Annotated in this window: 47 protein-coding genes (2 of these 47 cut by a window edge); 36 read left to right on the forward strand and 11 right to left on the reverse strand. The window is 47.9% G+C overall.

The genetic code is table 11. The features are described from left to right. Together ABLU88_RS02400 and ABLU88_RS02405 are read right to left on the reverse strand one after the other, a co-directional pair. On the reverse strand, positions 1–386 hold the 5' portion of the coding sequence (locus ABLU88_RS02400; protein WP_047723287.1) for a proline iminopeptidase-family hydrolase. It extends 511 nt beyond the left edge of the window; the window shows 386 of its 897 coding nt (coding positions 1–386); its start codon is at positions 384–386; the stop codon falls past the left edge of the window. An 84-nt stretch (positions 387–470) separates the two neighbouring features. Then, on the reverse strand, positions 471–1,223 hold the full coding sequence (locus tag ABLU88_RS02405; protein WP_032719850.1) for a LuxR family transcriptional regulator: 753 nt from the start codon (positions 1,221–1,223) through the stop codon (positions 471–473). Positions 1,224–1,425: 202 nt separating this feature from the next. Between ABLU88_RS02405 and ABLU88_RS02410 the strand changes: the two genes are divergently transcribed. From ABLU88_RS02410 to ABLU88_RS02440, 7 genes are all read left to right on the forward strand, one after another. Then, positions 1,426–2,325: a proline iminopeptidase-family hydrolase gene (locus ABLU88_RS02410; RefSeq protein WP_014838968.1), complete on the forward strand. Its 900-nt coding sequence runs from the start codon at positions 1,426–1,428 to the stop codon at positions 2,323–2,325. Continuing rightward, entirely contained in the window at positions 2,325–3,263 is a 939-nt protein-coding gene (locus ABLU88_RS02415) for an ABC transporter permease (RefSeq protein WP_004852520.1), read from the forward strand. Before ABLU88_RS02410 ends, ABLU88_RS02415 begins: the two co-directional genes overlap by 1 nt. Next, positions 3,260–4,105: an ABC transporter permease gene (locus ABLU88_RS02420; protein ID WP_047723290.1), complete on the forward strand. Its 846-nt coding sequence runs from the start codon at positions 3,260–3,262 to the stop codon at positions 4,103–4,105. Before ABLU88_RS02415 ends, ABLU88_RS02420 begins: the two co-directional genes overlap by 4 nt. After that, on the forward strand, positions 4,102–5,076 hold the full coding sequence (locus ABLU88_RS02425; RefSeq protein ID WP_014230085.1) for an ABC transporter ATP-binding protein: 975 nt from the start codon (positions 4,102–4,104) through the stop codon (positions 5,074–5,076). Before ABLU88_RS02420 ends, ABLU88_RS02425 begins: the two co-directional genes overlap by 4 nt. Then, positions 5,076–6,110, forward strand: coding sequence for an ABC transporter ATP-binding protein (locus ABLU88_RS02430; protein WP_049082627.1), 1,035 nt, complete (start codon positions 5,076–5,078; stop codon positions 6,108–6,110). Before ABLU88_RS02425 ends, ABLU88_RS02430 begins: the two co-directional genes overlap by 1 nt. Beyond that, on the forward strand, positions 6,091–7,605 hold the full coding sequence (locus ABLU88_RS02435; protein WP_025107772.1) for an ABC transporter substrate-binding protein: 1,515 nt from the start codon (positions 6,091–6,093) through the stop codon (positions 7,603–7,605). The genes ABLU88_RS02430 and ABLU88_RS02435 overlap by 20 nt, the downstream gene beginning before the upstream one ends. A 234-nt stretch (positions 7,606–7,839) precedes the next feature. Further along, positions 7,840–9,114 carry a dicarboxylate/amino acid:cation symporter gene (locus ABLU88_RS02440; RefSeq protein WP_004852509.1) on the forward strand — a complete coding sequence of 425 codons (1,275 nt, stop codon included), beginning with the start codon at positions 7,840–7,842 and terminating at the stop codon, positions 9,112–9,114. A gap of 297 nt (positions 9,115–9,411) precedes the next feature. Here ABLU88_RS02440 and ABLU88_RS02445 read toward each other — a convergent pair whose 3' ends face one another. From ABLU88_RS02445 to ABLU88_RS02460, 4 genes are all read right to left on the reverse strand, one after another. After that, complete coding sequence (locus ABLU88_RS02445) at positions 9,412–10,029, reverse strand: transcriptional regulator (RefSeq protein ID WP_048261035.1); 618 nt, start codon at positions 10,027–10,029, stop codon at positions 9,412–9,414. Between the two features lie 108 nt (positions 10,030–10,137). Continuing rightward, positions 10,138–10,278 carry a small membrane protein gene (locus tag ABLU88_RS02450; protein ID WP_139134470.1) on the reverse strand — a complete coding sequence of 47 codons (141 nt, stop codon included), beginning with the start codon at positions 10,276–10,278 and terminating at the stop codon, positions 10,138–10,140. Between the two features lie 366 nt (positions 10,279–10,644). Next, positions 10,645–11,343 carry a response regulator transcription factor gene (locus ABLU88_RS02455; RefSeq protein WP_103814562.1) on the reverse strand — a complete coding sequence of 233 codons (699 nt, stop codon included), beginning with the start codon at positions 11,341–11,343 and terminating at the stop codon, positions 10,645–10,647. Next, positions 11,340–13,301 carry a sensor histidine kinase gene (locus tag ABLU88_RS02460; protein ID WP_227626792.1) on the reverse strand — a complete coding sequence of 654 codons (1,962 nt, stop codon included), beginning with the start codon at positions 13,299–13,301 and terminating at the stop codon, positions 11,340–11,342. The genes ABLU88_RS02455 and ABLU88_RS02460 overlap by 4 nt, the downstream gene beginning before the upstream one ends. A gap of 841 nt (positions 13,302–14,142) precedes the next feature. On the opposite strand from ABLU88_RS02460, the gene ABLU88_RS02465 reads away from it, so the two are divergent. Further along, positions 14,143–15,426 (forward strand): citrate synthase, encoded by a 1,284-nt coding sequence (locus ABLU88_RS02465; RefSeq protein ID WP_025107768.1) that lies wholly within the window; start codon positions 14,143–14,145, stop codon positions 15,424–15,426. 98 nt (positions 15,427–15,524) lie between these two features. Here ABLU88_RS02465 and yegD read toward each other — a convergent pair whose 3' ends face one another. Further along, the gene (gene yegD, locus ABLU88_RS02470; protein WP_025107767.1) at positions 15,525–16,877 is read right to left on the reverse strand and encodes a molecular chaperone; all 1,353 of its coding nucleotides are present in this window, start codon (positions 16,875–16,877) and stop codon (positions 15,525–15,527) included. Between the two features lie 136 nt (positions 16,878–17,013). On the opposite strand from yegD, the gene alkA reads away from it, so the two are divergent. The 4 genes from alkA to asmA all read left to right on the forward strand — a co-directional run bounded on the left by alkA (position 17,014) and on the right by asmA (position 21,165). Then, positions 17,014–17,862, forward strand: a complete 849-nt coding sequence (alkA, locus tag ABLU88_RS02475) for a DNA-3-methyladenine glycosylase 2 (RefSeq protein ID WP_080528244.1) — start codon at positions 17,014–17,016, stop codon at positions 17,860–17,862. A 114-nt stretch (positions 17,863–17,976) separates the two neighbouring features. Next, complete coding sequence (gene udk, locus ABLU88_RS02480) at positions 17,977–18,618, forward strand: uridine kinase (RefSeq protein WP_004122537.1); 642 nt, start codon at positions 17,977–17,979, stop codon at positions 18,616–18,618. 90 nt (positions 18,619–18,708) lie between these two features. Then, positions 18,709–19,290, forward strand: a complete 582-nt coding sequence (gene dcd, locus ABLU88_RS02485; protein WP_004852489.1) for a dCTP deaminase — start codon at positions 18,709–18,711, stop codon at positions 19,288–19,290. A gap of 27 nt (positions 19,291–19,317) precedes the next feature. Continuing rightward, entirely contained in the window at positions 19,318–21,165 is a 1,848-nt protein-coding gene (gene asmA, locus ABLU88_RS02490; RefSeq protein WP_014230076.1) for an outer membrane assembly protein AsmA, read from the forward strand. Positions 21,166–21,404: 239 nt separating this feature from the next. Here asmA and ABLU88_RS02495 read toward each other — a convergent pair whose 3' ends face one another. Further along, complete coding sequence (locus ABLU88_RS02495; RefSeq protein WP_265800236.1) at positions 21,405–22,991, reverse strand: TerC family protein; 1,587 nt, start codon at positions 22,989–22,991, stop codon at positions 21,405–21,407. Positions 22,992–23,968: 977 nt separating this feature from the next. Here ABLU88_RS02495 and galF point away from each other — a divergent pair. The 12 genes from galF (at position 23,969) to ABLU88_RS02555 (ending at position 39,245) form a co-directional block, all read left to right on the forward strand. Continuing rightward, positions 23,969–24,865, forward strand: coding sequence for a UTP--glucose-1-phosphate uridylyltransferase GalF (galF, locus tag ABLU88_RS02500; protein ID WP_016946203.1), 897 nt, complete (start codon positions 23,969–23,971; stop codon positions 24,863–24,865). Between the two features lie 474 nt (positions 24,866–25,339). Then, on the forward strand, positions 25,340–25,969 hold the full coding sequence (locus tag ABLU88_RS02505; protein ID WP_116280312.1) for a phosphatase PAP2 family protein: 630 nt from the start codon (positions 25,340–25,342) through the stop codon (positions 25,967–25,969). 1,001 nt (positions 25,970–26,970) lie between these two features. Beyond that, complete coding sequence (locus ABLU88_RS02510; protein WP_116280313.1) at positions 26,971–28,404, forward strand: capsule assembly Wzi family protein; 1,434 nt, start codon at positions 26,971–26,973, stop codon at positions 28,402–28,404. A 130-nt stretch (positions 28,405–28,534) separates the two neighbouring features. Further along, positions 28,535–29,671, forward strand: a complete 1,137-nt coding sequence (locus ABLU88_RS02515) for a polysaccharide export protein (protein ID WP_116280314.1) — start codon at positions 28,535–28,537, stop codon at positions 29,669–29,671. Beyond that, positions 29,671–30,105, forward strand: coding sequence for a protein tyrosine phosphatase (locus ABLU88_RS02520; protein ID WP_116280315.1), 435 nt, complete (start codon positions 29,671–29,673; stop codon positions 30,103–30,105). The genes ABLU88_RS02515 and ABLU88_RS02520 overlap by 1 nt, the downstream gene beginning before the upstream one ends. A gap of 15 nt (positions 30,106–30,120) precedes the next feature. Next, entirely contained in the window at positions 30,121–32,283 is a 2,163-nt protein-coding gene (locus ABLU88_RS02525; RefSeq protein ID WP_187227899.1) for a polysaccharide biosynthesis tyrosine autokinase, read from the forward strand. Positions 32,284–32,370: 87 nt separating this feature from the next. After that, positions 32,371–33,798, forward strand: coding sequence for an undecaprenyl-phosphate galactose phosphotransferase WbaP (gene wbaP, locus ABLU88_RS02530; RefSeq protein ID WP_116280317.1), 1,428 nt, complete (start codon positions 32,371–32,373; stop codon positions 33,796–33,798). Between the two features lie 44 nt (positions 33,799–33,842). Continuing rightward, the gene (locus tag ABLU88_RS02535; RefSeq protein WP_116280318.1) at positions 33,843–34,766 is read left to right on the forward strand and encodes a glycosyltransferase; all 924 of its coding nucleotides are present in this window, start codon (positions 33,843–33,845) and stop codon (positions 34,764–34,766) included. Between the two features lie 115 nt (positions 34,767–34,881). Then, positions 34,882–35,979, forward strand: a complete 1,098-nt coding sequence (locus ABLU88_RS02540; RefSeq protein ID WP_116280319.1) for a glycosyltransferase — start codon at positions 34,882–34,884, stop codon at positions 35,977–35,979. Then, on the forward strand, positions 35,979–36,869 hold the full coding sequence (locus tag ABLU88_RS02545) for a glycosyltransferase family 2 protein (RefSeq protein ID WP_187227901.1): 891 nt from the start codon (positions 35,979–35,981) through the stop codon (positions 36,867–36,869). The genes ABLU88_RS02540 and ABLU88_RS02545 overlap by 1 nt, the downstream gene beginning before the upstream one ends. 56 nt (positions 36,870–36,925) lie before the next feature. Beyond that, positions 36,926–38,374: an MOP flippase family protein gene (locus ABLU88_RS02550; RefSeq protein ID WP_116280321.1), complete on the forward strand. Its 1,449-nt coding sequence runs from the start codon at positions 36,926–36,928 to the stop codon at positions 38,372–38,374. A gap of 10 nt (positions 38,375–38,384) precedes the next feature. Then, the gene (locus ABLU88_RS02555; protein WP_142759547.1) at positions 38,385–39,245 is read left to right on the forward strand and encodes a hypothetical protein; all 861 of its coding nucleotides are present in this window, start codon (positions 38,385–38,387) and stop codon (positions 39,243–39,245) included. Between the two features lie 192 nt (positions 39,246–39,437). Here ABLU88_RS02555 and ABLU88_RS02560 read toward each other — a convergent pair whose 3' ends face one another. Continuing rightward, positions 39,438–40,616: an EpsG family protein gene (locus ABLU88_RS02560; protein WP_187227903.1), complete on the reverse strand. Its 1,179-nt coding sequence runs from the start codon at positions 40,614–40,616 to the stop codon at positions 39,438–39,440. 207 nt (positions 40,617–40,823) lie between these two features. Between ABLU88_RS02560 and ABLU88_RS02565 the strand changes: the two genes are divergently transcribed. The 7 genes from ABLU88_RS02565 (at position 40,824) to ugd (ending at position 49,391) form a co-directional block, all read left to right on the forward strand. Beyond that, on the forward strand, positions 40,824–42,710 hold the full coding sequence (locus tag ABLU88_RS02565; RefSeq protein ID WP_187227905.1) for a hypothetical protein: 1,887 nt from the start codon (positions 40,824–40,826) through the stop codon (positions 42,708–42,710). Between the two features lie 281 nt (positions 42,711–42,991). Continuing rightward, positions 42,992–44,398 (forward strand): NADP-dependent phosphogluconate dehydrogenase, encoded by a 1,407-nt coding sequence (gene gndA / locus ABLU88_RS02570; RefSeq protein WP_116280324.1) that lies wholly within the window; start codon positions 42,992–42,994, stop codon positions 44,396–44,398. 213 nt (positions 44,399–44,611) lie between these two features. Then, positions 44,612–45,676, forward strand: coding sequence for a dTDP-glucose 4,6-dehydratase (rfbB, locus tag ABLU88_RS02575; protein ID WP_116280325.1), 1,065 nt, complete (start codon positions 44,612–44,614; stop codon positions 45,674–45,676). A 13-nt stretch (positions 45,677–45,689) separates the two neighbouring features. Further along, positions 45,690–46,559, forward strand: a complete 870-nt coding sequence (gene rfbA, locus ABLU88_RS02580; RefSeq protein ID WP_004122480.1) for a glucose-1-phosphate thymidylyltransferase RfbA — start codon at positions 45,690–45,692, stop codon at positions 46,557–46,559. 31 nt (positions 46,560–46,590) lie between these two features. Beyond that, complete coding sequence (rfbD, locus tag ABLU88_RS02585; RefSeq protein WP_187227907.1) at positions 46,591–47,481, forward strand: dTDP-4-dehydrorhamnose reductase; 891 nt, start codon at positions 46,591–46,593, stop codon at positions 47,479–47,481. Between the two features lie 15 nt (positions 47,482–47,496). After that, on the forward strand, positions 47,497–48,051 hold the full coding sequence (rfbC, locus tag ABLU88_RS02590; protein WP_014230057.1) for a dTDP-4-dehydrorhamnose 3,5-epimerase: 555 nt from the start codon (positions 47,497–47,499) through the stop codon (positions 48,049–48,051). A 173-nt stretch (positions 48,052–48,224) separates the two neighbouring features. Further along, entirely contained in the window at positions 48,225–49,391 is a 1,167-nt protein-coding gene (gene ugd, locus ABLU88_RS02595) for a UDP-glucose 6-dehydrogenase (protein ID WP_025107748.1), read from the forward strand. 572 nt (positions 49,392–49,963) lie between these two features. On the opposite strand, the gene ABLU88_RS02600 is transcribed toward ugd, so the two are convergent. Beyond that, positions 49,964–50,086: a small membrane protein gene (locus ABLU88_RS02600; protein WP_004138729.1), complete on the reverse strand. Its 123-nt coding sequence runs from the start codon at positions 50,084–50,086 to the stop codon at positions 49,964–49,966. 472 nt (positions 50,087–50,558) lie between these two features. Further along, the gene (locus ABLU88_RS02605) at positions 50,559–51,563 is read right to left on the reverse strand and encodes an NAD-dependent epimerase (protein WP_064404568.1); all 1,005 of its coding nucleotides are present in this window, start codon (positions 51,561–51,563) and stop codon (positions 50,559–50,561) included. Positions 51,564–52,868: 1,305 nt separating this feature from the next. On the opposite strand from ABLU88_RS02605, the gene ABLU88_RS02610 reads away from it, so the two are divergent. The 5 genes in view from ABLU88_RS02610 to ABLU88_RS02630 are tightly spaced (at most 18 nt apart) and all read left to right on the forward strand, a layout consistent with a single transcriptional unit that may run on beyond the window. Continuing rightward, positions 52,869–53,636 carry an ABC transporter permease gene (locus ABLU88_RS02610; protein ID WP_004138730.1) on the forward strand — a complete coding sequence of 256 codons (768 nt, stop codon included), beginning with the start codon at positions 52,869–52,871 and terminating at the stop codon, positions 53,634–53,636. Further along, the gene (locus ABLU88_RS02615) at positions 53,636–54,376 is read left to right on the forward strand and encodes an ABC transporter ATP-binding protein (RefSeq protein WP_004852439.1); all 741 of its coding nucleotides are present in this window, start codon (positions 53,636–53,638) and stop codon (positions 54,374–54,376) included. Before ABLU88_RS02610 ends, ABLU88_RS02615 begins: the two co-directional genes overlap by 1 nt. A gap of 13 nt (positions 54,377–54,389) precedes the next feature. Continuing rightward, positions 54,390–56,282 (forward strand): DUF4422 domain-containing protein, encoded by a 1,893-nt coding sequence (locus ABLU88_RS02620; protein WP_064357901.1) that lies wholly within the window; start codon positions 54,390–54,392, stop codon positions 56,280–56,282. An 18-nt stretch (positions 56,283–56,300) separates the two neighbouring features. Continuing rightward, positions 56,301–57,455, forward strand: a complete 1,155-nt coding sequence (glf, locus tag ABLU88_RS02625) for a UDP-galactopyranose mutase (protein WP_004852435.1) — start codon at positions 56,301–56,303, stop codon at positions 57,453–57,455. Then, a protein-coding gene (locus ABLU88_RS02630; RefSeq protein WP_185219993.1) for a glycosyltransferase crosses the window boundary here: on the forward strand, positions 57,452–57,671 show its beginning. The gene runs 674 nt beyond the window's last position; 220 of the gene's 894 nt are visible here — the first part of the coding sequence; its start codon is at positions 57,452–57,454; the stop codon falls past the right edge of the window. The genes glf and ABLU88_RS02630 overlap by 4 nt, the downstream gene beginning before the upstream one ends.

Raw genomic sequence — 57,671 nt, forward strand, 5'->3', positions numbered from 1 at the left:
ATCAGCGCCTTTAACCCCTTTGGCTGCGTCACGGCGTGCTCCGCGCCGAGCATACCTCCCCAAGATTGGCCGAGCAGGGCGTAATTATCGGCAATATTGAGATGCAGCAGCAGGTTAGCCAGTTCGTCAAGAAACAGCGCCGGTTGCCAGAAGTCGGCGGGCTGCTGCGGTAAATGGGTTGAACGCCCGTTGCCTAACTGATCGTAGTGGATCACCGCTCGCCCGCTGAGGGCGATATCGCGGAACGCATCGACGTAATCATGCGTGCACCCCGGCCCGCCGTGGGCGACGACCAGCGGCGTGAGTCCGCTATCGATATCGCCGCAAACGCGAAACCAGGTTTGATAGTGCCGAAACGGGGCGTAACCTTCGCGGATGGTATACATGAATCATCTTTACCCTGCTAAGTGGACCGGCTTTCAGGGTAAAGGCTGGCAACCGCGGCTGAACACTAGCAAAAATGCTAGTTCTTAGCTGTCGAGCAGACGGTAGTGCAGGGCGCGGACCACCGCCTGCACGCGGTTGCTGGCGCCCAGCTTTTTGGCCGCGGTATTGAGATGCAGCGTCACCGTCGCCACCGAGCGGTGCAGCTTGCGGGCGATCTCTTTGGCGGTAAGCCCCTCGGCGGACCACGCCAGGCATTCGCGCTCGCGGTTGCTCAGCTTGACGTGACGGCAGGTGAGCATAGTGCTGTCGAACAGCGGGAAGGCGGACTCCTGAAACTGCCAGGCAAGCAGCATCAGCTGCGCCAGGGTGGCGCTGATTTCCCGCTCCTGACGCTGGCCGGTATGGATGCCGGTGAGGGTCACGAACCCTCCGTTGGGGAGATGCAGGGGAACCGTCGCGCCGCAGGGCATATTGTGTTCGCGCATATAGTCGGTGACCGCGGTGGGATGATTGTCCAGCCTCCCGCGCAGCATGCTGCTGTCCGGCCGTTGATAGGACCAGACAAAAGGCGCGCAGCTCTCGAGCGCGCAGTGCTGTACCGGATCCACCTGGTAATATCCGCGCTCGCACCATAGCTGGCGCATATCTTCCGGCACGTTGAACGTTTTCAGCAGCGAGGGCGTAATCAGTTCTCCTTCCAGAGAACGCGGAACCGGCGTGTAATCGTAAATCACCGCCTCAAATCCCAACCTCCGGGTGTGCTGAAAAAGCCCGCTGAATGCGTCATCCAGGCTGGCCGCCCGCGCGCTGCCGGGGTGGTCAAACTCCAGTCGCATATAACCCCCTTCACCTAAAACGAGACCTGCGACGGGCACGATTTGTGCAAATCCGTCAGTAGCTGGCCCAAAGATATGCAATTCCGGTGCCGTTTCGGCGCGGCGCAAAACTAGTATTTTTGCTAACTGTTCAGCGTCCGGGGTTGCCGTTAGCGTTAAGACAGACCCCAACCCTCTTACCATCGACGATGAGGAATAGACCATGTGGAGCGAAATAGCGCCCGACCGGTGCCATAACATTGCGGTGGAAGGCTATAACGTCGTGGCCTATCAGTTTGGCGACGGCGATGAAACCATTCTCTGCCTCAACGGCGGACCGGGGCTGCCCTGCGACTATCTGCGCGAAGCCCACGCCTGCCTGAAACAGCACGGCTATCGGGTGATCGCCTTTGACCAGTTGGGGACCGGAAAGTCCGACCGGCCGGATGACGCCAGCCTGTGGACGATGGCGCGCTATGTGCGTGAAGTGGAGACCGTCCGCCGGACTTTGGGCCTTGGTCAGGTGCATCTGCTTGGTCACTCGTGGGGCGGATGGCTGGCGATTGAAGTGGCATTGCACCATCCTGGCGCAATTCGCTCGCTGATTCTGGAAAACACCGTCGCCGATATGCCGCATCTGGTGCAGGAGCTGAACCGTCTGCGCGGGGCGCTGGGGCCAGAAACCGTCGCGATGATGCAGCGCTACGAAGCGCTCGGCTGGCTAGACCATCCGGCCTATCAGGCGGCGATTACGCTGCTGAATTACCGTCACGTGTGCCGCCTTGACGTCTGGCCAGAGCCGGTTATCCGCTCGCTTGGGGACTGGAATATGGGCCCGTATATCACCATGCAGGGGCCGAACGAATTCCTCTATACCGGTAATTTAAAAAACTGGAACCGCAGCGCTGAGCTGGCGTCAATCCGCGTGCCCTGTTTGATCACCAGCGGCCAGCACGATGAACTGACGCCCGCCTGCGCCCTGAAAATGAAGCAGGGGCTGGCGAACGCTGAAATAGCCATTTTTGCCAACAGCAGCCACATGCCGTTTTACGAAGAGCCGCAGGCTTACTACCCGGTGCTGCTCGATTTTCTGGCGCGCCAGCGCGACGCGGGAGGCTGTTAATGCATCGTTACCGCTTTCTGCTTTTTCGCCCGCTACAGCTGCTGCCGGTTCTGCTGGGTATCAGCCTGATCACCTTCATGATGGTGCGCGCGATCCCCGGCGATCCGGCGCGTATTCTGCTGGGGGTGCGCAGCACGCCGGCGGCGCTGGCCCGCATTCGCGCGCAGTTTGCCCTTGATGAACCGCTGTGGGTTCAGTACGGCTATTTTCTGCGCAACCTGCTGCAGGGCGAGCTGGGGAAGTCGATTGTATACCGGGTGGATACCCTGAAGCTGATTGCCTCGCGGCTGGAACCGACGCTGTGGCTGGTGCTCGGCAGCGTTCTGCTGGCGGTAGCGTTGACGGTGCCGCTGGCGGCGATAGCCGCACGCCAGCGCGGGCGTCTCGCCGATCGGTTGATTCGTCTGTTTACGACCGCCGGGCTCGGATTCCCGGCATTCTGGCTCGGCATCATGCTGATTCTGCTGTTCAGTATCGTGCTTGGCTGGTTTCCGGTCTCCGGCTACGGCAGCGATTTTTTAGACCAGCTGCACCATATGGTTCTGCCGTGCCTGACCGTGGCGCTGGCGCTGTCGGCGGTATTGATTCGCAACCTGCGCGCCAGCCTGCTGATGGAGATGAATAGCGACTATGTGGTGGCGGCCCGGGCGCGCGGGCAGCAGGAAAGACGTATCTTCTGGCGGCACGTGCTGCCGAACTCGCTGGTGCCGACCATCAATCTGCTGGCGGTGAATATTGGCTGGCTTATAGGCAGTACGGTGGTGATTGAAAGCGTGTTTGCTATCCCCGGCCTCGGACAGCTGCTGGTTAAGGCGATTTTTAGCCGCGACTATATGGTGGTGCAGGGCGTGGTAATGGTCTTTGCCCTTGCCACCGTGGCGGTCAGCCTGCTGGCGGATATTCTGACCGTGGCCCTCGACCCAAGGATAAAACTATGAAGGCGATAGCGACCTTTTCCCGCCTGCGTCAGCGGGCGATCCCGCGTCAGCAGGCGCTCTTCGCCGGGCTGGCGATAGTCGGACTATGGCTACTGGTCGCCTGTCTGGCGCCGTGGATAGCGCCGTTCGATCCGATTGCCCAGGACGCCTCTTCCAGTCTGCTGCCGCCGGGCGGCGCGCATCTCTTCGGTACCGACAACTTTGGCCGCGACGTTTTTTCCCGCGTGCTGTGGGGGGCGCGGGTCGATCTGCAAATCTGCCTGCTGGGGGTCCTGTTCCCCTTTATGCTCGGCACCACCCTGGGGGCGCTGGCGGGCTATATCGGCGGCGTGGCCGATGCGCTGGTGATGCGGGTTATTGATATCGTGCTGGCCTTTCCGTTTCTGGTGCTGATGCTGGCGATTATCGCCATCCTCGGGCCGGGGCTGAGCAGCTTTTATATGGCGATGGCGATGGTGGGCTGGGTCTCCTACGCCCGGCTGGTACGCGCTCAGGTACTGACGCTGAAACAGCGCGATTTTATTCTGGCGGCCCGCAGTCTGGGCTACGGCCATCTGCGGATTTTGTTCCGCCATCTGCTGCCCAATGCGCTAACCGGAGCCATCATTTTTTCGATGTCCGACTGCGTTCTGGTGCTGCTGAACGGGGCCTCGGTGAGCTATCTCGGGCTCGGCGTGCAGCCTCCTACCGCCGAATGGGGGATTATGGTGGCCGAAGGGCAGAGCTTTATCACTACCGCATGGTGGATAACCACCTTTCCGGGGCTTGCCATCGTGCTGCTGGCGATGGGCTTCAGCCTGCTGGCCGATGGGCTGGGCGATAAGCTAGGGGAACGCGTATGAGCTTGCTGAAGGTAAATCAGCTGACGGTCATGCGCGGCGAGGATGTCGCGCTGGTGGATAACGTCTCGTTAACGCTTGAAGCCGGGGAGATGCTTGGGCTGGTTGGCGAAAGCGGGTCGGGAAAAACCGTGACCTGCCGGGCGCTGATGCGCCTGCTGCCGGGGGCCGGACTGCGGATTACCGGCGGTGAGGTTCTGCTGGACGGCCGGGATATCTTGTCCCTCAGCGAAGGGCAAATGTCGGCGGTGCGCGGCCGGGAAATCGGTATGATTTTCCAGAACCCGACCAGCCATCTCAATCCGGTGATGACCATTGGAGAACAGATTGCAGAAAGTCGCCGCCTTCACTTTGCGGCAAACCGCCGTCAGGCGCGGGAGGATGCGCTGGCCTTGCTGCGCCAGGTCGGTATCCCGGACCCGCAGAATCGGCTCAATAGCTATCCGCACGAATTTTCCGGCGGCATGCGCCAGCGGGCGATGATCGCCGTTGCCCTCGCGCCGGAACCGCGGCTGCTGATTGCCGACGAACCGACCACCGCGCTGGATGTCACCGTGCAGATGCAGATTCTGCGCCTGCTCAGCGATCTGCGCGCCGAGCTGGGGCTGGCGGTCATTATGATCACCCACGATCTCGGGGTGGTGGCGCAAACCTGCGACCGGATTGCGGTGATGTACGGCGGCAGGCTGTGTGAAGTGGGCGGCAAACGCGAAGTGCTTGGCGGGCCCCTGCATCCCTATACCCGCGGGCTCATTGATTGTCAGCCGGCCAGCGAAGGCGGGCAGGGGAGGTTGACGATCATCGACGGCCAGCCGCCCAGCGCCGACCACTTCCCATCAGGGTGTCGCTTTCACCCGCGCTGCCGCCGCGCCGATGAGGCGTGTCAGAGCCAGCCATTGCTGCGTTACGGGCAGGATTGCCATAGCCACGCGGTGGCCTGCCATCACATTTTGCCAGCACGGCAGGAGGGATAATGGTTAACGCTCGCTGGCCGCTGCTTGAGGCCGATAATCTTTGCGTCACCTTCCCGGTTTCCGGCGGCCTTTGGCGGCCGAAGCGGGTCGTACACGCGGTAAACCGGGTCACGATGCAGATCTTTCCTGGCGAGACGCTGGGCCTTGTCGGCGAATCCGGCAGCGGTAAGAGCACGCTTGGCCGAGCGCTGTTACAGCTTGAACGGGTTGCCGATGGCGAGGTGCGGTTCGCCGGACAGCGCATTACCCATGGCTTAACCAGCGATATTGCCCGTCTGCGCCAGCAAAGCGCGATGATTTTCCAGGATCCCTATGCCTCGTTGAATCCCAGGCAGACCGTAGGAGAAAGCATCTCCGAGGTGCTGCGCGTGCATCAGAAAGTCCCGCGCGGGCAGGAAGCGCTGCGGGTTGCGGAACTGCTCACCCTGGTCGGCCTGCGTCCGCAGCAGGCCAGCGCGAAACCGTCTCAGCTAAGCGGCGGCCAGTGCCAGCGCGTCGGTATTGCCAGAGCGCTGGCCATGGAGCCGGGGCTGATCGTGGCCGATGAGTGCGTCGCGGCGCTGGACGTCTCTATTCAGGGACAGATCGTCAACCTGCTGATGGATCTGCGGGAAAAGATGGGGCTGGCGATTCTGTTTATCGCCCACGATCTGGCGATTGTGCGGCGACTCTGCGATCGCGTTGCGGTGATGTATCTCGGGAGAATTGTGGAAGAGGGGCCGGCAGAAGCGGTCTTCACTCGACCGCTGCATCCCTATACCGCCGCGCTGGTCTCGGCGATCCCGGAAATCGACCCGGATAAACCGCTGCCGAAAAATTTGCTGGGGGGCGAGCCGCCCAGTCCCGTAGCCGTTCCACAAGGCTGTGCATTTCATCCGCGCTGCCCTTATGCGCAGGTGCAGTGCCGCACCGGCGCACCACCACCAACCCGGCAGATTGCCGATCGCGCTTATGCCTGCGTGCTCAACCTCGCGGGCGATGAGACCGTTTTTCCGTTAACTGGGGGATCTTTTGATGAAGCACAGGCAGATTAAGTTACTGGCGGCGAGCGTTTTTCTGGCGCTCAGCGTGGTGAGTGAAATAGCTCAGGCGGCCGGCGTATTGACCATTGGCCGCCGGGAGGACAGCACCACGTTTGACCCGATAAAATCGGCGCAAAATGCGGATAACTGGGTCTTTTCCAACGTCTTTGACCCGCTGGTGCGGGTGGATAAAAGCGGGACGAAGCTGGAGCCGGGCGTGGCCGAGAGCTGGACGATTTCCCCGGATGGCAAAGTCTATACCTTCAAAATTCGCGAAACCCGGTTCTCGGACGGTACGCCGCTGACCGCCAGCGATGCGGCGTTTAGCCTGATCCGTATCCGCGATGATGAAGGCTCGCTGTGGCGGGATTCCTATAGCATTATTGCCAAAGCGGAAGCCACGGACCCGCGCACGCTGGTGGTGACGCTGAAATCGCCTTCAGCGCCGTTCTTATCGCAGCTGGCGCTGCCGAACGCTTCGGTGATTTCCCAGCAGGCGATGAAGGCGGAAGGCGAAGAGGCGTTTGCCGAAAAGCCCGTGGGCTCCGGCGCGTTTAGCGTGAAAGAGTGGCTGCGCGGAGAAAAGATCGTGCTGGTGAAGAACCCGAACTTCTGGCAGGCGAAAAACGTCAGCCTGGATGGCGTGGAGTGGTTAACCATTCCGGACGACAATACCCGCATGCTGAAAGTGCAGGCCGGCGAACTTGACGCCGCGCTGACCGTGCCTTTCTCGCGCATTGCATCGTTACAAAAGGATGCCAATCTGAAGGTGGAGCTGGATCCTTCTACTCGCGAGGACCATCTGCTGATCAATCATTCTCACGGCGCGCTGGGCAAGGTGGAAGTCCGTCAGGCGCTGGACTTCGCGATTGATAAAGACGCGATTGTGAAAACCGTGACCTTTGGCTACGGTCAGGTGGCCAATTCCTATATTCCCGCCGGAGCGCTTTACCACTATCAGGATAATCTTCGCCGGCCATACGATCCGCAAAAGGCCAAAGCGATGCTGAAAGCGGCGGGCGCTGCCGACCTGAAGCTGAACTACGTGGTCAATGCCGGGGATGAAGTCGATGAGCAAATTGCCATTTTGCTACAACAGCAGCTGGCAAAAGCCGGGGTGACGGTGAATTTGCAAAAAGTCGACCCGAGCCAGAGCTGGGATATGCTGGTGGCCGGGGAGTACGACATATCGGTGATGTACTGGACCAACGATATTCTCGACCCCGATCAGAAAACCACCTTCGTGCTGGGTCACGATGCCAATATGAACTATATGACCCGCTATCATAACGACCAGGTTAAAGCGCTGGTGGCCGCCGCGCGCGTTGAAATGGACAGTAAAAAGCGCGAGCAGATGTATATCGACCTGCAAAAAATGGCCAAGGCCGACGTGAACTGGGTCGATCTGTATTACAGCCCGTACCGCAACGTCAGCCGCAAAAATATCGACGGTTTTTATCAGAATCCGCTGGGACGTTTCTTCCTGGAGGATACCGTAAAACACTAATGCCTCTTTGCGCCGGTTGTCCTCTGACGCCGGCGCCTTTTTCATCTTACCGGCGGCGCGACACGGTTTGATGCACATCAACGAGCACATTAACTTTTACTATAAAAACTAAAAAAGAGTTGTAACCCCGCCTGCTTTTATTCAATTTATGTGGTGAATATTTAATGTATTCCAATAAATAAAGCATATATACATTAAAAAACAACACGTTAAATAAATCAGGGGTTAATTTTTGTGGCAAGTGCAAACAAACTCACGCTGTTCATCGTCATCTTCATGCTGTTGGGGATCCTCTCCGGCGCGGCCATCCACGCTTACGCCGGGCAAACGACCATTACCGCATGGTCGGAAAACATTACGCTACTTACCGACGTGTTTCTGCGCCTGATTAAGATGGTCATTGCGCCGTTGGTGTTCAGTACCCTGACGGTGGGCATTATGCGGCTGGGCGAAACGGCGACCATTGGGCGGGTCGGCGGTAAAGCCATGGTATGGTTTATTACCTCGTCCATTCTCTCCATTCTGGTCGGGCTGGTGATTGTTACCCTCGAGCATCCCGGCGCCGGTTTGAACCTGGCGATCCCGAAAGAGTCCGTGGATACCGGGCTGGCGGTGAGCGGGATGAGCCTGAAAGGCTTTCTGACCCATACCATCCCCACCAGCATTACCGAGGCGATGTCCAACAACGAGATTCTGCAAATCGTGGTGTTCTCGATGTTCTTCGGTATTGCCGGGGCATCGCTGGGGGAGAAATTCAACGCCCCGCTGGTGGCGGCGCTGAACGTGGTTTCCCATATTATGCTGAAGGTGACCGGGTACGTGATGTACGTCGCGCCGCTGGCGATTTTCGCCGCGATCTCTTCGGTTATCGCCTCGCAGGGGCTGGGGATCCTGCTTAATTACGCCTCGTTTATCGGCGGATACTATGTCGCGATTCTGCTGACCAGCGCGGTGCTGCTGGCGGTGGGGTATATGGTGCTCAAAAAAGAGGTTTTTCGCCTGCTGAACATGCTCAAAGATCCGGTGCTGGTGGCGTTCACGACCAGCAGCTCCGAGGCGGCCTATCCGAAGACCCTGGAGCGTCTGGTGGAATTTGGCTGCTCGCGTAATATCGCGTCGTTTGTGCTGCCAATTGGCTACTCCTTTAATCTGGTCGGTTCAATGGTGTACTGCTCTTTTGCCGCCATGTTTATCGCCCAGGCTTACAATATTCAGCTGAGCTTTAGCGAGATTACCGTGATGATGCTGACGCTGATGCTGGCTTCGAAAGGGATTGCCGGGGTGCCGCGTTCGGCGCTGGTGGTGCTGGCGGCGACCATCCCGAGCTTCAATATTCCGGTGGCGGGTATTTTACTGCTGATGGGGATTGACCATTTCCTCGATATGGGGCGTTCAGCGATTAACGTGCTGGGTAACGGGATTGCGACGGCGATGCTGTCAAAAAATGAAGGTCTGTCGCAGAATGAGGTACCCGAGGCTGAAGTCGCGCCTCAGCAGGCGCAAGCCTGATCGTCGGGCGGCCTCTCTGACGGGGTCGCTTTTTGCGCAGAAAAAGAGGCCCCTGACAGGCACGCCAGGGGCAATGTGACGAAGTAACAGATTCCCTGGTAGAGGCATTTTTTATTGTATAAAAATACGCTCCGGTATTTTCATACCAGGGAACCGGGTCATGTTACCCGCTGCCCGTAACGCCTGAGTAGATGTTTTTTCATTTTACCGATCTTTTTCGGAATCCCGTTCCTCGCAAGCCAGCAAATTCTTAATTTTACGGTACATAATCCGATCGTCGATGGCGCGTGCGCGCGTTTACCAGCGTTCTTTTAATAAGTTAATAAACTGGAAAAAGTCATAATTGTTATTAAGGCTGTATTTTTCCATAATTTTGCTTTTGTGCCAGGTGATGGTTTTGGGGGTGACTTTGTTGAGAGCAGAAATTTTACCGATATCAAAGCCATGAATAATGCCGGTGGCGACGGCTACCTGCGATTTGGACAACATCTTATGCGGGCAGTTTGTGCAAATTAGCGGCGAGTCGATCCTCTGCGCCAGAGGAAGCAGTTCACTTCTTTTCAGCTCGTGGGCAATAATTTCAAACATCTTATCGATATTAACGGCTTTGATTGAGACAAAGATAACGCCCTTAAGGCAGTTGACGATCAGCTCCTTTTCCGGAAGTTTGTCATAGCTGTGCAATATAATCACCGAACTGTTTTTTTTACGGTTCTTTATACTGGTATTGCACAGATAGATCTCGCCGGGAAGAACTTCAGCGATGATGATGTCCTTATCTAAAAAATCATTATGCTTATAAGAAAAAGCGGCTTTAAGGTTACCGCTGCGGCTGATGAGCTCATTGACTATGGCAACCAACGACTCTCGGAGAAAGGTATTCCTGGTGTTGATAGCGATGTTTATTTTTTTCATGGCGTTATTTCCCTGATAAATCAACATAACGCCATGTTGTGATCAATCCTCCGGGCGTATGCGGTGGCTGCTGCTGGACAGATTTGGTTATTATTCGCGGGGCTTTAGTTATTTTCTGCGCGAAGAATTCTTAGCTGAAAACGGAATTTTTTGTTTTCTCCTGTCTCTGATATAGGAAACAAGGCTGTAAACAGACACGCAAAGGCAAAATATGCACAGCAATAAGGCTAACCATGTTTGCATGGCCATGATAGATATCCTTTAACTTAATTTTAGGTGTTAAAAATGTACCTCGCCGGCACGGGAATATTTTTATACTCTTCTTTAAACCGTGCTCGCGATACGCGGCCGAAAAGCGCACGGCAAGCGTCCTGAATTCAGCTATCGCTGGATCAGCAATAGTCGGTTTGCTCAGGGACGCTTTGGGCCGGTGTGCTCACGACGCCATGTCAATGTAAGAAAATTCTTAATGTGCTGTCAGTCTCATTTCTCTCATTCCTCTCAAAAACTGAAAAAAATTAACAAGAGGAGCGAAACTGAAAACAACTTCGCTATGACGCCGCGCGGATGGAGGGGTACTGACCGGCAGCGCTGCTGCTGCCGGCCGGGGAAAGGTCAGGAGAGAAACGCCAGCCCTTTGCCAAAAATCGCGCGAATCGGCAGGGTGATACCATGAAGGCGGGCCTTGTGGCGCAGGCGGCTGATCACGACGTCGATTCGGTGCAGTTCCGGTTCGCCTTCATCGGTAAACAGAGAGGTGTGCAGGTCAACCTTGCTGCAGACCTCATTGCGGTTACGCATTAACACTTCCAGCAGCCGATACTCTTGCTGCGTGAGCGGCAGGGCCAGCCCAGATGGCGCCACAAGGCGCTCGTTCTGGAGTACCCAGTGAGACGGCGCTGGCCGCTCTGCTGATAGCGCCGGGTTGACGCGTTCCGTCGGTTTTTGCTGGCGAAGCCGGGAGCCAAGCGCCTGAATACTCTCCGCGAGGTCGGAAAAGTTGACCGGCTTGATGAGATAGAGATCGGCGCCGGCGTTTAAGGCCTGGAGCCGATCCTGCTCATGCCCTCTGGCGGTCACCACCACCAGGCCGAACTGGCCAATTTCGTGCAAATAGTCCAGCACGCTAAAGCCGTCCTCACCCGGCAAGCCAATATCGATAAGCACAATATCAACCGGATCGCGATGCAGCTGCCGCCAGAAAGCTTCGGCGCTGCGCACGCCCCAGGCATCGAAGCCGCGATGGCGCAGAAAAGCCAGCAGCTCGTCGAGTAAATCAGCGCTATCTTCGATGATTGCGACGCGTAATGTCATGATTTGTCCTTCTGCTGTCCGTTAACCGGGAGCGTGAGCGCAAATTTGCATCCGGCCGACGTGTTCTCTGCCAGCCACAGGTCCCCGCCGTGAGCCTGGATGATTTGTCGGGCGACATACAGGCCAAGCCCGGTCCCGGCCGGCGTTGCGGTATCCGTTTCGCCGCGCCGATAGCGCTCGAAAATATGCTCGACCTGTTCAGGCGGGATGCCGGGACCGCGATCGCCAATGCGTAATTCCACGTGTTTTTCCTGCGGATAAATCTCGATGCTTATCTCCCCGGAGGCGGCATATTTCACCGAGTTGTCGAGCAGGTTGGCGATGGCGATACACAGTAGCCCGCTATCAATAAACAGCACCGGTGAAGGGGAGTCCGGACCCACAGTTTGCCCCTCAAGGGTGACATCCAGATAATGGTTAAGCGAAAGATCCACGACCGTCGCGGCCATATAGATCACCGGCAGCAGCGCTGCGTCCTGCCTGTCGGCGTGCAGGTCCCTCGAGGAGAGCCGGGCGTCGGCCAGGCAATTATCGGTAAGCTGTACCAGACGGGTTGTCGCCCGCTGCATGCGGTCGAGGCGCGAGCCCTGCGTCACCGTTGCGGGGCACAGGCGCAGGTTTTCCAGCGCGGCCTGGAGGATCGCCAGCGGCGTTCTGAACTCATGCGCCACCATTCCCATAAACTGGCGCTGGTGGAAGCTGGCCTCGCGTTCAATCTGTAGCTCTCGCGCCAGCTGCTGCTTGCGCACCAGAGTCCGGTTTTCCGCCCGCACCCGCAGTACGGCGATGATCAGGACGGTGACGATATGAATAATCAGCGCGTACTGCCAGGTGGAATAGACCCCATTATGAAACGGAATGACGCCGTGGATAGAGAGCAGCGCCAGCCCGGCGGAGACGACGTATATCGGCGGCAGCAGCCCCAGCAGCAGCGTATTGATATCAATCGCTTTGCGCCGCCACAGCATCCATGACGTGATCAACAGAATAGGGGCGGCGATAAAAAATATCCCGGCCTCTATCTGCATCGCCAGGCCGTAAAAGCCCAGCGGAATACTGATTTGCAGAACGATGTTTAAACCGATCGCCGCCAGCAGCAGTTGATGCAGCCGCGGCATATTTTTCTTGAGATCGAAAACTTCGCTATGCAGCCACAGCGCGGTGGCGTAGCTCACCAGCGACAGGCAGCTGATCATATAATCCTGAACCGGCAGCAGGGCGCTGCCAAATAACCACTCCGGGTAGCCATGCAGGGCCGCGACGAGCGGATAGTTTAGCGAGAACAGGCAGATCCCCCACAGCAGGCGCCGACGCAGCGCGATGGCAAGCCACAGGGCGATGCCGCTGGCAATTACCGCCAGGCCAAAATAGAAGCTCCAGAAGGCGGTATCGAGCGTGGCCGAACGCACGAACTCCTGCGGCGAGGAGAGCGTCGCCAGCAGAATCAGGGTGCTGCTGCTCTGGAGACGGAATACCATCTCGTAGCCAGCCGCCGTCGGCGGGGGCGGCAAAATCAGTACGCTTTCGCGGTAGTCGAGATCGTTATCCCGGGCAGACGCATGGTCGCCAAACTCTTTCTGTCGCCATGGACTGTCGCTGCCGTAGGGGCGATAAAACACGGTCAAACGATCGACAAACGACGGACCGAGCTGCAGCCAGCGCTGTTCGCCAGCAAATAAGGCCGCCGGGAGCGAAGTACGTAGCCAGTAGGCTTTTGTCGAGTAGCCGAACGACGGGATAAGCGGCGCCGTTTTTAGCGCCTCTTCAGGGAGCGAAAGAAAGGCGTTGAGGGTCAGCGTGTCGCTGGCGTCGGCGTACCAGTAGACCGGAATATCAATACCCAACTGGCGGACCTCCGCGCGGGCTGGCGCCCCTATCTGCAGGGCGATAATGACGCCGCACCATGCCCAGAAATGCGCGCTGCGGCTCCTGCGAATAAGATCATAAAAAGCGCACAAACGATTCAATCACGCCCCCTTGTGGCATGGATTAATCAATCAGTCGGTATAAACGCAGAGGAACGCTGCCGCAGGCACAGGTACCCCTCCGCATTCGGGAAATAAACGTCCAGGGCCGGGCAACGCAGCATTCTGCTGGTGCCGAAGATATTATTCCAGCGTTATCTGCACGCCGGGTAACTGGCCAGACCTGCTGTGAGAAGATTCTCAATCAACGTTAACGTAGGAGGGAGGTGCATAATAAGCAACCTGAAAGTTCAGGCACAGCATACGAGTTTATGATGTTATGCCATAAATTGATGCGATAGCTATATAAAATTGGCATTAGATTATTTAATCAGCGCATATAAAAGCAGCGGGTTATATTCAAGTTTAATTTACGCTGAAATAACGATAACGGACAATATCTGCGGCGAGTGAGGCGCATTTGGCGATCAATCCACCGCGGCTGATGGGATGACCGGTCGCACAGACCCTCATAAAAGACCGCCGACGAGCGTGTGATAAAAAACTGACACCGGCAGTCCATGGCACCACGTGCGAGTAGCGGATTTATGCGGGCAAAAAAATAAAATGGTTATATATTGACCTGCGATGAAATAAAATCAGTATTCTAAGGCGTGATAGTAGAATTTAGACGAGGGTAATTTCGGGGTAAGCGTATTTTATGCGGTTGAAAGGGCGATTTTCTGTTTCTTTCCCACCCATAATAGCGGTCCTTTATCAATGTTTTGGTTATTTACATCAAAGAATCCGCGGACGACTGTGGTTATGTTGGTTATTCCGCCTGGAGAAATGACCAGGTAAATCATTCACTCGTTGTGCAAGGAGACCTGACAGGATGACGACGAAATCGCTAACGCTGTCTTTGGATGAACAACAGTCCATTCCGTTGAGTACGGTCTCAGGGACGCAGGGCTATCCCGGCATGGATATTCGTCCGCTGGCGTCCGCAGGTATATGCAGTTTCGACCCCGGTTTTGCTAACACCGCAGGCTGTACGTCGGCCATCTCCTGGATTGATACCGAAAACAGCGTTTTGCTGCACCGCGGCTATCCGGTCGATCAGCTGGCTCGCCAGTGCGACTTCCTTGAGGTAGCCTGGATTCTGCTGCGGGGCGATGCGCCTGACGAAGCCAGCTATCAGGCGTTCAAAAACACGATTACCCGCCATAGCCTGGTACACGAGCAGATTGGCCGCATGTGCAGCAGCTTTCGGCGCGACTCGCATCCGATGGCCTTAATGTGCGCTCTGGTGGGCACGCTGGCGGCGTTCTATCACGATGTGCTGGACGTTGAAAATCCCGAGCACCGCGCGCTGGCCGCCACCCGCCTGCTGTCGAAAATGCCGACGCTGGCGGCGATGAGCTATAAGTTTTCTATTGAGCAACCGGCGCAGTATCCGCGCAACGATCTTTCCTACGCGGGGAATTTCCTGCATATGCTGTTTGCTATCCCGGCGGAGCCGTATCAGCTGAATCCGGTGATTGAGCAGGCGATGAACCAGATCCTGGTGCTGCACGCCGACCACGGCCAGTGCGCATCGACGACCACCGTCCGGGCGGCGGGCTCCTCCGGGGCGAATCTTTTTGCCTGCATTGCCGCCGGGCTCGCTTCTTTATGGGGACCGGCCCACGGCGGGGCGAACGAAGCCAGTATGCGGATGCTGGAAGAGATCAACACCGTCGACCAAATTCCGGCGTTCCTGAGCAAAGCGAAACGCGATCCGCAGGCGTTTCGTCGTCTGGGATTCGGTAACTCTCGCTACCGTCATCTTGATCCGCGCGCCGCTATTTTGCGCGAAACCTGTCACCGGGTGCTGAAGGAACTGGGGATGTCCGATATGCCGCTACAGGTGGCGATGGCTCTTGAAGAGGTAGCGCTGACCGACCCCTACTTTGTTGAAAATGGCCTGTCGCCGAGCGTGGATTTCTACACCGCGGTGATCCTTAAAGCGATGGGGCTGCCTTCATCGATGTTTGTGGCGATTACCGCCGTAGGCAGAACGCTTGGCTGGGTGGCGCACTGGAACGAAATGCACGAAGCGCCGCTGAATATTTATCGTCCCCGGCAGATTTATACCGGCGAAAAGCGGCGGGATTACGTTTCGCGGCGTGAAGGGTGACAACAGGGGGGCAATCGGGAAGATTTAGCCCGGCTCGCGCTGCGCTGAGCCGGGCTACAAATTCACTGCGTTCTGTGGTGCGGGAACGCAGCGGATGTTTAGCGAAACATCACCTGCGCCCAGCGGGCCAGCCCGGCGGTAACCGAGCCAAAATCATCGCCTCCGGCAACCGGAATACCCGGCAGGTGCGCCGCCAGCGCTTTTTTAATCAACGGCGAGCGAGCGCTGCCGCCGGTCAGGTAAATTACGTCCGGTTTTTCATTACTGTTATCCAGCGCCAGCTGAACCTGCTCCATGATCCGGGCCAGCGGCTGATCCAGCGCAGCTTCCAGACCCTGCTGGCTGATGGCTGTCGCCAGCTCGTCGCTAATAAACGGTAGCCCGGCGGTGACGCTCGGCTGCGCGGAAAGGGCGATTTTGCTCTCTTCTGCGCTGCGCACCAGGCGATAGCTCAGGCGCTGACGCCAGACCTTCAGCAGCAGCGCGACTTTTTCGCTATCGCGGGCGCTGCGCAGCAAATCGTTAAGCAGGCGACCGTTGGCGGCGCTGTAAAAGTCGGTCTGCGCCGGCACGTCGTTAATGGCCACCGCATTCCACCACGGCAGAATCGGCAGCGCGATGCCTTTTTCGGTATCGCCGCCCATCCCCAGCAGCGGCATCAGGCATTTAAAGGCCAGGGCGATATCCAGGTCGTTACCGCCGACGCGGCAGCCGCTGTGGCCGAGCAGGCTTTGCTGGCGATCGGCTTTTTCTCGCCACTGCGGCCCCATCAACAGCAGCGAACAGTCGGTGGTACCGCCGCCGATATCGACGACCAGCACGCGTTTTTCTTCGCTCAGCGTCGCTTCGAAATCCAGACCGGCGGCGACCGGCTCAAACTGAAACACGACGTCGCGAAAGCCCGCGCGCTTTGCCGCACGTTCGAGAATGCCCTGCGCCTGGGCGTTGGCATCATCGCCGCCCAGCCCCTGGAAGTTAATCGGGCGGCCGATAACCGCCTGGTCGATGGTATCCGTTAGCTGCGTTTGCGCCTGGAGTTTGATATGCAGCATCATGGCGCACACTAAGTCTTCAAACAGCGCTACCTGCTGCGGCTTAAGCCCGCTGGCGCCGAGAAACGATTTCGGCGACTTTACAAAGTAGACTTCTTGCGGATCTTCAACGTACTGATGCAGCGAAGCGAGACCAAACTGCACGCTGTTGCCGAGTACATCGATATCTTCCTCGCGGTTGAAGCTTATCGCGCGACGCAGCAGCGCCTGGTTTTCATCACCGTTGGGCGGGACGTCGTGGTGGCGGTAGAGCCACTCGCTGACCGCTTCGCGGGTCGGCGCGCAAAGCATTGATGGCAGTAGTGAACTGCCGTTTTCCAGCGTCAGCAGCTGCGGCGTATTGTCGCGCATCACCGCCACTGAACAGTTAGCGGTACCGTAGTCAAAACCAATAAACATAGCCTGCAAAATCCCCATGCCGGTGAAGAAGGGGGGCGACTTTAGCGGATTGACGGCACTGCGACAACTGGAATTTAAAAGCAAGGCGCAGGCGGCGCGGAGCCGCTATGATTGAAGCGCTAAAAAAGGAGAAATGATGACGCTGCTACCCTGGCATTCCCCCTACGACTGGCAATGGATGTTTCATTTTCTTGGCGCGCGTACGGTGCAGGGAATTGAAACTTTTGCCGGCGACAGCTATTGCCGCAGCTTCGCCCTGAATGGCCACGCCGGACTCATCACGGTGACGCCGGATGACGCCGCGCAGGGCATGCGGGTGACGCTTTCCGCCGGGCTGCAGCCGGTCGCGGAGTTGTGCCTGGCGCGGGTTGCGCGCTTATTTGATTTGTCCTGCGACCCGCAGCAGATCGCCCTGACGCTGGGAAGCCTTGCGCTGCCAAGGCCGGGGCTTCGTCTGCCGGGCTCCCTGGATGCGTTTGAACAAGCGGTACGGGCGGTGCTCGGCCAGCTGGTGAGCGTGGCCATGGCGGCAAAGCTCACCGGGAAAGTGGTGGCCGCCTTCGGGGAACCGTTGACCGACGCGCCGGGCTTTTATCTCTTCCCGAGCGCGCAGCGGCTGGCGCAGGCCGATCCGCTGGCGCTAAAGGCGCTGGGCATGCCCCTGCGGCGCGCGGAGGCGCTGATCCACCTGGCGCAGGCGGCTATCCGCGGCGATCTCCCCCTCTTCGCGCCGGAGAATATCGACGCCGGAATAAAGCAGCTGCAGACGCTGCCCGGGATAGGCCGCTGGACGGCGAACTATTTCGCGCTGCGCGGCTGGCAGGCGCCGGATATCTTCCTGGCGGATGATTATCTGATTAAACAGCGTTTTCCCGGCATGACGCCGGCGCGGATTGCGCGCTATGCCAGCCGCTGGCACCCCTGGCGCTCGTACGCTTTACTGCATATCTGGTATACGCAAGGCTGGTCGCCGGAGGAGGAATAGACCCGGGAGGCGCTTAGCACTGGTATCGACGCGCTGAAATCCCTATAATTGCGGCGTTTGGCGGTCAACCGCCACCCTTCCTACATTCCCAGGTTAATCAGGTCGCAAAAATTTATGACTGATACGTCTCATCAGTGCGTCATTATAGGCATCGCCGGCGCATCGGCTTCGGGCAAAAGCCTTATCGCCAGTACGCTATATCGTGAATTACGTGAACAGGTCGGCGATGAACATATCGGCGTTATTCCGGAAGACAGCTATTACAAGGATCAAGGTCATCTGTCGATGGAAGAGCGTGTAAAAACCAACTATGACCACCCAAGCTCCATGGATCATAGTCTGCTGTTTCAGCATTTGCAGATGCTGAGAAGCGGCCAGCCGATAGAGTTGCCGGTGTATAGCTACGTTGAGCATACCCGTATGCCGGAAACCATTCATATTGAACCGAAGAAAGTCATCATTCTCGAAGGGATTCTGCTGCTGACCGACGCCCGCCTGCGCAACGAACTCAGTTTCTCCATTTTTGTCGACACCCCGCTGGATATCTGCCTGATGCGGCGCATCAAGCGAGACGTTAACGAGCGCGGGCGTTCGATGGATTCTGTAATGGCGCAGTACCAGAAAACGGTGCGCCCGATGTTCCTGCAGTTTATCGACCCTTCCAAACAGTATGCCGATATTATCGTGCCTCGCGGCGGTAAGAACCGTATCGCCATCGATATATTGAAGGCCAAAATCAGTCAGTTCTTTGAATAACACGAACGAATTGTGTAACGTGCAAAGAGAAGCCAATTTGCCCTTATCCCCGGAAGGCGTAGGGGCGCAATGCCTTAAAGGAGAACGTTCATGCGTCTGTGCGACCGAGATATAGAAGCCTGGTTGGATGAGGGGCGTCTGGCCATTAATCCGCGCCCGCCCGTTGAGCGCATTAACGGCGCGACGGTCGATGTTCGGCTGGGAAATAAGTTTCGGACTTTCCGCGGGCACACGGCGGGCTTTATTGACCTGAGCGGGCCTAAAGCGGAAGTCAGCGCGGCGCTGGATCGCGTGATGAGCGAAGAGATTGTTCTGCCGGATGGTGAAGCGTTCTTCCTGCATCCGGGCGAGCTGGCGCTGGCGGTGACCTTTGAATCGGTCACCCTGCCGCCGGATCTCGTCGGCTGGCTGGATGGCCGCTCTTCGCTGGCGCGTCTGGGCCTGATGGTGCACGTCACCGCGCACCGCATCGATCCGGGCTGGTCCGGCTGCATCGTACTGGAATTCTATAATTCGGGTAAGCTGCCGCTGGCGCTGCGTCCGGGGATGCTGATCGGCGCGTTAAGTTTTGAGCCGTTATCCGGGCCGGCGATGCGGCCTTATAATCGCCGCGAAGATGCGAAATATCGCGACCAGCAGGGCGCGGTAGCGAGTCGAATCGACAAGGATTGATAATTTTAGCGGTTTGCTGAGGATGCCATGAGACGAATTCTGACCACGCTGATGATCTTACTGGCGGTAGTTGTCGCCGGTCTTACCGCGCTGGTATTGCTGGTCAACCCCAACGATTTTCGCGCCTATATGGTCAAAGAGGTGGCGGATCGTAGCGGCTATCAGCTCGAGCTCAATGGGCCGCTGCGCTGGCACGTCTGGCCGCAGCTCAGCATTCTCTCGGGCCGCATGACCCTGACCGCGCCGGGTGCTGAAGAACCCGTTATTCGCGCGGATAATATGCGCCTTGACGTCGGGCTGCTGCCGCTGATCTCCCATCAGCTGCAGGTCAAGCAGGTGATGTTAAAGGGCGCGGTGATCCAGCTGACCTCCAAAACCGAAGCCGTGCGTAGCAAGGGGGCTCCGGTCGTCCCGCACGACAACACGCTGCCTCAGGTGCCGGAGGATCGCGGCTGGTCGTATGATGTCCAGAAGCTACAGATTGCCGATAGCGTGCTCTTTTTTCAGCATGAAGATGGCGAGCAGGTTACGGTGCGCGATATCCGTTTGCAGATGGAGCAGGACAGCAGCCATCGCGCCACGGTCGATTTCTCTGGTCGGGTGAACCGCGATCAGCGCGATCTGGCGCTTTCCTTCTCCGCCCAGGTGCAGGGCGGTGATTATCCTCATTCTCTGAAGGCGGATATTTCACAACTGAACTGGCAGCTTCGCGGCGCGGAGCTTCCCCCCGAAGGGATTAGCGGCCAGGCCAGCATGCAGGCCAGTTGGGTCGAGGATGCGAAAAAGCTCAGCTTCGATGGGCTGAACTTAACGGCTAACGGCAGCACCATTGCCGGCAACGGCAGCGTCGTGCTGGGCGACCAGCCTGACTGGACGCTGAACCTTCAGGCGGGCACGCTCAACCTCGATAGCCTGCTTTCTCATGCCTCCGCCTCTGGCGATAATAGCGTTAACCAGCAGGGGCAAAGCCAGAACAGGCAGCTGCGCCCGGTTATTGCGGATAACGATATTCAGCAGGATTACAACGCCCTGCGCGGTTTTAACGCCCGGCTGAACCTGACGGCTGACCAGCTGCAGTGGCGGGGAATGCACTTTACCCAGGTGAAAAGTGAAATCAGCAACCAGCAGGGGCTGCTGACGATTCATCAGATGCAGGGGAGCCTGGACGGTGGACGACTCTCGCTCCCCGGCTCGCTCGACGCGCGGGGCGCAACGCCGCATGCCTCTTTCCAGCCGCAACTCGACAACGTCGAGATCGGCTCGATTCTGAAAGCGTTTAATTATTCGATAAACCTCACCGGCAAGCTCTCGCTGACCGGCGAGTTCTCCGGCGGTAAGATTGATGCCGACGAGTTCCGCCGCAGCTGGCAGGGGCAGGCGGTAACGCAGCTCACTGATACGCGCACTGAAGGGCTCAACTTCCAGCAGCTGGTACAGCAGGCCGTCGAGCGCAGCACCAACGTTCAGGCGCAGGAAAATTACGACAATGCGACCCGACTGGATTCTGTAAGCACCGAGTTTGCGCTGAATAATGGGCTGGTCACCTTGACGCATATGCAGGGCCAATCTGACATGATGGCGCTGACCGGTCAGGGTGAGCTCAACCTGCTGAAAGAAGATTGTGATATGCTCTTCAACGTCCGGGTACTGGGCGGCTGGAAGGGCGAAAGTAAGCTCATCGACAGGCTCAAGCAGACGGCGATCCCTTTGCGAATTTATGGTAACTGGCAGACGCTGAGCTACAGCCTGCAGGTTGACCAGATACTCCGCAAGCAGCTGCAGGATGAAGCCAGGAAACGGCTTAGCGAATGGGCTGAACGCAATAAAAACACCCAGGACGGCAAGGATGTGAAGAAGCTGCTCGACAAACTATAAGTTAGCCAGGAAAAGCAGAAGAAGCGCATCGTGCTAAGATTGCCGGCAATGCGCATTCCTCTGGAATTGCCGGCGGCGCTTCGCCTGCGCGGGCCTACGGCTAACGAGGGATGTGTTGAGAATTTAGGTTTTGTCGGCCGGGTAAGGCGATAGCCACTACCCGGCAGAAAGATTAGCAGACCCTTAAAAATCGATTAACCCGCCTGCGTCCGGCTTTTGATGCTTCATCGAAGAGAGCATCACACTTCATAGTCCAGTTCATCTTCATACTGCGCCGGCGGCACTATCAGTACTTTTTGTACCCGATGGCTGTCCACCTGCAGCGTGCGCAGCACGTAGCCGTCAAGTTTCACTTCTTCACCTTCCTGCGGCACATGCTGCAGGTACTCCATCAGCAGACCGGCAACCGTATGGTATTCACGTTTCTCATCCAGCGGCAGAGGAACGGACTGGACCAGGTCTTCCAGCGGCATATGCCCGTTGACCGTCCAGCTCCCGTCGCCGTTTTTGTGAATATCGTGACGGGCATCGATCTCTTCTGCTTCATTAGGCAGATTTCCGGCGATGGTCTCCATGACGTCGCTGAGCGTCACAATCCCCTCTACGGACCCAAATTCATCGACCACAAAGGCGAAGTGGGTTCTGGCTCTGCGGAACTGCTCCAGCGCAGGAAGCAGCGGCAGCGTTTCCGGGAACACCAGCGGCTGACGAATCAGAACCTGCAGATTGAGCGGTTCATGACGTAATGATTGCTGCAGAAGATCGATCACGTGCACGACGCCAAGCATATCCTCGTCATCATCGCCGCCGGTAACCACGAGGCGGGTATGCTGATTTTTGTCGAGTAAGGCGCGAATCTCCTCTTCCGGCGCGCTGAGATCAATATGTTCAATGTCATGACGCGAGGTCATGATGCTGCTGACGGTACGCTGATTGAGATTCAGTACCCGCTCAATCATCCGCCGCTCTTGCGGATTGAAGAGTGGGTTATCGTCGCGATGGGCAACCAGCGAGGCGGTCTCGCTATCCAGTTCGCTACTGTCTTTGCGCCCGCTCAACAGATTCATCACCGCTTCGGTGGTTCGCTGGCGTAGGGTCAGGTTGGCCGAGAGAAAGCGATGGCGGTTAAAAATCGCCAGCTGGTTGAAGGATTCAATCATGACCGAGAAGCCGATAGCCGCGTACAGGTAGCCTTTAGGAATAGGGAAACCAAAGCCTTCGGCAATCAGGCTAAAGCCGATCATCAGCAGGAAGCTCAGACAGAGAATAACGATGGTCGGATGGCTGTTAACAAAGCGGGTGAGGGCTTTACTGGCCATCAGCATCAGGCTAATGGCAATAATCACCGCAGCCATCATGACCGCCAGGTGGTCAACCATGCCGACCGCGGTTATCACCGAGTCGAGAGAGAAGATGGCATCAAGCACCACGATTTGCGCTACCACCCCCCAGAACCTGGCGCCTTTGCGCTGGGTCGGGTTATCGCTATCTTTCCCTTCCAGCCGTTCGTTAAGTTCAACGGTGGCTTTGAAGAGGAGGAATAATCCGCCAAACAGCATAATCAGATCGCGGGCGCTAAAGCTCAGATCGTGCCAGGTCATGAGCGGTTTGGTTAGCGTGACCAGCCAGGAGATCGAAGCCAGCAGCAGGAGGCGCATCACCATTGCGAGTAGCAGACCGGTGACGCGGGCCCGGTCTCGCTGTGCGGGAGGAAGTTTTTCCGCGAGAATGGCAATAAAAACCAGATTATCAATACCGAGTACCAGCTCAATAACGACAAGAGTAATGAGCCCGGCCCAGATAGAGGGGTCGGCAATCCATTCCATATTCAGTTAAAACCTTTACAACCTAAGAGTGCCATGAATCGATCATGGATAAGCTATAGATAAAATGCAATATTTTCTGCTGTTAATTAGCTCAGCCCCGAACCCGCTTCCCAATAAACCAGCAAATAAAAGAGTCAGTTGTGCAGGATATAACCTTTCCACAATGCGCTTATGGGATGGTACTTATTAATTAACGCGCGAAATTTCAGCGATACGGGCGGAGGCGGTACGCTCGCTTGTTAAGCCAGATGTCACCCTAGCGGTGATGGACCATGCTGCTCTGCAGCAGAAGGCGGATACGTTACTTAGATAACGCGAGAGTCAATCAATAGATTTGATGTATATATCAACGATTTTCTTGAATTTGGATTTTTATACTACTTAATGTCGTGGCTTGCCGTAGATCAATTTTTGCAGGACGATGTAATGAGCGTTATATGTGATGGCGAGCGGTAAAAACAGCAGCGAAGAGGGTTTAAGTCAGCGGGCTGCCCGTCGTTTTTTTCAGCAATATCATTGCTGACCGTGAAGTCAAGCGTGACGGGTAATTGGCTGCAATTCAGGCGCTTTTGTACGTTAAATAATTTTATTATCAATATAATTGATTATTTGGGCTGGATTTTTATTTTTTTGCAGTCACTTGTTCTGTGTCAATTCATGATGAAAGATTACAAGGTATTAAAAGAGAAATGATGGAGAAGCGATGAGCGTCATTACGCTACCTTATGAATAAAATAAGGTGCTGCTGGTGAGTAACTCATTGTAATTAAATGGAAATTCTTTAGAAAGTATGCGTATAAGAATTTTCTTAAAACTGTCTATTGGTATGTAGACTTTGCGTGTATTCTTAAATTCAGCGTGTAATTTCAGAATTTGACGGACAGAATGGCAGGTATCAAGCGTGTATCATCACTGATAAATGCCAGTGATACATACAAACTGACAGGATCAAAAGGTTTATAACCATACGGGTGGATATGAAAATGGTGAGTTTGAAAGCAGTTATACCGGTAGCAGGATTAGGGATGCATATGTTGCCCGCCACCAAGGCCATTCCGAAAGAGATGTTGCCGATCGTCGACAAGCCAATGGTGCAGTACATTGTTGATGAAATTGTAGCTGCGGGTATCAAGGAAATCGTGCTGGTGACGCATTCATCCAAGAATGCCGTAGAAAACCATTTCGACACCTCCTACGAACTGGAAGCATTGCTTGAACAGCGCGTAAAACGTCAGCTTCTGGCGGAAGTGCAGGCTATCTGTCCTCCTGGCGTAACGATCATGAACGTGCGTCAGGGCCAGCAGCTGGGTTTAGGTCACTCCATTCTTTGCGCGCGCCCGCTGATTGGCGATAACCCGTTTGTGGTGGTGCTCCCGGATATCATTCTGGACGACGCCAGCGCCGACCCTCTGCGCTATAACCTTGCCGCGATGGTGGCGCGTTTCAATGAAACGGGTCGTAGCCAGGTGCTGGCCAAACGGATGGAAGGCGATCTCTCCGAGTATTCCGTTATCCAGACTAAGGACGCTCTGGAATCGGCGGGGCAGGTTGCCCGAATCGTTGAGTTCATCGAAAAACCTGATGAACCGCAAACCCTGGATTCCGACCTGATGGCGGTAGGGCGCTATGTGCTTTCTGCCGATGTCTGGGCTGAACTGGAGCGTACCGAGCCGGGCGCCTGGGGACGTATTCAGTTAACCGATGCGATCGCCGAGCTGGCGAAAAAACAGTCAGTCGATGCGATGTTAATGACTGGCGACAGCTATGACTGCGGTAAAAAAATGGGCTATATGCAGGCTTTTGTCAGCTACGGGCTGCGTAACCATAAAGAAGGGGCAAAATTCCGCGAGAGTATTAAGAAGCTGCTGGCGTAGTTTTCGCGTCAGTGCTTATTAGCGCGTGAGAGTGAACGGTCCGAATTATCTGATGACGAAAAGAGGATTCGAGGCCGTTCACAACGTCAGATTCACAATATCAGATACTGCGCGTAGAACTGGTTAATAGCCCTATAAATACAATGAGTTAGCTGATTTTATTGTTATAGTGTATCGCTTTTGAACGCAGCAAATGTTCGGAGACTTCTGGTAGTCGAAGAAGACGTAGCATGATGAAATGGTCAGACAAGCAAAATTTACTCTTTGCTGATAATTACTTACTAAGATTTTTCTTAAGTAAGCGGCCCTTAGTCAAGGTGTAACATGAAAATAAAACTTGACTGAGATCATGTTTGCGCATTAAACAACGGTAGCGTGTGCATATTAATGTGAACTTAAGGATTGCATACGCCCACATAAATGTCGCGGGAAAGGCGTTGCTAACTGGAGAGATCGTCAAAGGATGAAAGATAAATGAACTGGCAGGTTGTCACTTTTTTTGGCGATAGCACCGTACTGTTACCCAGTGCGGCAGTATTGTTTATCGTGCTTTTTCTGCGAAAAGATTCAAAGCAGCTGGCCTGGCACTGGGCGCTGCTGTTTGGCATAACTGGCGCAATTGTCTGCGCATCAAAACTGGCATTTATGGGTTGGGGTATTGGGATTCGCGAGCTGGATTTCACTGGCTTTAGCGGGCACACCGCATTATCTTCAGCTTTCTGGCCAATCCTCTTATGGCTGCTGTGCGCGCGTGCTACACCAGCTCTTCGTTTTACTGCTGTCATAGTGGGTTATGCTCTGGCCGGACTGGTTGGCTACTCCCGACTGATGGTCCACGCACATTCAACTTCTGAAGTCATTGCCGGATTACTGCTGGGAGCCGCAGGCAGCGCAATTTTTCTGCTGCTACAGTCACGCGTTCGCGCCACTCATACAGTGCGGTTATCCTTTGGCAGTCTGGCGAGCATGGTGATTATCCCGGTGCTTCTGCTGAATACGGGGGCGAAGGCGCCAACCCAATCTTTGCTGAACGAGATTGCGGTGAAGATTGGCCCACTGGAAAAACCATTTACCCGAGCCGATCTGCATAAGCGATTTTACTGATTCAGACAAACGTGGAAAAGATGAAGGATTCAGAAAGAATCATGTCGTGTTCACATTGTATGCAATATGAAATTTATGATGAAAGTGTCAGTAGCGGCGATATTTCATATCCATGAAATAAATTTGTGATGGGTCATTCTGCGCAATAATTAGCGCAATGATAATCAGCCAGGATGTTTCCTAAATAAGTTTTCTGGCTAAATATCGAATTTATTAATGATAACAACAGCGTGGCATACTTCTTTTTACTATCAATTTTTGTAGTTGACTAACTATAATTAACTTGAAACTAAGTCAACACTCTTTTTGTGGTGAAAAAAGCAATAAAATCATAAAGTTGAGATTATTCAGTTGCTTTGTACTGGTTCCGTTTTTACGTGAAGAGCAGAAAACAATAGCGTTATCGGCAATTGGTTCGTGGCGCTGGCTACGTAACTGATAATGTGAGATTACGCTCCCAATTGAGGGTAGAATCTCGTAAACTTATGGCCGCGAAATTGTTTGCTTTGATGGATTAATCGCCGATTTATCGGAATCTACGATCGAATTTACAGGGAAAGAAGTACAGTGCATTGGTAGCTGTTAAGCCAAGGGCGGTAGCGTACCTGCGGCCAGGCCTTTTCTCTATATCACATCTCATTTTATGCGACAGAAATTCCTAAAGTGGACTCCATGCAGGTGATTCTCTTCGCAACCTGTATATACTAGCGAGTTGTCATCAAATCAGGACGTATTCATCTTGAAGCGGGCAGATAAACTGCGGGTATGAGGTGCGATGGAATAGCCTTCAATAACAATTTCGCATACATTGTGTACTGCAGGTAGCCTGCGAGTAGAAAACGAGCTTTAGCACGGCGTTCCGATCGGCATGCTTTCGTTTTCTCGGGCCAATACCTGTAGACCAAACATAGCAAAGGTTGGCGTCAGAGGGCGCTGCATCTATCAGTGTTCCCCTTGTCGCGCCAGCTTGCGAAAACGGGGCTTTAAATGGATCTTGTACAATGATAAAAATTGCGCGAATCGCACTCGCATTAGGGCTGCTTACTTCTGCCAGCTCACTTGCCTATGCCTCCGGGTTAGTGATGAATGACAACGAACTGCGCAACGATCTGGCGTGGCTCTCCGATCGCGGCGTTATTCATCTCAGCCTGTCGACCTGGCCGCTGAGCCAGGAAGAGATTAACCGGGCCCTTAAGAAGGCAAAACCCTCTTACTCTTCCGAACAGGTTGTTCTGGCGCGAATCAACCAGCGCCTCGACTCTTTAAAAGCGGATTTTCGGGTGAGCGGCTACACCTCAACGGATAAGCCCGGAACGCCGCAGGGCTTTGGTCAGAATCAGCCTGCGGATAGCTCTTTATCATTGGCCTTTAATAACAGCGGCGAATGGTGGGATGTGCACCTGCAGGGCAACGTTGAAGGTGACGAGCGCATCAGCAACGGTTCACGTTTTAATGCTAACGGCGCCTATGGCGCGGTTAAGTTCTGGAACCAGTGGCTCTCATTTGGTCAGATGCCGCAGTGGTGGGGGCCGGGTTATGAAGGCAGCCTGATCCGCGGTGATGCGATGCGGCCAATGACCGGCGTTTTAATGCAGCGTGCTGAACAGGCCGCGCCGGAAACCTGGTGGCTGCGATGGATTGGCCCATGGCAGTATCAGATTTCCGCCAGCCAGATGAATCAATATACTGCCGTACCGCATACCAAAATTATCGGCGGTCGTCTGACGTTTGCTCCTTTCCAGTCCCTTGAACTAGGCGCATCGCGCATTATGCAGTGGGGTGGGGAGGGGAGGCCGGAGTCGTTTAGCAGCTTCTGGGATGGTTTTACGGGTAAAGATAACACCGGTACAGCGAATGAACCGGGTAACCAGCTAGCTGGTTTTGATTTTAAATTTAAGCTAGAGCCAACGCTTGGTTGGCCGATTAGTTTCTATGGTCAACTTATTGGTGAAGACGAGGCCGGCTATCTTCCCTCTGCGAATATGTTCCTTGGAGGGGTTGAAGGACACCACGGTTGGGGTAAAGATGCTGTCAACTGGTATGTGGAAGCACATGACACTCGATCGAACATGAGTCGTCTCAACTACAGCTATAACCACCACATTTATACCGACGGGTATTATCAACAAGGTTATCCGCTGGGTGACGCAATGGGCGGTGATGGCCAATTGTATGCCGGTAAGGTTGAATTGGTGACAGAAGATAACCAGCGCTGGAGCGCACGCCTTGCCTATGCCAAGGTCAATCCAAGAAGTCAGTCGATTAATAAAGCCTTCCCGCAATCGGATACTCTGAAAGGAGTTCAGTTGGGCTGGAGCGGGGATGTGTATAAATCAGTGCGTTTAAATACTTCTCTCTGGTACACCGATGCTGATAACAGCGACACCGACGACGTTGGTGCCAGTGCCGGGATTGAAATACCATTTAATTTATAGCCCGGCTATAGCGAATTTAGGATATCAGCAGGCTAGTATGTGACCGCCGGTTTCGACAGTCTGTGAAAAGCTAAAAAATGCGCGGTAGTTTGGGAATGAGACACTTTTAGTTTACTGATGATGTGACATTATGAAGAAAAAAATTGTTAGATTTTCGGCATTGGCATTAGCAATAGGGTTTTTATCGGGTTGTACAATCATGCCGGGGCAGGGGTTGAATAGCCTCCGTAAGAACGTGGTTGAGTTGCCGGATAGCGATTACGATCTGGATAAACTGGTTAATGTTTATCCCATGACGCCCGGCCTGATAGATAAACTCCGTCCCGAACCCGTCATTGCCCGTTCGAATCCACAATTAGATAGCCTGTTAAAAAGCTATGAGTATCGCATTGGCGTTGGTGATGTGCTGATGGTTACTGTATGGGATCATCCTGAGTTAACGACCCCAGCAGGCCAGTATCGTAGTGCAAGTGATACAGGTAACTGGGTAAATGCGGATGGGACGATATTTTATCCCTATATCGGTAAATTAAAGGTGGAAGGTAAAACGCTTAGTCAAGTCCGGCAAGATATTGCCAGCCGGTTGACGACGTATATTGAAAGTCCACAAGTGGACGTTAGTGTGGCTGCATTTAGATCGCAGAAGGCTTATGTAACAGGTGAAGTCACAAAGTCTGGACAGCAGCCTATTACAAATATCCCATTAACTGTGATGGATGCAATTAATGCTGCTGGTGGATTAGGCCCAGATGCTGACTGGCGCAATGTTGTACTGACCCATAATGGCAGGGATATAAAAATATCGCTCTATGCGTTGATGCAAAAAGGGGATTTAACACAGAATCATATGCTTTATCCTGGAGATATACTTTTTGTACCGCGTAATGATGATTTGAAAGTTTTCGTAATGGGAGAAGTAGGTAAGCAAAGTACTCTCAAAATGGATCGTAGTGGGATGACCTTGGCTGAAGCACTAGGAAATGCCGAAGGGATGTCACAAGCTTCTAGTGATGCAACAGGAGTATTTGTAGTCCGCCAGTTGAAAGATGCAAAAGAAGGAAAAATAGCAAATATCTATCAACTAAACGCTCAGGATGCGTCAGCCATGGTTCTAGGTACAGAATTTCAATTGCAGCCCTATGACATTGTATATGTGACTACTGCACCATTGGTTCGTTGGAATCGTGTTATATCTCAATTAGTGCCGACGATAAGTGGAGTGCATGACATGACTGAAACCGTAAAATTCATCAAGGATATGCAATAATGTTTGATTCTATACTTGTTGTTTGTACGGGAAATATATGTCGTTCCCCTATTGGGGAACGAATTCTACGCAGACTATTGCCAAATAAAAAGATTGACTCTGCGGGCACTGGGGCATTAGTTGAGTATCCTGCTGACGAAAGTGCGATTAAAGTTGCAGAAAGTCATGGATTATCTTTATTAGGGCATAAAGCACGACAGTTTACTTCGTCTCTAGGGCGTCAATATGATTTGATTTTGGTAATGGAAAAATCTCATATGGAACAGATAGGACGTATCGCGCCAGAGGTAAGAGGGAAAACAATGTTATTTGGCCATTGGTTAGATCAACGAGATATACCAGATCCTTTTCGAAAAAGTGATGAGGCTTTTTTATCAGTTTATAAACTTATTGAGCAGTCCGGAAAAGCTTGGGCTCAGAAATTAGGTGCATAATTCAGGAAACATTGCATGTCATCAGCTACGAGTAAAACTTCATCTAAAGATGTGGAAGGAATTGACTTAGGTCGCCTTATTGGCGAATTCATTGACCATCGTAAACTTATTATCTCAGTTACTTCTCTTTTTACATTAATTGCTCTTGTATATGTTATATTTGCTACGCCGATATACCAAGCAGATGCTTTAGTTCAGGTTGAACAAAAACAGGCAAATGCAATACTCAGCAATCTCAGCCAGATGCTGCCAGACAGCCAACCACAGTCTGCGCCAGAAATTTCACTGATTCAATCACGAATGATTTTAGGTAAAACAGTTGATGATCTAAACTTACAAGCGCGAGTAAAACAAAAATACTTTCCACTATTAGGTCGCGGATATTCTCGTCTTATTGGAAATAAACCTGCTAGTTTATCTATATCACGTTTATACATACCTGAAAGTGGAAACGATGTTCCAGAGATAAAACTGACGGTTTTAGATAAACGAAAATTTGTTATTTCAATCGATGATTCAACTATAACTGGTGAAGTTGGAGAATTGCTTGATGAAAAGGGTATTTCTCTAAAAATTGATGATATTGATGCTCAACCCGGAACTGAGTTTACAATCGGTTACTTAAGTCGATTAAAAGCTATTACGGATTTGCAGGAGAATTTGATTGTAGCTGATCAAGGGAAAGATACTGGAATGCTTACTCTTTCACTTACCGGCGATAATCCAGCATTAATTGAGCGTATTATTAATAGTATTACTGAAAATTATTTAGCACAGAATATTTCACGGCAAGCAGCACAAGATGCTAAAAGTCTTGAATTCTTAAGTAAACAGTTACCTCAAGTTCGTAGTGATTTGGACCAGGCAGAGGATAAATTAAATCAATACAGGAGACAAAGTGATTCTGTTGATTTATCGCTAGAAGCAAAGTCTGTTCTGGATCAAATAGTTAATGTTGACAATCAACTAAATGAATTAACCTTCCGAGAGTCAGAAATATCGCAGCTTTATACAAAGGAACATCCTACATATAAGGCTCTGATGGAAAAAAGAAAAACACTTCAGGATGAGAGAGGAAAGCTTAATAAACGTGTATCATCCATGCCTGAAACACAGCAAGAAATACTACGTTTAAGCCGAGATGTAGAGTCTGGTCGCGCAGTATATATGCAATTGTTAAATCGACAGCAAGAATTAAATATTGCTAAATCCAGCGCCATAGGTAATGTGCGAATCATTGATAGTGCAGTTACACAACCAAAACCAGTTAAGCCTAAGAAAATCCTCATCATACTCATTGGTATTATATTCGGCGCAATGGTTTCTGCCGGCCTTGTTTTATTAAGGATCTTTCTGCGCAGAGGCATTGAAACACCAGAGCAACTTGAAGAATTAGGAATAAATGTTTACGCAAGTATCCCTGTCGCTGAAAGTTTTACGAAAAATATTACTCAAACTAAAGGTTGGCGTAAGAAAACAACAGAAGAAATACAAGGCTTTCTAGCAGTAGATAATCCTGCTGATCTAGCAATAGAAGCTATCCGTGGATTACGTACTAGCCTTCATTTTGCAATGATGGAAGCAAGAAATAATATCCTAATGATCTCTGGGGCAAGCCCAAATGCGGGGAAAACTTTTGTGAGTTCGAACCTGGCTGCTGTAATTGCACAGACAGGTAAAAAAGTTTTATTTATTGACACTGATATGAGAAAAGGATATACGCACAAATTATTCGGTGAAAGTAACGCTAATGGACTATCTGATATACTCTCAGGTAAAATCGGAGTTGAAAAAGCTATAAAAACAATTTCCTCAGCTGGTTTTGACTATATATCTAGAGGAATGGTGCCTCCGAATCCGGCTGAGCTTTTAATGCACAGACGGTTTGGTGAGTTGTTGAGCTGGGCTAGTGTAAATTATGATATCGTAGTATTAGATACGCCTCCTATTTTAGCTGTAACAGATGCCGCGGTTATTGGTAATTATGTTGGTACAACATTATTGGTTGCAAGATTTGAGCTTAATACTGCGAAAGAGATTGAAGTTAGTGTGAAACGTTTTGAGCAAACAGGAGTTGTTGTAAAAGGTTGTATTTTGAATGGAGTAGTAAAAAAAGCAAGTAGTTACTATGGTTATGGTTATAACCATTATGGTTATTCATATACTGATAAAAATTAATGAACCATTGAAGGGAGCTTTTGCTCCCTCCCATTTTTTTTTTAACACTGCTTTGTAATAATCTTTCAAATAACAAGAGAGGGGAATATGACGCTTCTCGTCAGGAATATCCTTGTCAGTATTTCATTAGCACTATCAGATTTTCTAAGTTTTATATTTTCACTTTACTTGGCAATGGCTACGTTATCAATAGTGATGAATGATTATGAGAAAATCGTTCCTGCCAATCAAATTGAAGGTTGGATACTCTTGCATTGGCTATTAGCATTTTGTTGCGTAGCTTGGTATTCAATGAGGCTCCGTCATTATTTTTATCGAAAAACTTTTTGGTTTGAATTAAAAGAAATTCTTCGAACTTTAGTGATTTTCGCTGTAATTGAAATCGCTGTCATGGCATTTACTACATGGTCATTTTCACGATTCTTATGGTTACTGACATGGTTCTTTGTTCTCTTGCTGGTTCCTTCATTAAGAATGCTTACAAAGAGGGTTCTCGACGTATTTGGACTATGGCGCAGAGATACATGGATTATAGGAAATGGCACTAACGCATTTGAAGCATATAAAGCTATAAATAGTGAACGTAACCTTGGATTAGTTATTGTCGGGTTTATAGCTAGTGAAGACAGGATATCTGAATTTCAAAATATTGAAGGTATACCTGTTTTAGCAAGTAGTCCGGATTGGCTATCAACTATTGATAAGAAAACGCAATTTATTGTTGCAGTTGAGTCAAATCAGAGTGAAGTTCGTAATAAATGGTTGCGTATTTTCATGATGCGTGGATATCGTTATGTTTCCGTTATACCAACTTTACGGGGGATGCCTCTTGATAGCACCGATATGTCATTTATTTTTAGTCATGAGGTCATGATTTTTCGCGTTCAACAAAATCTTGCAAAATGGTCATCTCGTATACTTAAGCGTCTTTTTGATATTGTAGGTTCTTTGTCAATCATTCTTATGCTCTCTCCTGCGTTAATATATATAAGTCGCAAAGTTAAACAAGATGGTGGCCCGCCAATTTATGGTCATGAACGTATTGGAAAAGGTGGTAAGCCATTCAAATGTTTAAAATTTCGTTCGATGGTTATTAATTCTAAAGAGGTTCTTGAGGAATTATTAGCAAGTAATGAAGACGCTAGAAAAGAATGGGAAGCAACGTTTAAGTTAAAGAATGATCCAAGAATTACTAAAATAGGGAATTTTCTTCGTCGGACTAGCTTGGATGAATTACCACAGCTTTTCAATGTGCTGAAAGGTGAAATGAGTTTGGTCGGGCCAAGGCCAATTATTACAGCTGAACTCGAAAGATATAATGATGAGGTTGATTACTATCTTTTAAGTAAACCAGGCATGACCGGATTGTGGCAGGTTAGTGGGCGTAGCGACGTTGATTATGAAACGCGTGTTTATCTTGATGCTTGGTATGTCAAAAATTGGTCTATGTGGAATGATATTGCTATATTGTTCAAAACTATCGGAGTTGTTTTAAAGAAAGATGGTGCATATTGATTATGTATGACTTCGAATGGCTATCTTAATAAAGAGTTGCAAAAATGAAATATTTTATTGCTATACCAACATATAATGGTGGCGATGTATGGAAGTTGTGTGTCGAGAGTATTATAAAAAATGCGCCTAAAGATATTTTTGTTCATGTAATTGACTCAAGTAGCAAAGATGATACTGTAATGGTTGCAGAGAAGTCTGGCTTTGATATATTAACAATAGCTAGTGCGGATTTTAATCATGGAGGGACAAGGAATAAAGCCGTCTATAATTTTATAAATCAGTTCGATGTGATCATCTTTCTTACGCAAGACTCAATTACTCAACCAAATTTCATTCAGAATATTATTTCAGTTTTCGCCGATAAAAATATCGTATGTGCATATGGTCGTCAATTACCTCATGCAAATGCAAATCCCATAGCAAAGCATGCCAGGTTTTTTAGCTACCCTAGCAAAGGATATATTGGATGTAAAAAAACAATTCCTGAATTAGGTTTGAAAACTGTATTTATGTCGAATTCTTTTTCCGCTTACAGGTTATCTGTATTTAAGGAGTTAGGCGGTTTTCCTTCAAATACTATTTTATGTGAAGATATGTATTTTACGGCCAAAGCTGTACTTGCAGGGTATAGCGTAGCTTATGTACCGGATGCAGAAGTATTACATTCACACAATTACACTCCCCTAGAGGAGTTTAAACGTTATTTTGATATTGGTGTTTTTCATACAGATGAACCATGGATTAGAGAGAGTTTTGGTGGCGCCGGGGGAGAAGGGAAAAAATTTTTAATTTCAGAATTTTTATATTTAATTAAAAATTCGCCTTCATGGGTTTTATTAGCCTTTGTCAATAATTTTATGAAATTTCTTGGATATAAAATGGGGCAGAAATATAAAATACTTCCACATAGGATAGTTTCTTTCCTTAGCATGCACAAAGGTTACTGGAGGCGTAATGGTAATTCATAAATTAATTGCATAAGTGATAATGTCCCTTTTATTTAGTAAAAATTGTGGCTGTGACAGCTTATAACATTAAGATATTTAATGATATTTTTTAAGAGTCATTTCTTAGAAGGGAAATATGAAACGTATAGTTTTTATTACTCATAACAATCAAGATAATAATGATGGCGTCTGGAAAAAAATAGCCTCGCAAGTTCAAGCGATGCGAAATAGCGGTGCTTCAGTAGATTTCTTTTATATGAAAGATAATGTTGTATGTTATAATGATGGGCACATAACTAAAAAAATAATAAATAGATACAAGAATAAATATTTCTTTTATTCATCAATTTCATCATATTTAATAAAAGAGAATAAAAAATATGATTTGGCATATTTAAGAAAACCACATGGAGGTTTGTTTGTTTTATTTTTCAATAAACTAATATCAACTTTAAAAAAACATAACACTTATATTATTGTTGAAGTCCCGACATTTCCTTATAATAAGGAGATGAATACATTTAAGTCTTTTATTAGTAATTGTATTTTTGAACTTAGCCTTCCATTTTTCAAAAATAAAATCACCGAAATATATTATATGGGAGACAAAACTGAGTCAATCTGGGGAGTAAAGGCAAAACGGATATCTAATGGAATTGATGTTAAAACGGTTAAACATGTAGATGAAAAAAATAGATCTGATAATAACTTTAACATTGTGGGAGTTGCCAACATAGAGTTTTGGCATGGTTATGACAGGATTATTTCTGGATTAAAGGAATACAAGGGGAATTTTAAGGTTATATTCCATATTGTAGGATATTCCCAGCCCGAATATAATAGACTTTTAAATATGTCGCATGAGATGGGATTGTCTGATAAAGTTATTTTTCATGGAAGAAAAAGTGGGGACGAGCTAGATACAATTATTGGGAATGCTGACATATGTGTTGATGCCTTAGGGAGGCATCGAAGTGGGAATAATACCAATAGTTCAATCAAATCGAAAGAGTATGCCGCTCGAGGAATGCCATTCGTTAAAAGTCATGAGGATTATGCCTTTTGTAATGAAGAATTTATTTTGGAAGTATTGCCTGATGACTCGCCAATAGATATTGATAGCTTAATTAATTGGCGTAGAAATTTGAAAGAAGGTTTTTCGTTACGCGAAAGAACCTTTGCAGAAAATAATTTATCTTGGGAAAAACAATTTTCTTTTTTGAAGGAGGAATAATGAAGGTATTAGCAGTAGTGGTTTTTTATAACCCTGAGGGTGATGTATATAAGCGTTGCTCATTAATTTCTAGTCAAGTTGATGATTTGATAATTTATGATAACTCAATTCAACCTGAAGTTATAAAAGAAAATAGAATAATTACATCAAAAATTAATAATGCCACATATTATGGTGAGGGGAGCAATAACGGTATCGGTGCTGCTCTTAACTTTGCTGTTAGTTATGCGCAAGAGAATGATTATAAATACCTTTTAACTTTTGACCAAGATACTGTAATTCCAGAAGAATATGTCTCTAGGATGTTATCTTCTTTTCAAAACGCACCAGATGCTGGAGTTATAGGGCCAATTTATAAAGATGTGAATGCAAATAGGGAGTGCCGATTTCCAGTAAAATATGGGCCTTTTACGATAAGAAAAACATTATCAAATGAGAAAGGTATCCAAAATGTAATGAGTATAATAACCTCTGGAACATTGTACCCGACAAAGATTTTTAAAGAAGTTGGATGCTTCGAAAGTGACTATTTTATTGATTATATTGATAATGAATTTTGTTTAAGGCTTTTGCAGCATGGTTATAATGTTTATGTTGACCCCTCGATTATTATAAATCACGCTTTAGGCAATAGATCTTTGACAAAACTTCTAGTTAAGTTTTCACCAACTAATTATCCTTTTTATAGAAAGTATTATATAACCAGGAACAGATTTTTTGTATATAAAAAATATTTTTTGAAATTTCCATCATTTATTGCGTATGACTTTTTGGCATTTAGTTTAGATCTATTTAGAGTTGTCATATTTGAGAACGATAAAAAAAGGAAACTAAAAGCATACTTAAACGGGTTTACAGATTTTATTAAAAATAAAAAAGGTGCAATGTAGACAATTTAAACAATATTATTTATTTAGATCATAATTGGTTAGCTTATTGAGGCTCTATGGGCATACTATCGAATGCAAAATGGGTTGCATTGTCACAGTCAATTAAAATTTTGGTAATATTAATTAACTTGGTTGTGTTGGCAAGATTGATACCACCTGCCGACTTCGGTCTAATGGCAATGGCTTTAGTTGTTGTAAATTTAGCAAATCTAATTCGAGACTTCGGTACGTCTGCTGCAATTATACAAAGACAGTCTTTGTCGGACAAAACAATAAATGCTGTATTTTGGTTAAATGTCATTGTAGGAGGCTTACTTCTAACAATTATTATTGTTTTTTCTCCTGTTATTTCATATGTATTTAATGAACCTCGGTTGATAACTATTCTCTGTTTGTTATCAATAAGCTTTCCAATTGCTTGTTCATCATCAACTCATTTGGCTTTATTAGAAAAGAAATCTAAATTTAAAAGGATTGCTTTTATTGAGGTCTCTTCATCATTGATAGCTGTTACTGGGGCCATTATTCTTGCATATAAGAATTTCGGCGTATATAGCTTGGTTTTTCAAGCAATCACCTCCTCAGTTTTGTCAGCTGTTCAGATCTGGATAGCATCCCGCTGGAGACCAAATTTTAGTAACATAATTGATATTTCTGAAATTAAAAATATCTTTGGCTTCAGTGGTAATTTAACAGCATTTAATTTTATAAACTATTTTTCTAGAAATGCAGATACCATGATTATTGGTTACTATATGTCAGCAAGTATTTTAGGGGCATATTCATTGGCTTACAGAATAATGTTGTTTCCTATTCAAAATCTTACTTTTGTAGCATCACGAGCTTTATTCCCTATTTTTAGTGAAAACCAAGATAACAATCCAGTCTTAAAAAAAACTTATCTAAATGCTGTGTATTTTATATTATTAATTGTTTTACCATTGATGGTTGGATTGGCAACTCTTAGTAGACCCTTTGTAAACCTAGTTTTTGGTCAGCAATGGTTTTTGGTTGGTGAGTTATTGAAATGGCTAGCGCCAACAGCGATTATACAATCAGTACTCAGCTCCACTGGGGTTATTTTTATGACTAAGGGGAGGACTGATGTTTTACTCAAACTTGGGGTTTTTAGTACTGTATTACAAGTACTTGCATTTATAATTGGTGTACATTTCGGTATAGTGAATTTTGCGAAAATTTATTTCTTTGCAAATATAATAAATTTTATTCCAGTAATGTTTTTGGTGATGAAATTAATTGATGGCTCTATAATAGAACTATTAAAGAAAACCTATACGATAGTTATACATAGTGCTATTATGGCCTTTGCATTAATTCTATGTTGTGAATTTTTACCTTACTTCAATAGTATTGAATCATTTATTAAATTAGTGCTAATTTCTCTTTTAGGATGTGGAATATATGTTTCATTGATATTCTTAACTGAATTTGCGAAAATTAAAGAATTTAAAAGTAAGCCAGCCAATAATATCAAGTCTAACTGAAAGGGAATCAATGATGTACGCATCGGAAATTCAAAAACCTAAGTTTTCTATCCTTGTTGTTTTGTATGATAAGGATTTTCATAAATCTAATACACTTAAGATATTAAATGAAAAATTTATACTGAAGAATGTATCATCATTATTTGTTGTCAATAATGGGCCTTGTGCGCTATCGCTTAATAGCCCTTTGATAAAAGAGTTAAAAAATGATTTTTTAGAGTTTAATTACAAAGAATATTTAGATAATAAACCATTAAGTAAGATTTATAATGAGTTTATTTTATCCACAAAATCTCATTATTATATAATATTTGATGATGACTCATGTCCTGAAGAGTCTTATTTTAATCATCTTAAGGAGATTACTGAAGATCTCTGCTTGCCAAGGATAAAGAGCAAAGACGACGGTTTGATATATTATCCTTGCATAGATATGCACCCTGTAATAATAGATGGCGTAGTGGATGTAAACTATACAATGTCTATTTCATCAGGTTTGGTAATAAGCGAATCTCTAGCGCTTAATTTACAGAAACATTATTCTGAAATTTTTGATGAAAGATACTGTCTGTATGGTATTGATACTTCATTTTTCTTTAGATTAAGAAAACTTGCTTCGTCACATTATGCAATTTCGGCTACATGTGCGGGTGACATTACTCATTCTTTATCTCGTGTCACTCAAAATCAGACGGACTTCAGAATACGTGAAAGATTATATGACGTTGCAATAACCACTCGATGGTACAGTGCCTACTATGGATATAAGCCTTTTATACGCAAGTTGCTTGCTAATATAGTAAAGTTTAAATTCCAATTTGCTGTCGTACTCGTTTCAACTTATATTATTGGAAAGCATCCTAGAACATAGTCGCTAAAAAAATCTTGTAGAGTACTTAATGAGGTCTGGAATGGTGATTAATGACACATTATAATTCCTCGCACACAGAATTGTCGTTAATCGTTATCTAAAAGCACTAGATATTAAATGCAGTTGATTTTTTAATTTTTAACTAAGTGTTATAGATAAAAGCCGCACAACATTTGCATGCGGCTTAAAGTTTTAGATGGGATAGGACATTTTTAATAGCTCAGACGTCCATATTGTTAATATACTCAAGAGTATAATACCTATGATATAAAAGAGAGTATAAAAGTTGTTTGTACTGCTTTTTTTGAATGTAAAGAGTAACATAATTAAGCATAAATTTGATGCAATTGGTAACCAATAGAAATTTCTAAAAAACCATGCCATGGAGATAATAGATACTGCATAAATGTTCAGTAGAGATATATAATTACTGGCAACGTAATATAAGGGATTTAACCCCACCTTTTTTTCTTCGCAGACTTTTTTATCTAGTTTGAAAAGGAAAATGGTATTTATCAATAATGGTAGAAATGCTTCTATTGTGAATTTTATTTTTCTTAATATTGATATATCATAAAATGCTGAACCGTCAACTTCAGAATTAAGATAACTCGACATTTTACTTGCAATATTTACACCTACAAATATTTGATCGAGTGACGAACTCAGTGTGCTATTCGCAATATTCTTTGCAATATCAAGATTTATAATAAAGGATATGCTAAAAAGAATTATTGCAAATAAACTTAGATATTTAGTGGCCTTAATGCTTTTAGACAAAAATAGAGATATAACACATATAACTATAGGAATTAATGCTCCCCAATGAATGCTTACAGCAACTACAGAGAGAATAGAAAATTTTAAATAATCTTTCCTTGCTATGTATAACAGCGAAAACATAATAAACAGGAGGGCTATTCCCTGACGATAAGTATTTGTTGCTAAATCAAGCATGTACCATCCATATAGCAATGATATCATGAACAATGATTTATAGGGTTTCGCTTTCAACACAATGCACGTAAAAAATAATAAAATAGTTGCAAAGATAAAAGAGCTTGCAAATATAAAAAATGCATGTTCTGCTGATATGGCTTTTATGGTTTTCATTAGGATATAAAAACCGAAGCCCCAGTTAAAGTCAGCAAAGTTATTAAGAGCATCAAAATTTTCAAGATACATTTTTATATCTGTCGTTCCTGGTTCTCTTAACCCATAAAATAATACCATAGTAATGTAAGCGATTAATAAACCTACCAAATCAATTTTTCGTGAGTTATATTGTATCGCAAAATATGATACGAAAAGGGTAAATATAGAAATACCGAAAAATAGCAGCAGATATAAATTACCAAAAAATAAAGGCATTTATTGTTTACTCCTTGATTACTTTTATATGAGCTAGTACAGGATTAAATAATAACATTCTACTTACTCCTCAATTTATGAATACATAAACAAACTACCACAAAAAAACGAGAAAACCAATTGTATTATTTTTTTATGGGCACAATCAAGTTCTAAGTACTGATATAGTACATGTGTTTTTTTATGTGAATTTGAGTAGGAGTCTAAATGCAGAGACGTCATCTATTTAAACTATTGATTTCTGCAATAGGAATGTTAAGTCTTAATAAGACCAACGCCGCGTCACAAGAAAAAGATATTACACCAAATACTGACATAGATGAAATTGTTAAGAATAAAGGATACGTTGATCCTGAAGACTTTGGGGCTGTTAGAGCTAATAAAAACATCGATAGCACTAGAGCGTTTCAGGATGCTATCGACTATGCAATAAAAAATGGATTTGGTGAAGTTAAGTTCAGTGGTGTTTATTATATTGGTAAGCCGTTACATAAAATAAAACTTCCTGCGGATGATGGTTCGATATCATCACTCTTTGTTAAAGAAGGCGATATAATTTTCTCTGCAGAAGAGACAGTAACGATGAATGCTTGCTTATTAATTACCGGAGATATATCTCTGGTAGCAACTAATATTGAGCATGATATGATAATTGGTCCATGGAATATAAATGAATCACCAATTAATACAGAGCAGCTAGTTGGTATTGCAATTTCATCAGGAGAAGACTACAGCAGAACATCTCGGTACCATTTCTCAAACTTCACTATGAGTAACTATTTTATAGGCCGTATATGTCTATGCATATCGGAAGCAACTTATGAGTCATTGAAGTTTATTGGGTGTGGTATTTCTGGATTGAAACTTGGAATGGAACGTTGTCATGAAGGTGTAATGACCTACTCAGGTTGTATGTCTGGCGATATTATCGGAGGATGGTGGACGAACAGGAATTCAACTTATCAAGATTCTAATTTTTTGCCACCTTATCCTGCTCATGATGTTAATTTAGTTGGTTGGGTCGACTTTTGTTATACTGAGGAAATCCAATACGCACAGATAGATGGTATGTTCTCAACAAGACTTGTTAAACTTGATGCTTTTTTTGATAAATATTTCTTTAAATCAGCTAATAGCAAAAAAAGCTTTAACGGAGGTCGATTAAGTAATAGCGAGAGTACACATGGTGCTATCATGCCAACTTATTATGGCATAGCTGGTAGAGCTCGCCTCTATATTTCGAGGTATGGAAGGCCTATTTCGGGTGTTGTTATTAACAGACTCAAAACTTTAGGTTGCCACCGTACCCCTGTCTCTATTTTTGCACCTAAAATACTTGGGTGCTACATTAATGATGCTTATATTGAACGTAGTGGGTTGTACGATAATAGAAAAACCATTCTGAAAAAAAATGCATTTGGTATAGACTGCGCGGACCTCTATAGAGAAAGCGGTTATGGTATTGGTTATACCGTTGCTGAAGGCTTAGATGTTAAATCCATTATTCTATCCAGCGGCAATCAGATCACAGAAACTCACGATAAGTCAAGCTTTACGGTTACAAAAGGTATTTCTATTAATAGCTTGAATCTTACTGGTGCAAGTGCTTATCCATACATGAATATAACATCATTTGATGGTGAAAACATTCATGAAAAATACGGTATGTATGATGACTTTTTCTTAAGTACTCCTATTAAATTCGCAAAAAATTCTTTGAAATTTGATTATTTAAATGGTGTGTTTAAGCCTGATGTAAATGTTCATGCTGAATCAATTGATGCTTTTTATATTAAGTGTGGAAATGTCGTTAACATCTCAATTACTCTTCATCATGTACACAAAAATAGTGTCAAGGACAGTGTTGAAATTAGTAATCTCCCTTACCCATTACCTGAGGATTGTTGCTTTATATTAAGCACTGTTATTATTCCAGGTATGTGTAAGAATATTAATATTTCTGTTTGCCGCACAGCAGAGGGTGTCTCTCTTATCAAAGATAGTGCCGGTACCTTTTTTTCTAATGTTGACTTGATTGAAGCCATAACGGATTTTTCTATTTCCTTAGCTTATGTTATTGTACCAAGTGAGTGATCATTGGAAATTTTCTGTTGGGGTTAGATATATTTCTTTAAAATTATAGGGCTTTCATTTTTTAAATTTTAACAGTGTGTGATTATATTCCTATTGTCGGACTTTTGGGTTTGTTTATTTTTTGTTAGGATTGTAAATTGATGTGGAAGAAACTAATGAAATCCTCTACAACCTGAGTGATAAGTGAGTTATCATTTTTTCCGGCTTTTTACAGATATCATCGATAGTCTGCAATGTTCAGTGTTTGCAGTTATTTTATACTTCAGCTTGGAGTTAAGTTCATGTCTAAACAGCAAATTGGGGTGGTCGGTATGGCAGTGATGGGGCGTAACCTCGCGCTCAACATCGAGAGCCGTGGTTATACCGTCTCCGTTTTCAACCGCTCCCGTGAAAAGACCGAAGAAGTGATTGCCGAGAACCCGGGCAAGAAACTGGTCCCACATTATACAGTGCAAGAGTTTGTTGAGTCGCTCGAAACTCCACGCCGTATCCTGTTAATGGTGAAGGCGGGCGCAGGCACTGATAGTGCCATCAACTCTCTGAAGCCTTACCTGGACAAGGGTGACATCATTATCGATGGTGGTAACACTTTCTTCCAGGATACGATTCGTCGAAATCGTGAGCTTTCTGCTGAAGGTTTTAACTTCATCGGAACCGGCGTGTCCGGCGGTGAAGAAGGGGCTCTCAAAGGTCCTTCGATCATGCCTGGCGGTCAGAAAGAAGCTTATGAACTGGTTGCTCCAATTCTCAAGCAGATTGCTGCTGTCGCTGAAGACGGTGAGCCGTGCGTAACCTATATCGGTGCCGATGGCGCTGGTCATTATGTTAAAATGGTTCACAACGGTATTGAATACGGTGATATGCAGCTTATTGCAGAAGCCTACGCTTTACTGAAAGGCGGTCTGGCGCTTTCTAATGAAGAGCTGGCGCAAACCTTTACCGAATGGAATGAAGGTGAGCTTAGCAGCTATCTCATTGACATCACTAAAGACATCTTCACCAAAAAAGATGAAGAGGGTAAATACCTGGTCGACGTGATCCTCGATGAGGCGGCAAACAAAGGTACCGGTAAATGGACCAGCCAAAGCTCTCTTGACCTCGGTGAACCGCTGTCACTCATCACTGAATCTGTATTCGCTCGCTATATCTCTTCTCTGAAAGATCAACGTGTGGCTGCTTCGAAGGTTCTTACCGGACCGCAGGCTAAGAGTGCAGGCGATAAAGCGGAGTTCGTTGAGAAAGTTCGCCGCGCTCTGTATCTGGGCAAAATCGTCTCTTACGCTCAAGGTTTCTCCCAACTGCGCGCGGCTTCTGATGAATACCACTGGGATCTGAACTACGGTGAGATTGCGAAAATCTTCCGTGCCGGCTGTATCATTCGTGCTCAGTTCCTGCAAAAGATTACTGATGCCTATGAGCAGAATGCCGACATTGCCAACCTGCTGCTGGCTCCATACTTCAAGCAGATCGCCGATGATTATCAGCAAGCCCTGCGCGATGTTGTTGCATATGCTGTTCAGAATGGTATTCCGGTTCCTACTTTCTCTGCGGCCATCGCCTACTACGATAGCTATCGTTCCGCAGTCTTGCCTGCTAACCTGATTCAGGCGCAGCGTGACTATTTCGGGGCGCATACTTATAAGCGTACCGATAAAGAAGGTGTGTTCCACACTGAGTGGATGGAGTAAAGTTTTTAGTGTCATTTGCCCGGGGTATTAACCCGGGCATAAATTTTCAACAAATAGAATTTCTCTCCTGTAATTAGTACTCACTTATCCTATTTTTTTAAAAACGTAATTTGCAAATATTTTTCTAAAGGAAATCATTTAATATGATATTGATATCCTGATGGATATATTTCGAATTTTTTTTAGGTTCTGGTAATAAAAGGTAAGTTAAATATGAAGATCCTTGTCACTGGCGGTGCAGGTTTTATTGGTTCTGCAGTCGTTCGTCATATCATTGAAAACACCTCCGACGAAGTACGCGTAATAGATTGTCTCACCTACGCCGGTAATCTTGAGTCCCTGACGCCGGTTGCTGGTAATGAACGCTACTCGTTTTCTCAGACAGATATCACTGATGCCAAATCTGTGGCAGAGCAGTTCAGCGATTTCCGTCCGGATATTGTGATGCACCTGGCCGCAGAGAGTCACGTGGACCGCTCTATCGACGGACCTGCTGCCTTTATTCAGACCAACCTGATTGGAACTTTCACCCTGCTGGAAGCTGCCCGCCAGTACTGGTCAGCTCTCGATACGGCCCAGAAGCAGGCTTTCCGCTTCCACCATATTTCGACCGATGAAGTCTACGGCGACCTGCACGGTACCGATGATCTGTTCACCGAAGAGACTCCGTACGCGCCAAGCAGCCCGTACTCTGCCTCCAAGGCCGGCAGCGACCATCTTGTCCGCGCCTGGAACCGCACCTATGGCCTGCCGGTGGTGGTGACCAACTGCTCCAACAACTACGGCCCGTATCACTTCCCGGAAAAACTTATTCCGCTGACCATCCTCAATGCCCTCGCTGGCAAACCGCTGCCCGTCTACGGCAACGGAGAACAGATCCGCGACTGGCTGTACGTAGAAGATCACGCCCGGGCGCTATACAAAGTGGCGACGGAAGGCCGTAGTGGTGAAACGTATAACATCGGCGGCCATAACGAGCGTAAAAACATTGATGTCGTGCGCACCATTTGCGCCATTCTCGATAAAGTGGTTGAACAGAAGCCGGGCAATATCAGCCAGTTTGCCGATCTGATTACGTTTGTGAAAGACCGTCCGGGTCATGACCTGCGTTATGCCATTGATGCGGCGAAAATTCAGCGCGATCTGGGCTGGGTGCCCGAAGAGACATTTGAAAGCGGAATTGAAAAAACGGTTCACTGGTACCTGAACAACACGACCTGGTGGCAGCGCGTGCTGGATGGCTCCTATGCCGGTGAACGTCTTGGCCTGAACAACTAAAAAGGAAAGAAGCATGAAAGGTATTGTACTGGCCGGCGGCTCCGGCACGCGTTTATATCCGATCACCCAGGGTGTTTCCAAGCAGCTACTGCCCATTTATGACAAACCGATGATTTACTACCCGGTTTCTGTTCTGATGCTGGCGGGAATCAAGGATATCCTGATTATCACTACGCCGGAGGATATGCCCGCATTTCAGCGTCTGCTGGGTGACGGTTCTCAGTTTGGCGTGAATTTCAGCTACGCGATTCAGCCGTCGCCGGACGGTCTGGCGCAGGCCTTTATCATCGGCGAGAAGTTTATCGGTAATGATGCCTGTGCATTAGTTCTGGGCGATAATATCTACTTTGGTCAGAGCTTTGGACGGAAACTGGATGCGGCGGCCAGCAAAACATCCGGAGCTACGGTATTCGGCTACCAGGTTCTCGATCCGGAACGTTTCGGTGTGGTGGAGTTTGATGAGAACTTTAAAGCGCTGTCGATTGAAGAGAAGCCGCTGAAGCCGAAATCTGACTGGGCGGTGACCGGACTCTATTTTTATGACACCGATGTGGTGGCAATGGCGAAGGAAGTTAAACCCTCCGCGCGTGGGGAGCTTGAGATCACCACGCTGAACCAGATGTATCTGGATCGGGGTGACCTGCAGGTTGAACTGCTGGGCCGTGGTTTTGCCTGGCTGGATACGGGAACCCACGACAGCCTGATTGAGGCCTCTCAGTTTATCCATACCATCGAGAAGCGTCAGGGGATGAAAGTAGCCTGTCTGGAAGAAATTGCTTATCGCAAGCAGTGGCTGAGCGCGGAAGGGGTGGCGGTACAGGCCGAACGGTTGAAGAAAACCGAGTACGGTGCTTACCTGAAACGTCTGCTGAATGAGCATTAATGGCTGCCGGTCATCATTGGGATATTAACGTATGAAAATTTTACTGATTGGCAAAAATGGCCAGGTGGGCTGGGAGCTGCAACGTGCGCTGTCCACGCTGGGCGAAGTGGTTGCCGTGGACTTTTTTGATAAAACGCTATGCGGTGATCTTACCAACCTGGAAGGGATCGCGCAGACGGTCCGTACGGTAAAACCGGATGTAGTGGTGAACGCGGCTGCCCATACGGCGGTGGACAAAGCGGAAAGCGAGCGCGAGCTTTCCGATCTGCTGAACGACCGGGGCGTGGCGGTGCTGGCAGTAGAGTCAGCGAAGCTGGGGGCGTTGATGGTGCACTACTCAACGGACTATGTGTTTGACGGCCAGGGAAGCCACTATCGTCTGGAAGATGAGGCGACCGGCCCGCTGAACGTGTACGGCGAAACCAAACGAGCCGGGGAAATCGCGCTGGAGCAGGCGAATCCGCGCCATCTTATTTTCCGTACCAGTTGGGTATATGCCACCCGCGGGGCAAACTTCGCTAAAACGATGCTGCGTCTGGCAGGTGAGAAAGAGGCGCTGTCGATTATTAACGATCAGCACGGTGCGCCAACCGGCGCAGAGCTGCTGGCGGACTGTACGGCAATCGCCATTCGTGAAGAACAGCGCAACCGTGCTGTAGCCGGGACCTATCATCTGGTGGCCAGCGGGGAAACCAGCTGGGCGGAGTACGCGGAATTTGTTTTTGAGGTGGCGCGGTCGCACGGCGCAGAGCTGGCAATCAAAGCAGTAAGCGGTATCCCCACCACGGCCTACCCAACGCCGGCAAAACGTCCGCTGAACTCACGGCTGTCGAATGAGAAATTCCAGCGTGTATTTGGCGTGACGCTGCCGGACTGGCGCCAGGGCGTGGCGCGCGTGGTAACAGAAGTTCTGGGCAAGTAAACGGGCAGAAATATTATGAATATTATTAAGACAGATATCCCTGAAGTGCTGATTTTTGAGCCTCGTGTTTTCGGCGATGCGCGCGGTTTTTTCTTTGAGAGCTTCAGCAGTAAAGTATTTGATGAAGCAGTAGGGCGGAAAGTGGAGTTTGTTCAGGATAACCACTCTCAGTCGCAGAAAGGCGTGCTGCGCGGACTGCACTATCAGCTTGACCCGCATGCCCAGGGCAAACTGGTTCGCTGCATTGAAGGCGAGGTGTTTGATGTGGCGGTCGATATCCGCCGTTCATCGCCAACGTTTGGTAAATGGGTGGGGGCGGTACTGAGCGCGGAAAACAAGCGTCAGCTGTGGATTCCGGAAGGGTTTGCCCATGGCTTCATGGCGTTGAGCGAAACGGTGCAGTTTGTGTACAAGGCCACGAACTATTATGCGCCGCAGTCTGAGCGGAGCATTATCTGGAACGATCCGGAGATTAATATCCAGTGGCCGGAGATTGCAGACTGTACGCTCTCTTTATCTGATAAGGATTTGCAGGCTCATACCTTAAAGACAGCTGAAGTATATAAATAAGCATAAAATATAGCTTCATTTACTGTATAGGCCCTTTATAGGCCTATACAGTATTTCAGAGACCTTTGGTGTCTTGCTTGACTTACATTGTTCCTGAGAGTAGAAACATCAACAGTTTTGCTTAATTTGCGGCCATCCGCCGCCGTCCAGTTAACTGATTAAAGTGTGATCGAATGAAAATTACTATTTCCGGTACCGGTTATGTTGGTTTATCGAATGGCATCCTGATTGCGCAAAACCACGAAGTGGTGGCGCTGGATATCATTCAATCCAAAGTTGATATGATTAACCAAAAGATTTCTCCGATTGTCGATAAGGAGATCCAGGAATATCTGGCGGAAAAACCGTTGAATTTTCGCGCGACAACTGACAAGCATGATGCCTATCGTGATGCAGACTATGTCATTATCGCTACACCGACTGACTACGATCCGAAAACCAACTACTTCAATACTTCGACCGTTGAAGCCGTTATTCGTGATGTCACCGAGATTAACCCAGACGCGGTAATGATTATTAAATCCACCATTCCCGTTGGCTTTACGCGTGATATTAAAGAGCGCCTGGGCATTGATAACGTCATTTTCTCTCCTGAGTTTCTGCGTGAAGGCCGCGCGCTTTACGACAACCTGCACCCGTCTCGTATCGTCATTGGCGAACGTTCAGAACGCGCGGAGCGTTTTGCTAATCTGCTGAAAGAAGGCGCGATTAAGCAGGATATCCCGACGCTGTTTACTGACTCTACCGAAGCTGAGGCGATTAAGTTATTCGCCAATACCTACCTGGCGCTGCGCGTAGCCTACTTTAATGAACTGGACAGCTATGCTGAAAGCCAGGGTCTGAACAGTAAACAGATCATCGAAGGCGTGTGTCTCGATCCGCGAATCGGTAATCACTATAACAATCCATCCTTTGGCTATGGCGGCTACTGCCTGCCGAAAGATACCAAGCAGCTGCTGGCAAACTACGAATCTGTACCGAATAACATCATCGGTGCCATCGTCGATGCTAACCGCACGCGTAAAGATTTTATCGCTGACTCTATCCTGGCGCGCAAGCCTAAAGTCGTTGGTATCTATCGCCTGATCATGAAGAGTGGCTCCGATAACTTCCGCGCTTCCTCAATTCAGGGCATCATGAAGCGTATCAAGGCCAAAGGCATCCCGGTCATTATCTACGAACCGGTTATGCAGGAAGATGAGTTCTTTAATTCCCGCGTGGTTCGCGATTTCGACGCGTTCAAACAAGAAGCTGACGTGATTGTCTCAAACCGAATGGCTGAAGAGCTGTCGGATGTCGCTGACAAAGTGTATACCCGCGATTTGTTCGGTAGTGACTAAATCCCCCCTCTGGCCGGGAGATGCGCTGTCGGCCAGAATTTTCCTCTCTTCTGAAGGGGGCACTATTCGCCTGACGAATCGTATTGCTCCTCTTCCCCGACCCAACTCCCTAAAAAACGTGACCTCGCTTAAATTCTTCAATCGATCATCTTGTCCCAACCATTGAGGTCGGATATGTTAAATTCACCTTGTGAAGAGCTACCGTCACTGTGATGTAGACGCTGGAGATAAGCGCCGGAAGGTAAAACAGAGCCTGCTTGCAGGCTTTTGTTGTTTCTGGATCCCGGGTTCTCAGCCGCACTGCGTTGCGATGAGGCGCTGATTGATATTGACACGGGAAGTTGCGGGATCTTTCAAGGCAAGGGCGCAGGCATAGCAAACGCAAGCCATTCATGCCCATGAGAAGAGCGTGCTGATGCTAAGGATATAGTATCAGTTTAATATGACATTTTTATTTTAAAAAGATATCCAATGCCAGCTGTAAAGACTATGCGTATCCCCACCGCTGGCAGTGTTTCATTCTTATATTATTATTTCCTATGCCTGTATTATAATTATATTAAGTTTTCTTTTCACCACTTTCGTTTGTTAAAAGTCAGCTTGGTCTTTTTCTGATCTTTGATATAAGAAATCAGAAAATAGACTGAAACAATCAACAGGATGGCAGCAACTGCTAAGAAAATTATGTTTGCCATAATGCGTACCAGAATGAAAGGAATGTTATAAATCCATTTGCCTGCGAACTAATATCTCTGCAAAAGCATGCCTTTGCCTGCTTAACATAGCCTGAATTTAAGAAAATTCCTATATGGTGTTTGTGGTTTTTTTTTGAGAAAAGTGGAAAAAACTTTTTCATTACCGTTACGTTGAACAATAGCGCTGTGGCCGACTTTGCTGGCAGACTGATGCGCTGGGGATTGTTTGCTTTATAAGGTAATGCTCTTCAGTGAAGGTAATGGAAGTGGCTTAGATGAGAGTTTGATGAAGGTTTTGTTTGCTTCGTGTTAAATCTACGTTTGGGTTTTGTGTGGTTTTCAGCGGCAGGCCATAAATAAATTACGTCTCTCAACTCTCAGCAGGATGGATAAGTTTATCCAATGACCATTTCAGATATAAAAAAGCCGCAGTAGCGTTCTGCTGCGGCTAAATCCACAATACCTGATATGACTACGCCTTGTAATAAGCTTTATACCAGTCAACGAAGTTCTTCACCCCCTGGCTAACCGTCGTTTGTGGCCTGAATCCCACCGCATCATACAGCGGCCTGGTATCTGCGCTGGTTTCCAGCACATCGCCAGGTTGTATCGGCATCATATTTTTCTCCGCCACCATCCCCAGAGCCTCTTCCAGAGCAGTGATGTAATCCATGAGCTCAACCGGTGAGCTATTCCCGATGTTATACACCCGGTATGGCGCCGAGCTATCCGCTGGTGAACCCGTTTCAACGGTCCATTCCGGATTAGGCTGCGGGATAATGTCCTGCATCCTTACAACCGCCTCAACGATATCGTCAATGTAGGTGAAGTCGCGCTTCATCTTGCCGTAGTTGTAGACATCAATACTCTTACCTTCCAGCATGGCTTTCGTAAACTTGAACAGCGCCATATCCGGACGGCCCCACGGGCCGTAGACGGTGAAGAATCTCAGTCCGGTGGTTGGAATGCCATAAAGATGCGAGTAGGTATGCGCCATCAGTTCATTCGCTTTCTTGGTGGCGGCATACAGCGAAACCGGATGATCAACTGAATCCTCCGTAGAGAACGGCATTTTACGGTTCAGGCCATAGACCGAACTGGATGAGGCATAGAGCAAATGCTCAACGTCGTTGTGTCTGCAGCCTTCAAGAATGTTCAGATAACCAATCAGGTTAGCGTCAGCATAAGCGAACGGGTTTTCCAGGGAGTAGCGAACTCCTGCCTGCGCGGCGAGATGGATCACTCGGTTAAATTTCTCGTTAGCAAAAAGCCGGGCAATACCTTCACGATCCGCGAGATCGATTTTGTGAAAACTGAACAGTGGAGATTGCAGTAAATCCAGACGGGCCTGCTTAAGATTGACGTCATAATAGTCGTTCATGTTGTCGAGGCCGACAACCTCATGACCCGCCTCCAGAAGGCGCTTGCAGGTATGAAAGCCGATGAATCCTGCGGCTCCAGTTACTAAAAATTTCATATTCATCCTCTGGGGTGACTGTGTCCCGCTATCTATTCGTTGATTTTACACTGGCTTGCCGCGTGGATCACCTGCTTTACCGTTGCTGATTATGTTCATGTGTTCGCTGGGGAAGCGCTGGCGTCCGGATAGTATCGAGAATGTACTGGCGTTCTGTAGTTTCAATGAAATTCATTATCCGTGCTTTATGATTAGCAAGATAATGATTGCGTATGGTTTGATCGCGTACTCAGGATTCCCTGTTCTGCCTGAACGGTTTATGCCCCGGAGAATTAACGCAGATTAAAATTGATTTTATGTTTGAGTTTACAATTATTTCACATTGAAGGCGGCTTTTTAAGGTTTTCCTTTTTAAATCAAACGCTTATTTTCATTGCTGTATTTTGTTTAAATTATGTTTACCCCCTGAATCATTTGCAATATGAATTGATTGGCAACGTATTTTCATTTTTATTCCTATAGACCAGCGCTATAATGCTGCTGCTCATTTGCATGACCATTGTGTTGTCAGCTTAATCAGCTATCCTGTGCGCAGCATTAAATATGACACTAAACTGATTGTTGGCGTCATTTCAATCAATATTGGAGCACAGTTTGCGCTGATTCATCAGAAGATGAATGGGTAGATAACGGAGACAGAGCCCTGTGACGCATGAAAAACAGGCTTGTCGGAAGAGCGAATTGAGAAATTCCTGATGGATGAGGCGAAAGCAAACAGCGAGAGTGTGCCCCTGCTTGAATCTTTATCGTTTTCAAGCGAGCAACACCCGGTGTCACGGGCGGCCACTTTTTCGACAGCCGCTGTTTAACCTCAGGACGGCGTTGAGCCAGTGCGCTGTGGTTGTGATAACCGGCGCTGGAGATGTTGACAGACAAGATAGATGAATCATTACGCAGTTTGGTTGCGACAGCCAAGGGCGGTAGCGTGATTTAAAACTATCTCATAACATTAAGGGGAGGGGGTATCTGACTGTAAAATAGCAGTTTTTACTGTTTGCCATGAAACAGCACATTAACTGGTCATCTCCAGGTCAGCATCTCACTTGTCCCAGTTCGGTATGCAAGATCTACAATGGTCGGCTGCTGCCAATGCATTAAAGCGGAGACAAAACTCGGGAAAATCTTGCTTTAATCTATGTGCTTAGGTTTTCAGCTCGTATGCTCAAGTCACGGTATCTACCGGCAATCTATAAGTTCGGGCGTTAGAGCTATCGCAGCTGACGGGGGTTTAGTCAGCTACAACGCGAAATCTAAAGTGCATAACAAAATGCTTAAAATTTCGTAGAATAATTTATGAGTATAAAAATGAAGTATAATCTAGGGTATTTATTTGACCTGCTTGTTGTTATCACTAATAAAGATCTAAAGGTACGGTATAAAAGTAGCGTGTTTGGTTATTTATGGTCAATTGCCAATCCTTTGCTTTTTGCGATGATCTACTATTTTATTTTCAAACTGATCATGCGTGTTCAGATACCTAATTATACCCTTTTTCTAATAACGGGGCTGTTTCCCTGGCAGTGGTTTGCAAGCTCAGCAACAAATTCACTTTTTTCATTTATTGCTAATGCGCAAATTATTAAAAAAACTGTATTTCCGCGCTCAGTTATCCCGCTCAGTAATGTCATGATGGAAGGGTTACACTTCTTGTGTACCATTCCTGTCATCGTCGCTTTTCTTTTTGTATACGGTATGCGTCCTTCGCTTTCGTGGCTGTGGGGAATACCGCTCATTGCTATCGGGCAGGTGATATTCACCTTTGGCATATCCATAATCTTTTCAACGTTGAATCTATTTTTTAGAGATCTGGAAAGATTTGTGACTCTCGGTATTATGTTAATGTTCTACTGTACGCCCATTTTATACGCATCCGATATGATTCCGGCAAAATATAGCTGGGTTATTGACTATAACCCTCTGGCGAGTATGATTTTAAGCTGGCGCAACTTATTTATGGATGGGGTTTTAAACTATGAGCATATTTCAGTATTATATTTGACGGGTATAGTGCTGACGGTTATCGGTCTGAGTATTTTTAATAAATTAAAATATCGCTTTGCAGAGATCTTGTGATGGAACCAGTAATTGATTTTAATAATGTGACAAAAGAGTATCCACTTTACCATCATATTGGCTCAGGTATTAAAGATTTAATATTTCATCCCAAAAGAGCATTTCAATTACTGAAGGGCCGCAAATATCTTGCTATTCAGGATGTTTCTTTTACGGTCGGTAAAGGAGAGGCCGTTGCGCTCATCGGGCGAAATGGCGCAGGTAAAAGCACATCTTTGGGGCTGGTTGCCGGCGTGATAAAACCCACAAAAGGATCGGTCACCACGCGTGGGCGAGTCGCTTCAATGCTTGAGCTGGGCGGCGGCTTTCATCCAGAATTGACGGGGCGCGAGAACATTTTTCTTAATGCCACACTTCTTGGGTTACGCCGTAAAGAGGTGCAGCAGCGAATGGAGCGCATCATTGAATTTTCCGAATTAGGAGAATTTATCGATGAGCCGATCCGCGTCTATTCTAGCGGTATGCTAGCGAAGCTTGGTTTTTCTGTTATCAGTCAAGTTGAGCCTGATATTTTGATTATCGATGAAGTGCTTGCCGTCGGCGATATTTCTTTTCAGGCCAAATGTATCAAGACGATTAAAGAGTTCAAAAATCGTGGCGTGACAATATTGTTTGTTAGCCACAACATGAGTGATGTGGAAAAGATATGCGATCGGGTTGTCTGGATCGAAAATCACCGTCTGCGGGAAATCGGTTCTGCTGAAAGAATCATCGAACTTTATAAACAAGCAATGGCCTAAATCTGGTAATTAAATGAATAGTATTAAGATCTATACCTGTCATCATAAGCCGAGCGCATTCCTTAATGCATCGATTATCAAACCATTGCATGTAGGTAAAGCCAACTCCTATAATGATATCGGCTGTATTGGCGATGATACAGGTGATAATATTTCGTTTAAAAACCCTTTTTACTGTGAGTTAACAGCACATTATTGGGTTTGGAAAAATGAATCTCTTTCTGATTATGTCGGCTTTATGCATTATCGCCGACATCTGAACTTTTCCTCAGAGCAGAGCTTTCCCGAAGATAATTGGGGCGTCGTTAATTCACCCGTTATTGATGCAGAGTATGAAAAGCAGTTTGGTTTAACCGACACGGCAATCCAGGATTGTATTTCAGGGTTTGACCTGCTGTTACCAAAGAAGTGGTCTGTGACCTCTGCCGGCAGTAAAAATAACCTCGATCATTATGAGAAAGGTGAGTTTTTACATATAAAGGACTATCTGGCTGCCCTGGAGGTTGTCGAAGAGCTTTATCCGGACTATAAAGCGGCTATTCAGCAGTTTAACAATGCCACAGATGGCTATTACACGAACATGTTTGTGATGCACAAAGATATGTTCGTGGATTATTCAGAATGGCTCTTCGCGATTTTGGCTAATCTTGAAAGCCGCATCTCTATGAATAATTATAACGCGCAAGAAAAGCGTGTTATTGGACATATTGCTGAGCGTCTTTTTAACATTTATATTATTAAGCAGCAGCAAGACCGGGCCCTGAAAGTTAAAGAACTTCAGCGCACTTTCGTGACGAATGAGACATTCAACGGCAAGCTGGAACCGGTTTTTCCTCACGCTGCGCCGATAGTCATCAGTTTTGATGACAACTATGCCATCAGCGGTGGAGCCTTAATCAACTCCATTGTTCGTCATTCTGATAAAAACACCCATTATGATATTGTTGTGCTGGAAAATAAGGTGAGTAACCTTAACAAGCAGCGCTTACTAAAACTGGTCTCGGCCCATACAAACTTTTCACTTCGATTTTTTGATGTGAATGCCTTTACTGAATTGAATGGCGTACATACCCGCGCGCACTTTAGCGCATCAACCTATGCTCGCTTGTTTATTCCGCAGCTTTTCCGTGAATATGAGAAGGTCATTTTTATCGATTCCGATACTGTGGTGAAGGCCGATCTTGCGACTTTGCTTAATGTCGACCTCGGCACAAACCTTGTTGCCGCCGTTAAAGATATCGTGATGGAAGGCTTCGTCAAGTTTGGTGCGATGTCGGAGTCGGCAGATGGCGTGATGCCCGCCGGCGAGTATCTGCAAAAAACGCTTAAAATGACCAATCCGGATGAGTATTTCCAGGCGGGAATTATCGTTTTTAACGTTGCCCAGATGGTGCAGGAAGATACCTTCTCAGCGCTGATTAAGACGCTCAAAGAGAAGAAGTACTGGTTCCTCGACCAGGACATCATGAACAAAGTCTTCTATGGCCGGGTTGAGTTTTTACCGCTGGAGTGGAATGTCTATCACGGTAATGGCAATACGGATGACTTTTTCCCCAATCTCCAGTTCGCAACATATATGCGCTTTTTAAAAGCCAGAAAGAACCCGAATATGATTCACTATGCCGGGGAGAATAAACCGTGGAATACGGACAAGGTTGACTTTTATGACGATTTCCTGGAAAACGTCATCAATACGCCATGGGAAAAAGAGACCTATTTCCGTCAGTTATCTCCGGTAAATTCATCAAGTCCTGCGCAAACTGCAGGGCAAACGCCAGTTCTGCTTCAGACTAAGATCAAAAAAGCGTTGATGCCTTTCCTTAATAAATATGCTCCTGTCGGTTCACCGAGGCGAAACACGATAACAAAATACTACTATAAAGTTAGACGCTCAATTCTTGGTTAAGGCTGCTGGAGTTATATTATGAACAGTAAAAATATTCTCATCGTCGGAGCGGGTTTTTCCGGTGTGGTTATCGCACGCCAGCTCGCTGAACAAGGTCATCACATCAGAATTATTGACCAGCGTGACCACATAGGCGGTAACTCCTATGATGCGCGCGATCCGCAAACTGACGTTATGGTTCACGTTTATGGCCCGCATATCTTTCACACCGATAATGAAACAGTGTGGAACTATGTGACTCAGCACGCTGAAATGATGCCGTATGTGAACCGTGTCAAAGCAACGGTTAATGGCCAGGTGTTCTCTCTGCCGATCAACCTGCATACCATCAACCAGTTTTTTGCGAAGACCTGTTCGCCAGATGAGGCCCGGGCGCTGATTGCCGAAAAAGGGGACAGTTCGATCCTGGAACCGAAGACCTTTGAAGAACAGGCTCTGCGTTTTATCGGCAAAGAGCTCTATGAGGCGTTCTTCAAGGGCTATACCATCAAGCAGTGGGGGATGGAGCCCTCGCAGCTTCCGGCGTCGATTCTTAAGCGTCTGCCGGTTCGTTTTAACTACGATGATAATTACTTTAACCACAGATTTCAGGGCATGCCGAAACTGGGTTATACGAAAATGATTGAGTCAATCGCCAATCATGAAAATATTACCATCGAACTTCAGCAATCGTTTAACGCTGAAGAGAGAGAACAGTACGATCACGTGTTCTATAGCGGGCCGCTGGATGCTTTTTATTCCTATCAATATGGTCGACTGGGCTATCGTACTCTGGATTTTGAAAAATTCACCTGGCAGGGCGATTATCAGGGCTGCGCGGTAATGAATTACTGCTCGCTGGATGTTCCTTATACCCGTATCACTGAACATAAGTACTTTTCGCCCTGGGAATCCCATGAGGGATCGGTCTGTTACAAGGAATACAGCCGCGAATGTGGTGAAAAGGATATCCCTTATTATCCGATTCGTCAGATGGGAGAGATGGCTTTACTCGATAAATATTTGTCCCTCGCGGAAAATGAAAAGAATATGACGTTTGTTGGCCGCCTTGGAACCTATCGATATCTGGATATGGATGTCACTATCGCTGAAGCATTAAATACAGCCGATAAGTACTTGTCCTCCCTTAGCAGTAATGAGTCTATGCCAGTATTTACGGTTTCTGTGCGATGAATTGCTCCGCATTAATAGTCACGTATAATCGTTTAGAGAAGTTAAAGCTGACTATTGCCAACACGGTGAAATTAAATTTTACCGCGATTATTGTTGTCAATAACGGGTCCACGGATGGAACCCAGGCCTGGTTAGCCACCCTTAGCGACCCGCGAGTGATTGTTCTTAATCTGCCATCCAACAGCGGTGGCGCGGGTGGCTTTAAGGCCGGGAGTC

The sequence above is a fragment of the Klebsiella sp. GW_Kp182 genome (assembly GCF_040062275.1).
Lineage (GTDB): Bacteria > Pseudomonadota > Gammaproteobacteria > Enterobacterales > Enterobacteriaceae > Klebsiella > Klebsiella michiganensis.

What these genes read in the sequence shown, in the direction of transcription:
- ABLU88_RS02515 (WP_116280314.1), top strand. Translation starts at nt 28,535, where the DNA reads ATGAAGAAAAAAATTGTTAGATTTTCGGCATTGGCATTAGCAATAGGG.
- ugd (WP_025107748.1), top strand. Translation starts at nt 48,225, where the DNA reads ATGAAAATTACTATTTCCGGTACCGGTTATGTTGGTTTATCGAATGGC.
- ABLU88_RS02450 (WP_139134470.1), bottom strand. Translation starts at nt 10,278, where the DNA reads ATGGCCATGCAAACATGGTTAGCCTTATTGCTGTGCATATTTTGCCTT.
- ABLU88_RS02445 (WP_048261035.1), bottom strand. Translation starts at nt 10,029, where the DNA reads ATGAAAAAAATAAACATCGCTATCAACACCAGGAATACCTTTCTCCGA.
- ABLU88_RS02465 (WP_025107768.1), top strand. Translation starts at nt 14,143, where the DNA reads ATGACGACGAAATCGCTAACGCTGTCTTTGGATGAACAACAGTCCATT.
- rfbB (WP_116280325.1), top strand. Translation starts at nt 44,612, where the DNA reads ATGAAGATCCTTGTCACTGGCGGTGCAGGTTTTATTGGTTCTGCAGTC.
- alkA (WP_080528244.1), top strand. Translation starts at nt 17,014, where the DNA reads ATGACGCTGCTACCCTGGCATTCCCCCTACGACTGGCAATGGATGTTT.
- ABLU88_RS02620 (WP_064357901.1), top strand. Translation starts at nt 54,390, where the DNA reads ATGAATAGTATTAAGATCTATACCTGTCATCATAAGCCGAGCGCATTC.
- gndA (WP_116280324.1), top strand. Translation starts at nt 42,992, where the DNA reads ATGTCTAAACAGCAAATTGGGGTGGTCGGTATGGCAGTGATGGGGCGT.
- ABLU88_RS02610 (WP_004138730.1), top strand. Translation starts at nt 52,869, where the DNA reads ATGAAGTATAATCTAGGGTATTTATTTGACCTGCTTGTTGTTATCACT.
- ABLU88_RS02495 (WP_265800236.1), bottom strand. Translation starts at nt 22,991, where the DNA reads ATGGAATGGATTGCCGACCCCTCTATCTGGGCCGGGCTCATTACTCTT.
- ABLU88_RS02540 (WP_116280319.1), top strand. Translation starts at nt 34,882, where the DNA reads ATGAAACGTATAGTTTTTATTACTCATAACAATCAAGATAATAATGAT.
- ABLU88_RS02425 (WP_014230085.1), top strand. Translation starts at nt 4,102, where the DNA reads ATGAGCTTGCTGAAGGTAAATCAGCTGACGGTCATGCGCGGCGAGGAT.
- ABLU88_RS02405 (WP_032719850.1), bottom strand. Translation starts at nt 1,223, where the DNA reads ATGCGACTGGAGTTTGACCACCCCGGCAGCGCGCGGGCGGCCAGCCTG.
- ABLU88_RS02535 (WP_116280318.1), top strand. Translation starts at nt 33,843, where the DNA reads ATGAAATATTTTATTGCTATACCAACATATAATGGTGGCGATGTATGG.
- rfbC (WP_014230057.1), top strand. Translation starts at nt 47,497, where the DNA reads ATGAATATTATTAAGACAGATATCCCTGAAGTGCTGATTTTTGAGCCT.
- ABLU88_RS02520 (WP_116280315.1), top strand. Translation starts at nt 29,671, where the DNA reads ATGTTTGATTCTATACTTGTTGTTTGTACGGGAAATATATGTCGTTCC.
- ABLU88_RS02510 (WP_116280313.1), top strand. Translation starts at nt 26,971, where the DNA reads ATGATAAAAATTGCGCGAATCGCACTCGCATTAGGGCTGCTTACTTCT.
- ABLU88_RS02525 (WP_187227899.1), top strand. Translation starts at nt 30,121, where the DNA reads ATGTCATCAGCTACGAGTAAAACTTCATCTAAAGATGTGGAAGGAATT.
- ABLU88_RS02550 (WP_116280321.1), top strand. Translation starts at nt 36,926, where the DNA reads ATGGGCATACTATCGAATGCAAAATGGGTTGCATTGTCACAGTCAATT.
- ABLU88_RS02560 (WP_187227903.1), bottom strand. Translation starts at nt 40,616, where the DNA reads ATGCCTTTATTTTTTGGTAATTTATATCTGCTGCTATTTTTCGGTATT.
- asmA (WP_014230076.1), top strand. Translation starts at nt 19,318, where the DNA reads ATGAGACGAATTCTGACCACGCTGATGATCTTACTGGCGGTAGTTGTC.
- ABLU88_RS02410 (WP_014838968.1), top strand. Translation starts at nt 1,426, where the DNA reads ATGTGGAGCGAAATAGCGCCCGACCGGTGCCATAACATTGCGGTGGAA.
- rfbA (WP_004122480.1), top strand. Translation starts at nt 45,690, where the DNA reads ATGAAAGGTATTGTACTGGCCGGCGGCTCCGGCACGCGTTTATATCCG.
- ABLU88_RS02605 (WP_064404568.1), bottom strand. Translation starts at nt 51,563, where the DNA reads ATGAAATTTTTAGTAACTGGAGCCGCAGGATTCATCGGCTTTCATACC.
- ABLU88_RS02430 (WP_049082627.1), top strand. Translation starts at nt 5,076, where the DNA reads ATGGTTAACGCTCGCTGGCCGCTGCTTGAGGCCGATAATCTTTGCGTC.
- glf (WP_004852435.1), top strand. Translation starts at nt 56,301, where the DNA reads ATGAACAGTAAAAATATTCTCATCGTCGGAGCGGGTTTTTCCGGTGTG.
- ABLU88_RS02600 (WP_004138729.1), bottom strand. Translation starts at nt 50,086, where the DNA reads ATGGCAAACATAATTTTCTTAGCAGTTGCTGCCATCCTGTTGATTGTT.
- ABLU88_RS02415 (WP_004852520.1), top strand. Translation starts at nt 2,325, where the DNA reads ATGCATCGTTACCGCTTTCTGCTTTTTCGCCCGCTACAGCTGCTGCCG.
- dcd (WP_004852489.1), top strand. Translation starts at nt 18,709, where the DNA reads ATGCGTCTGTGCGACCGAGATATAGAAGCCTGGTTGGATGAGGGGCGT.
- ABLU88_RS02455 (WP_103814562.1), bottom strand. Translation starts at nt 11,343, where the DNA reads ATGACATTACGCGTCGCAATCATCGAAGATAGCGCTGATTTACTCGAC.
- ABLU88_RS02420 (WP_047723290.1), top strand. Translation starts at nt 3,260, where the DNA reads ATGAAGGCGATAGCGACCTTTTCCCGCCTGCGTCAGCGGGCGATCCCG.
- ABLU88_RS02565 (WP_187227905.1), top strand. Translation starts at nt 40,824, where the DNA reads ATGCAGAGACGTCATCTATTTAAACTATTGATTTCTGCAATAGGAATG.
- udk (WP_004122537.1), top strand. Translation starts at nt 17,977, where the DNA reads ATGACTGATACGTCTCATCAGTGCGTCATTATAGGCATCGCCGGCGCA.
- ABLU88_RS02435 (WP_025107772.1), top strand. Translation starts at nt 6,091, where the DNA reads ATGAAGCACAGGCAGATTAAGTTACTGGCGGCGAGCGTTTTTCTGGCG.
- ABLU88_RS02505 (WP_116280312.1), top strand. Translation starts at nt 25,340, where the DNA reads ATGAACTGGCAGGTTGTCACTTTTTTTGGCGATAGCACCGTACTGTTA.
- ABLU88_RS02555 (WP_142759547.1), top strand. Translation starts at nt 38,385, where the DNA reads ATGATGTACGCATCGGAAATTCAAAAACCTAAGTTTTCTATCCTTGTT.
- ABLU88_RS02615 (WP_004852439.1), top strand. Translation starts at nt 53,636, where the DNA reads ATGGAACCAGTAATTGATTTTAATAATGTGACAAAAGAGTATCCACTT.
- yegD (WP_025107767.1), bottom strand. Translation starts at nt 16,877, where the DNA reads ATGTTTATTGGTTTTGACTACGGTACCGCTAACTGTTCAGTGGCGGTG.
- galF (WP_016946203.1), top strand. Translation starts at nt 23,969, where the DNA reads ATGAAAATGGTGAGTTTGAAAGCAGTTATACCGGTAGCAGGATTAGGG.
- wbaP (WP_116280317.1), top strand. Translation starts at nt 32,371, where the DNA reads ATGACGCTTCTCGTCAGGAATATCCTTGTCAGTATTTCATTAGCACTA.
- rfbD (WP_187227907.1), top strand. Translation starts at nt 46,591, where the DNA reads ATGAAAATTTTACTGATTGGCAAAAATGGCCAGGTGGGCTGGGAGCTG.
- ABLU88_RS02545 (WP_187227901.1), top strand. Translation starts at nt 35,979, where the DNA reads ATGAAGGTATTAGCAGTAGTGGTTTTTTATAACCCTGAGGGTGATGTA.